Genomic DNA, 46,382 nt, shown 5'->3' with positions numbered 1-46,382 from the left:
GTGGGCGCGGGACTGATCCACGTCCGGCGCGGGCGTAGGCGTGGGCGCGGGACTGATCCACGTCCGGCGCGGGCGTAGGCGTGGGCGCGGGACTGATCCACGTCCGGCGCGGGCGTAGGCGTGGGCGCGGGACTGGCCCGCGTCCGGGTGCCGGACAGGCCTGGCCCGCGCCCGGTGCCGGACAGGCCTGGCCCGCGCCCGGTGCCGGACGGGCCTGGCCCCGCGTCCGGCCCCAGCGCGGGCCTAGTCCGCGTCCGGTGCCGGTGCCGGTGCGGGCAGGGGGATCGCGGCGCGGTCCAGGAGCCCCGTCCGCGCCGCCAGGGCCGCGGCCTCCAGCCGCGAGCCGACGCCCAGTTTCATGAGCACGCGCTGGACGTGCGTACGGGCCGTGCTGGGAGCTATCCCCATGCCCGCAGCGATCAGCCGGGTGTCCTCGCCCTCCGCGACGCGTACGAGCACCTCCACCTCGCGCGGGGTGAGCATCCGAAGCAGCCGCTGCCCCTCGTCGTCGGGCTGCGCCGCCGGGTTCAGCAGCTCGGCGAACGCGCCCTGGAGCAGCTGCGGCGCCACCGCCGCCTCCCCCGCCCGCGCCTTGACCATGGCCCGCTCGACGCCCTCGATCCGCTCGTCGTGCCGCACATAGCCGGACGCGCCGGCCGCGAAGGCCGCCGCGATCCCGCGCGGAGAGGGCACCGGGCCGAGCACCACCACGGCCACCTGCGGCCGTTCCCGCTTGATCCGCACGATCGGGTCGAACACCCCGGGCTCCGCAGGTGTCGCCGTCCCCAGCAGGCACACCTCGGGCGCCCTGCTCACCACGAGCTCGGCCGCCCCCGCCGTGGGCGCCGCCGCCGCGAGCACCCGGTGCCCGCGCAACTTCAGCGCCGAGGCGAGCGCCTCGGCGAGCAGTCTGTGATCGTCGACCACCATCAGCCGCACACCCATCGAGCAACCCCCCAAACATCTGGAGTCGGCCCCCCGGCCCCCCAGCCCTCTGACACCCCCAGCCCTACTGACCCGGCAAGCTACACGCTTGTTCGACGTTGCGCCCGCCCTACGCGTCAGAAATCCCTCGGATCGGCGAAATGCGTGTCGTTCAGGGCAAGTTGACAGCGCCGACAGAACGGAGGAGGTCCCCTCGCCGGCCGGCGAGGGGACCTCCTGATCGCTTCACGGTCAGTTGGTGGTGAAGCTGAGCGCCAGATACTCCAGATCGCCCGAGCCGGAGCTGCTCGGCTTGCTGAGCATCGTCTCGGACATGAACAGCCGGCCGTTGGTGTACTTGATCTCGGCGTAGTCCATGCTGAAGCTGGTCTCCGCGTCCCGGATCGACTCGTCCGCGGGGTTCTCCAGCAGCACCGTCTGCTTGAAGGTGCCGCCGTCGATGCTGATGATCTGGCCGCCCTTGTCGTACGGGGGCCGCTTGTACGCGATGATGTTGCCGCCGTCCATGCGCAGCGGGTAGATCGTGTACCGGTCGCCCGCGTCGGCCTTGTCGGTGGTCGGCTTGCCGGTGTTCAGGTCGAACGACACGATCTCGTTGGTGTCGCCGTATTCGCCGCCGCCCTCGTGCTCCTCCGTGGGCAGGTACAGCCGGCCGTTGCCGACGACCGCGTTCTGGCAGGACTCGACCTCGGTGGAGCCGCAGCTCGCGTCGAACCGGTCGGCATCCGCGGCGATCTTGACCTTCAGCTTGCCGGTCTTCTCGTCGACGACGAAGAAGTCCGAGATGCTGCTGCCGTCCCCGGCGGTGTCACCGACGTCCGCGGCGACGACCAGCGGCTTGGTGGAGACGATGCCCGCGTACTCGACGCCTGCCGGCATCTTGAACGAGGAGGCAGGCGCTCCGGTCGCCGGGTTCAGCGGCTGGATGACGACGTGCTGGCTGCCGTACTCGCCGCACTTGCGGGCCGCCACCAGCGCCTCGCCGCCGCCGTAGCCCATGTCGTAGCAGTTCTCGGCGTTGGCCTCGGGCTTCCAGCGGATCGCTCCGGTGCCGAGGTCGAAGGCCGCGCCGCCGTCGGTGCCGCCGGCGGCGACCGTGTTGCCGCTCAGCGTGATCTCGTTGTAGCGGACCTTGTCGTCACCGGTTCCCGTGGTCGACTTGGTCCACAGGAGCTTGCCGGCCTTCAGGTCGATGGCACCCACCTCGGTGCACGTCTGGTAGTTCTTCGGCGGGACGCGCTTGGCGGGCTCGAAGGCGATCGCGGTCTTGTGGTCCGCGGTGGCGTGCCGGGAGGCCGCGCACACCTGACCGGGCAGCGGAATGGTCCACAGCACGGTGCCCTTGGCCAGGTCGTAGCCGACGACGGAGTTGATGCCGGTCTTGACGTAGGCCGAGTCGGTGACCCAGGAACCGACCACGCTGGTGGTGTCGGTGACCTTGGGCTGCGGCAGCTGGAAGGCCACCTTGGCCGCGGTGTTGGCGGGCGCCTTCTCCTTGCCGCCACCGCCGATGGCCTTGCTCTTGCCGCCGTCGGCGCCCTCGGTCGAGCCCTTGGCGTCGTCCTTCTTGGAGTCGTCGCCGCCGCTCGACGCGAACCAGACACCGCCGGCGACGATCAGGACCACCGCGACGACCGCCGCGATGATGATCTGCATCTGGGTGTTCAGCTTCTTGCCGCCGCCAAGGCCGCCCTGCTGGGGCGGCAGGTACTGCTGCTGCGCGGGCTGGGTCGGGTAGCCGTACGGCTGCTGCCCCATGGGCTGGGTCGGCGGCTGGCCGGGCGGCGGGGTCTGCGGATAGCCGTAACCGGCGGGCTGGCCGGGCGGCGGCGTCTGCGGATAGCCGTAACCGGGGTTCTGCGGGGCCGGGGTGGGCGCGCCGAAACCACCGGGCGGAGGATCCTGCGGGGCGCCGAAGCCACCGGGCGGAGGGTCCTGGGGCGCGCCGAAGCCGCCCTGAGGAGGAGCCTGCGGGGGCTGGTTCGGAGCCTGCGGCGGCTGGTTGGGCGGCTGCGGTGGCTGCGTCATGCGTACGTACCTCTGAAGAGAAGGAGTCTGTCGGTTCCGGGACGTCCGTCGGACGCGGTCACTTGCCGAAGGCCATCATCGTCTTCGTCTCTTTCTCTTCCTTGTCGTTCGACGCACTGACCCGGCCGCTCGCGATGAAGAAGCGGCCGTCCTGGTAGGCCAGCTTCGGCGACCAGAAGGAGCTCTCGATCTGGGCGGTCGACGCGGGGTTCTGCAGGACCACGGCCGGCTTCCCGCCGGTCGGTGCCAGCGTCGCCACCGCGCCGCCCGCGTTGTACGACGCCTCCATGTACAGCAGGACGCTGGAGCCCTCCATCCGCAGCGGGATCATCGTGCGGTCGGCGGGCGCGTCGGCGCGCCACTTGACCTTGCCGGTGCCGAGGTTGAACGCCACGACGGAGTTGGTGCGGGCGGCGCCGCCCTCCTTGGGCTCGGTCGCCATGTAGAAGGTGTTGGCGTCGGCGGCGACGCCGACACAGCCCTCCAGGGTCTTGCCGAAGACGACGAAACCGCCGCCGCAGCGGGGCTGGAAGCGGTCCTTGCCGCCGTCGATCTGCGAACGCAGCGTGCCGTTCGCGTTGAGCGCGATGACGCTCCACTTCTTCTGTTCGCGCTGGCTCAGCGAGACGACCAGGGGGCTGACCGAATAGACCTTGTCGACCTCCCAGTTGGCCGGGAGCTTGTAGGTCCACTTGGCCTTGCCGGTGACCGGGTCGAGCTCCTGGAGCTGTTCCTGGGTCTTGTCGATGTCGCCGGTGCGGCAGGACTCGGCGGCGATCAGCTTGGGGCCGCCGGCGAACGCCTCCGGCTGGCAGTTGCCCGGCAGCTTGCCGAACAGCGGCTTGCCGTCGCTGATCCGGAACGCATCGGCGTTGCCGGTGCGGGCGGCGGTCACCGTGTCGCCGCTGATCGCCAGCGTGATGTCGGAGAGCAGGTCGAAGGCGCCCTTCTTGGTGATCTCCTTCTTCCAGCCCGCCTTGCCGGTCTTCAGGTCGACCAGCTGCATCTGGGTGCACTTGGCGTCGCTGGTGGTGCCGTCCTTGAAGCCGATGACGAGCTTGCCGTCCTCGGTGCTGCGGACGGGCGCGGCGCACAGCTCGCCGGGCAGCGGCAGGGTCCACTTCTTCGTGCCGTCGGCGACCGAGAAGCCGGCGAGCTCCTTGTACATGCCCTTGACGACGAGGTCGCCGACGAACCACGGGCCCTGTGTCTCGGCGCCGTTGCGCGGCAGGTCGATGTCGTTCTTCGTGAGCCAGAGCACCTTCGACTCGCCGTCCTTGCGACCGGCGTTGAGGTCGTCCGCGGCGTTGCGGCCTCCGCCGCTGCCGTCGCCCTGGTCGACGGAAGCCGAACCGCTCGGCCGCGGCGACGCGCTCTGCTTGGCGTCGGGCGACTTCTCGTCGTCACCGCCGCTCAGTGCGAACCAGGTGCCGGTCCCGATGACGAGGAGGGCCGCCACGGCCGCACCGATGACGACACCGGGCTTGCCCTTGAAGAAGTTGCCACTGCCGCCGCCCTGCGGAGGCGTGGGGGCGCCGGGGTACTGCGGCTGGGTCGGGTAGCCGTAGCCGCCCTGCGGCTGTCCGTACGGGCCAGGCTGCTGGTTGTACGGACCGGGCTGCTGGCCGTACGGACCCGGCTGGTTGTACGGGCCGGGCTGGCCGGGGGCCTGCTGCGGGTAGCCGTAACCGGGCTGCGGCTGGCCGGGCGGCGGGGTCTGCGGATAGCCGTAGCCGGGCTGTCCAGCGGGCTGTCCGGCAGGCTGTCCCGCGGGCGGCGCCGCCGGGGCCTGCGGCGGGACCGGCGGCATCTGGGGCGGCTGCGCGGGCTGTTGGGGAACCTGGTGCTGAGGATCCTGCGGAGAGCCGAAGCCTCCCTGCGGCGGTTGCTGGCTGGGCGGCTGAGTCATTTCAGCTCTTCCCCCTTTGTGCGGTCCACAGCCCGACCGGCCTCCCCCGCGATTCCATCGGGCAGTTGCCTGAGGAAAGGAGCGAATCGGACATGGATTGCGCAGCGTCACGTCAGTCGAGCGGGGTTTCTTTCTATCACCTGGCAGTTGGGAAAAACGGGGCCGGTCCGCCCCTGTACCCAAGGGAGAACCGGCCCGTGATGCCGTTGTTATCGGGAGTCCCGGGGGGCGCCCCGGGGCGGTGCGGTCGGCTCTGCACGCTTTCTTCGCACACGCCCTCAGGCGTCTTCGGCGAGCTCCAGCCAGCGCATCTCCAACTCCTCGCGCTCTGCGGCCAGTTCGCGCAGCTCGGCGTCGAGTTTCGCCACCTTCTCGAAGTCGGTGGCGTTTTCGGCGATTTGCGAGTGCAGCTTGGTCTCCTTGTCGGAGACCTTGTCCAGTTGCCGCTCGATCTTCTGCAGCTCCTTCTTCGCGGCGCGGACGTCCGCTGCGGACTTCTCCGGAGCGGCGGACTTCTCGGACGCGGCGGGTGCCGGGGCCGCGGCCTCGATCATCCTGGCCCGGCGCTCCAGGTACTCGTCGATGCCGCGCGGCAGCATCCGCAGCGCCGCGTCGCCGAGCAGCGCGAACACCCGGTCGGTCGTCCGCTCGATGAAGAAACGGTCGTGGGAGATGACGATCATCGAGCCGGGCCAGCCGTCGAGGAGGTCCTCCAGCTGGGTCAGGGTCTCGATGTCGAGGTCGTTGGTGGGCTCGTCGAGGAACAGCACGTTCGGCTCGTCCATCAGCAGCCGTAGCAGCTGCAGCCGGCGCCGCTCACCGCCGGACAGATCGCCGACCGGTGTCCACTGCTTCTCCTTGGTGAAGCCGAACTGCTCGCACAGCTGCCCCGCGGTCATCTCCCGGCCCTTGCCCAGGTCGACCCGGTCGCGCACCTGCTGGACGGCCTCCAGCACCCGCAGGGCGGGGTCGAGCTCGGCGACCTCCTGGGAGAGATAGGCCAGTTTCACCGTCTTGCCGGTGACGATCCGGCCCACGGGAGGCTGCTTCTCGCCGTCGCTGCGGGCGGCTTCGGCCATCGCGCGCAGCAGGGAGGTCTTGCCCGCGCCGTTGACCCCGACCAGGCCGACGCGGTCGCCGGGGCCGAGCTGCCAGGTCAGATGCTTCACCAGCAGCTTCTCACCCGCCTGCACCGTCACGTTCTCCAGGTCGAAGACCGTCTTGCCGAGCCGTGACGAGGCGAACTTCATCAGCTCGGAGGTGTCGCGCGGCGGCGGCACGTCCTTGATCAGCTCATTGGCGGCCTCGACCCGGAAGCGCGGCTTCGACGTACGGGCGGGGGCGCCGCGGCGCAGCCAGGCCAGCTCCTTGCGGACCAGGTTCTGCCGCTTGGCCTCCTCGGTAGCGGCGATGCGCTCGCGCTCGGCGCGCGCGAAGACGTAGTCGGAGTAGCCGCCCTCGTACTCGTAGACCGTGCCGCGTTGGACGTCCCACATGCGCGTGCAGACCTGGTCGAGGAACCAGCGGTCGTGGGTGACGCACACGAGGGCCGAGCGGCGCTCGCGGAGGTGGCGGGCGAGCCAGGCGATGCCCTCGACGTCCAGGTGGTTGGTCGGCTCGTCCAGAACGATCAGGTCGGGCTCGCCGATGAGGAGCTTCGCGAGGGCGATACGGCGCCGCTCACCGCCGGAGAGCGGGGCGATGACGGTGTCCAGGCCCCGCGGGAAGCCGGAGAGGTCGAGACCGTCGAACAGCCCGGTGAGCACGTCGCGGATCTTGGCGTTGCCCGCCCACTCGTGGTCGGCGAGGTCGCCGATGACCTCATGCCGGATGGTGGCGGAGGGGTCGAGCGAATCGTGCTGGGTGAGCACCCCGAGGCGCAGCCCGCCGCTGTGGGTGACCCGACCGGTGTCGGCCTCCTCCAGCTTGGCGAGCATCCGGATGAGGGTCGTCTTGCCGTCTCCGTTGCGCCCCACGACACCGATACGGTCCCCCTCGGACACGCCGAGGGAGACCCCGTCGAGCAGGGCACGGGTGCCGTACACCTTGCTGACTGCCTCGACATTGACCAGGTTGACGGCCATCAACGCTCCAGATGAGGGGATCGAACGGCCTCCCAGCCTAGTCGCCGGAAGTGACACCGCCCGCCGCGAGGGCCGTGCGGCCCTCTCGGCCCGTGCGCTCCACCAGGAGCCAGCCCACCAGGGCCATCGCGACGGCGGCCGGGGCGGTGACGGGGAACGCGATCAGCGTAGCCGAGCGGCCCTCCAGCAGACCGGCGAAGCCGACCATCGACAGGCCGAGCACACCGAGCAGACACAGGGTGATGCCGAGGGCGGCGAGCGGGCCCGGGCCGGGGGTGAGGGGTGCGGGCGAGGGCCGTTCGAAGCGGCGGAACACGGCGACCAGCACCGCGGTCAGGACGGCCGCGGCGGCGATCCGCGGCGGCGTCTGGGCCCACCAGGCGCCCGAGGCCGGGGCAGGCAGCGGGACGTCGAGGGTGAGGAGGGCGCCGTAGACGCCGAGCATGGCGGTGAGGTGCCACAGGAAGGCGGTCATGGCGATGCCGTTCGCCGCGACGACCGTGCGCCAGACCCCCGGCCGGGCGACCAGCCGGGCCCCGGGTCCGCGCAGCAGCTCCACCGCGCCGACCAGCCAGAGGCCATGGCAGAGGAGGGCGAGGGTGGGCGGGGCCATGTTGCTCACCCGCTCACCGGGCAGGCCCACCATGCTCAGTGGGTACGGCCCGAAGGCAACGAGCGCTGCGGCGCCAGTCAGGCCCACCCCGGCCAGAACGTACGGCTTCGGGATACGGCCGTCGGCTCGCAGGAAGCCGAGCTGGTGGACGGCCAGCCAGACGAACGCAAAGTTCAGGAACTCCACGAAGGGGACGCCGTACGCGAACCGGAGCACGTCCACCGCGACCGCCCCGCCCGCGAGCGCCCCGAACGCGCTCCAGCCGTACCGCTCGTGCAGCCTCAGCAGCGGCGGGGTGAAAGCCACCATCGCCAGATAGATGCCGATGAACCAGAGCGGCTGGGTCACCAGCCGCAGCGTGACCCCGGTCAGCCCGCCACGCCCGCCGAGCAGTTGGACGATCAGCGCGACTGCGCCCCAGACGATGACGAAGACCATCGTGGGGCGCAGCAGCCGGCGCAGCCGGGCGCGCAGGAACGCCGCGTACACGGATCCGTCCGGCTGCTTGCGGCGCAGCGAGCGGTAGGAGAGGGCGTGCGAGAAGCCGCCGACGAAGAAGAACACCGGCATGATCTGCAGCGCCCAGGTGAGGACCTGGAGTTCCGGCACGACGGCGAGCAGATTGCCGACGCCGTCGGCGGTGACGGCCGCCATCAGCCAGTGGCCGAGCACGACGGTCCCGAGTGAGGCGACCCGGAGCAGGTCGACGTAACGGTCCCGGGTGTCCGGTGTGGCTTCGGCGAGCGCACGAACGCTTGATCCCATACGGGTACGGTCGCGCCGAAGGGGCTCCGGGCGTCAGCGCTCTCGTACTCAACTCCCGTATGAGTACGCGACCCTGCCCGGGTGGACCAGGACCGGCCCCGGCCCTGTCCGGGCGATCTTGTCGGGGCCGCGACGACAGGGCCTGGGCCCGTGTCACCGGTGCGATGCGTCCCCTCGGCCCTCCGGGCCTGGGGAGACCCCATGTATCTGACGCCGCGCGCTGGTCCGCCGGGTACTGCGGGACAGCCCTCAGAGAACCGTCGCGCCGGGCGCCGGCGACTGTGCCACCCGTGCCGTGCGGCAGGTGCCCGAGGCCGTCAGGGCCTCGGCGATCTGGTCCGCCGCGTCCCCGTCCTTCGCGAGGAACGCCGTCGTCGGTCCCGAGCCGGACACGAGCGCGGCCAGCGCCCCCGCCTCCGTGCCCGCGGTGAGCGTGTCCGCGAGGGACGGGCGCAGGGAGAGCGCCGCGGGCTGCAGGTCGTTCACCAGCGCCCCGGCCAATGCGCCCGCGTCGCCGGTGCGCAGGGCGTCGAGCAGCAGCGGGGAGGCCACGGGGGCGGGGACGTCCACGCCCTCGTTCAGCCGGTCGAACTCCCGGTACACGGCGGGGGTGGACAGTCCGCCGTCAGCGACCGCGAACACCCAGTGGAACGCACCGCCGACCGGCAGCTCGGTGAGCCGCTCGCCCCGGCCCGTGCCGAGGGCCGCTCCGCCGACCAGGCTGAACGGCACATCGCTGCCGAGTCCGGCGCAGATGTCGAGGAGTTCGGCCTTCGACGCCCCGGTGGACCACAGCGCGTCGCACGCCAGCAGCGCGCCCGCGCCGTCGGCGCTGCCGCCCGCCATGCCGCCCGCGACGGGGATGTCCTTCGCGATGTGGATGTGGACGGCCGGGTCGATGCCGTGGCGGGCGGCGAGCAGCTCGGCGGCGCGCGCGGCGAGGTTCGTACGGTCCAGGGGGACCTGGTCGGCGTCGGGGCCCGAGCAGCTGACCGTCAGGGATTCGGCGGGGGTGACGGTGATCTCGTCGTACAGCCCGACGGCGAGGAACACATTGGCCAGGTCGTGGTAGCCGTCGGCCCGCGCGGCGCCCACCGCCAGCTGGACGTTGACCTTGGCGGGCACTCGTACCGTGACGCTCACTTCTTGGCCTCCGCGATGCGCGCGAACTCCTCCACCGTCAGGGACTCGCCCCGCGCCTGCGGGGAGACCCCGGCCGCGACCAGCGCCGCCTCGGCGGCCGCCGGGGAGCCCGCCCAGCCGGCCAGCGCGGCCCGCAGGGTCTTGCGGCGCTGTGCGAAGGCCGCGTCGACGACGGCGAAGACCTCGGCCTTGGAGGCGGTCGTCCTCACCGGCTCGGTACGCCGCACCAGGGACACGAGCCCCGAGTCGACGTTCGGCGCGGGCCAGAACACATTGCGGCCGATCGCGCCGGCCCGCTTGACCTCCGCGTACCAGTTGGCCTTCACGGACGGGACGCCGTAGACCTTGTTGCCGGGCTGGGCGGCCAGCCGGTCGGCGACCTCGGCCTGGACCATGACCAGCGTGCGCTCGATGGTCGGGAAGCGGTCCAGCATGTGCAGCAGGACGGGTACGGCCACGTTGTACGGAAGGTTCGCGACGAGCGCGGTCGGCTCCGGGCCTGGCAGCTCCTGGAGGTGCATGGCGTCGGAGTGGACGAGTGCGAAGTGGTCCTTCTTCGCGGGCATCCGGGCGGCGATCGTCGTGGGCAGTGCCGCGGCGAGTACGTCGTCGATCTCGACGGCGGTCACGCGGTCCGCGGCGTCCAGCAGCGCGAGGGTGAGCGAGCCGAGTCCGGGTCCGACCTCCACCACCACGTCGTCGGGGCGCACTTCGGCGGTGCGGACGATCCGGCGGACCGTGTTGGCGTCGATGACGAAGTTCTGGCCGCGCTGCTTGGTGGGGCGTACGCCAAGCGCTGCGGCCAGTTCACGGATGTCGGCCGGGCCGAGAAGGGCGTCGGGGCCGGCGGGATCGGTGGTGCTCACCGGTACAGCCTACGGCCGCAGTGCGGCCACGGGCTCGCCCCCCGCTGCACGTAGAGCTTCTTCGCCCGGTACGTCTGCTCATCGGCGGGGGCGTCCTGCGGTCTGCCGCGGCCGCCGAGTGCGTGCCAGGTGCCGGTGTCGAACTGGTACAGCCCGCCGTACGTACCCGACGGGTCCACCGCGTCCGGGCGGCCGCCGGACTCGCACTGCGCGAGCGCGTCCCAGTTCAGGCCGTCCGCCCCGGCGACCGAGTGGGGCAGCGGTCTGGTGCCGACCTTGACCCGCTGGGTCACCGGTTCGCGCACCAGCTCCTCGGCGATCTTCGTGGGTTTCTGCGTGACGCCGTTGACGGTGCGCAGGGCGTAGGTGACGCGGCGGGTGCCCTTGTGTCCCTGCTGTTCGACGACCTCGGTGCCGGTGTGCAGGGACGGGTCCTCGGTCGTCACGGTGTTGTACGGGACGGGCTCCTCGCGGACCTGCCGGCCGGCGGTGATCCGCATGACGGTGACGGTCTGGCCGTCGCGCGGGAAGCTGCCGGGCGGTACGGAGGTGGTGTCCTGGCCGCTCAGGGTGATGCCGGCCTCCTCGACCGCTTCGCGCACGGTCGCCGCGTTCGTACGGATGGTGCGTTCGCGGCCGTCGGCCATGAAGGTGACCGTCCGCTCGGTCCGTACGTGGAGGGCGAGACCCCTGCGGGAGATCGGCATAGAGCGGGACACGGACAGGAACGCGCCCTCGGCACGGACCCCGACCTGGTGCAGTGCCTCTTCGACGGTGCGGGCGGTGGTCCACACCTGGCGGCGCCGCCCGTCGACGGTGAGGGTGATCGGCCGGCCGTAGCGGACGACGATCTCGTCGCCGCTTGCGAGCGCCGAGCCGGGCGCCGGGGCGACGATGTCGTGCTCGCCGACGGCCAGCCCCTCGTCACCGAGCAGCTCGTTCACGTCGTCGGCGAAGGTGTGCAGGGTGCGTGGGACGCCGTCGACGCTGAGCCGGACGGCCTTGTCCGCGGCGACGAAGGCGGAGGTGCCGCCGGCGAGGAAGGCGACGACGAGCGCCTGGGGGACGATGCGGCGCAGGCCTTCCACGGTGCCGCCCGGTGGGCCGGGCCTGCGGCGACGGGCGGCACGGCGGGCCTCCGCACGGCCGCCCGTCGCCGGGGGTGCGACGGGCACGTCCGGGACACCGGACGCCTCGTCCGTGTCGGCGCCGTGCGCGGCTTCGCCGTACGCGCCGTACGCGTCCTCGCCGTACGCGTCCTCGCCGTACGCGTCCTCGCCGTACGCGTCCTCGCCGTGGATGAGCGCCGTGATGGTCGGCTCGTACGGGGACACGGCCGGGACCCGCACCGGGGCCGGCGGCACCGGCGGCGGGGGCGGGGGCTCCATGAGCCCGGCGGCGCGGCGGACGCCGCGTTCGGCACGGTGACTGCCCTGCGAAGTGCTCACGAGGCCGGGACCCTAGCCGAGCGATGTCACTCTCCAAAGCAACACGACTACGCAGTGTCGCGCCACTGACCCGTGACCCCTCCCGGAGTGTGACTGTTCGTTATCGTTCAGTAATCAAATGCGCGAGCCGTGTTCGCCGCGATCGCCTCCGACATGGCGTCCTCTCCGATCCCCCGCACCGCGGCCATCGCGCGGACCGTGACCGGAATGAGATACGGCGCGTTGGGCCGTCCGCGGTAGGGCGCGGGCGTCAGGAACGGCGCGTCGGTCTCCACGAGGACGAGCTCCAGCGGGGCGACGGCGAGGGCGTCGCGCAGCGGCTGGGCGTTCTTGAAGGTCATGTTGCCCGCGAACGACATGAAATACCCGGCGTCCGCGCAGATCCGGGCCATGTCCGCGTCGCCGGAGTAGCAGTGGAACACGGTCCGCTCGGGAGCGCCTTCCTCGGCGAGGATGCGCAGGACGTCGGCGTGCGCGTCGCGGTCGTGGATGACCAGGGCCTTGCCCCGCCGCTTGGCGATCTCGATATGGGCGCGGAAGGAACGCTCCTGCGCGGCGATGCCTTCCGGTCCGGTACGGAAGAAGTCGAGCCCGGTCTCGCCGACGGCCCGCACCTGATCGAGGCCGGCGAGCCGGTCGATCTCGGCGAGCGCGTCGTCGAGGGCCGCGTCGCCGCCGCCCTCCCTCGCCCCCTGCCGGGACCATCCGGCGCGGGGGGTCTGGGGGGCTTGCCCCCCGGAAAGGGGTGTGCCGTGCACGATGCGCGGCGCCTCGTTCGGGTGCAGGGCCACGGCGGCGTGCACGTTGTCGTGTGCGGCGGCCGTCTCGGCCGCCCAACGGGAGCCCTTGATGTCACAGCCCACCTGGACGACGGTCGTCACACCGACCGACGCGGCCTTCTCGAGGGCCTCCTCGACGGTGCCGCTCTGCATGTCCAGGTGGGTGTGCGAATCGGCGACCGGCACCGCAAGCGGGGCGGGCAGCGGCGGGGGCGTGTCGCTGGGCTTGGAACTCATGACCACGATCGTACGAGGACCGTGGCCATGGCCTCACTTACGGCGGTGGAGGCCGCGCAGGACCTCGCCGAGGCGCCGGTGCCGCGCGGCCTCGTGCCCGGCGTCGGGGCGGGGCTCCGTGGTCTCCGGCTCCGTGGCTTTCGGCTCCGTGGTCCCCGGCTCCGTGACCCTCGTCTCCGAGGCCCTCGCCTCCGAGGCGGGGACGGGTCCCGCGGTGGCGTAGTTGGGGGGCGTGATGTGCTGGCGCCGGAGCGACTCCGCGAGGGAGGAGACCTGTCCGCCACGCATGATGCGGACCTTCTGGCCACCGCAGTTGAGGCAGGCGAGATGGGTCAGCGGAGAGGGAACGAGCTGCCCCTGTACGCGGTACATGAAGAACGGCTGGCCGCTGCCGTCGGTGTGGTGCTCGATGTCGTAGGTCTGCTCCCAGCTGCGGCCGCACCGCATACAGGCGAAGGCGTACGACTCCTGCACGGTCTCGGGTGCGGCGACCGGGATCGGTCGTGTCCCGCTCGGGGTGCCCGCTATCTCACTCATGCCAGCTCCTCCTGTCCACTGCCGCCCCCTGTCACGCCGGGGGTATGTCTTTCAGTGGACGCCCGTTCCGGCGGGAGCGCACCAGGCCTTCCGGCTAATTGATGAGGATTTGGCCATCGCATTCCGGAAGGCCTGATCACGCGGTCTGAGCTTTGCCTTTCACGATAGACCTTTACCGTCGGAGGAGCCTGTTCCTGCCATTTTCTTTGCTGCCACGACCGCGTCGAAGACCTCCCGCTTGGGTACGCCCGCCTCGGCCGCGACCGCCGCGATCGCTTCCTTGCGCCGCTCCCCCGCCTCCTCGCGCACCCGCACCCGGCGCACCAGCTCGCCCGCGTCCAGGTCGCCGGGCCGGGGGGCCGGGGCGCCCTCCACGACGACGGTGATCTCACCGCGCACGCCCTCGGCGGCCCAGGCCGCCAGCTCGCCGAGACCGCCGCGCTTCACTTCCTCGTACGTCTTGGTCAGCTCACGGCAGACGGCCGCCCTGCGGTCCGCGCCGAACACCTCGGCCATGGCGGCCAGCGTGTCGTCGAGGCGGTGCGGTGCCTCGAAGTAGACGAGCGTACGGCGCTCGCCCTCGACCTCGCGCAACCGGCCGAGCCGCTCGCCGGCCTTGCGCGGCAGGAACCCCTCGAAGCAGAAGCGGTCCACGGGCAGCCCTGACAACGCGAGTGCGGTCAGCACCGCGGAGGGGCCGGGGACGGCGGTGACCTTGATGTCCTTCTCGACCGCCGCGGCGACCAGCCGGTAGCCCGGGTCGGACACGGACGGCATACCGGCATCGGTCACCAGCAGTACCCGTGCGCCGCCCTCCAGCGCCTCCACGAGCTCGGGCGTCCGGGCCGACTCGTTGCCCTCGAAGTACGACACGACCCGGCCGCGGGTGTGCACCCCGAGCGCCTGGGTGAGCCGGCGCAGCCGCCGGGTGTCCTCCGCGGCGACCACATCGGCGGTCTCCAGCTCGGCCGCCAGCCGCGGCGGCGCGTCCGCCACATCGCCGATGGGCGTCCCTGCGAGTACGAGCGTTCCAGTCACCGATCCAGTCACAGGAGCCATCCTCGCAGGGCGGGGAGACACGCCACGCACAGACGCGTTCCCTACGATGGCGCGGTGACCAGTACTGCCCCACAGGCCCTGCAGGGCCAGGACGCCGCTGAACAGCCGCCCTCCTGGCAGCAGCGCCTGCGCAGATTCGGCCATGTGCCGCGGCCCGGCATCGGACTGCGCGACCGGCTCGTCCCGCCGTACACCCGGCCCTCCGACCGGCTGTGGTCGCTGCTCATCGTCCCGCCGGGGGCGGCCCGGGTGGTGGAGCGACTGACAGCCTGGGGCGGCCCGCTGCTGGTGGCGCTGGTGGCCGGGGTGCTGCGGTTCTGGCATCTCGGCAGCCCCAAGGCGGTGATATTCGACGAGACGTACTACGCCAAGGACGCCTGGGCGCTGATCAACCAGGGGTACGAGGGCTCCTGGCCGAAAGACATCGACAAGTCGATTCTGAAGAATCCGGACGCGGTCACGATCCCGGTGGACCCCGGCTATGTGGTGCATCCGCCGGTCGGCAAATGGATCATCGGACTCGGCGAGCAATTGTTCGGGTTCACGCCGTTCGGCTGGCGCTTCATGGTGTTCGTGCTCGGCACGCTGTCCGTGCTGATGCTCTGCCGGATCGGCCGCCGACTGTTCCGCTCGACGTTCCTGGGGTGTCTGGCGGGCGCGCTGCTCGCCGTGGACGGTCTGCACTTCGTGATGAGCCGCACGGCGCTGCTCGACCAGGTGCTGATGTTCTTCGTGCTGGCGGCCTTCGGCTGCCTCCTCATCGACCGCGACCGGGCACGGTCGAAGCTGGCCGCCGCGCTGCCGGTGGACGCGGAGGGCGTGCTGCGGCCGGACGCAAGGATCGCGGAGAACCTGCGCCTGGGTCTGCGGCCGTGGCGGATCGCGGCCGGTGTCATGCTCGGCCTGGCCTTCGCGACCAAGTGGAACGGGCTGTACATCCTGGCCGCGTTCGGCCTGATGACCGTCCTGTGGGACGCGGGCGCCCGGCGCACCGCGGGTGCGGTGCGCCCGTACCAGGCGGTCCTGCGGCGCGACATCCTGCCCGCGTTCGTCTCGACGGTGCCGGTCGCGATCGTCACGTACGTCGCTTCCTGGACGGGCTGGATCGTCACCGACAAGGGCTACTTCCGGGACTGGGCGCAGAACGAGGGGCGCGGCGGGGCCTGGACCTGGCTGCCCGACTGGCTGCGCAGCCTCTGGCACTACGAGACCGAGGTGTACGACTTCCACGTCAACCTCACTTCGGGTCACACGTACCAGTCCAATCCGTGGAGCTGGCTCGTGCTGGGCCGTCCCGTCTCGTACTTCTACGAGGACCCGGCCCCGGGCACCGCCGGCTGCCCGGTGACGGCCACGGAGAAGTGCGCCCGCGAGGTCCTGGCGATCGGCACCCCGTTGCTGTGGTGGGCCGCGTGCTTCGCGCTCGCGTACGTGCTGTGGCGCTGGGCCTTCCGCCGCGACTGGCGGGCGGGCGCGATCGCCTGCGGGGTGGCGGCGGGCTGGGTGCCGTGGTTCTTCTACCAGGAGCGCACGATCTTCCTCTTCTACGCGGTCGTCTTCGTGCCGTTCCTCTGTCTCGCGGTCACGATGATGATCGGCGCGATCGTCGGCCCACCGGGGTCGGACGAACGCCGCAGGACGTTCGGCGCGGTGGGGGCCGGAGTGCTGGTGCTGCTGATCATCTGGAACTTCATCTACTTCTGGCCGGTCTACACCGGGCAGCCGATCCCGATGGACGAGTGGCGCGGGCGGATGTGGCTGGACACCTGGGTGTAGAAGGCATGATGGTGGGCCCGGCAGCTGCAGGTGTCGGGCCTGCTCCGGGCAGCACGGCAATCGGCGGCTTCATGTGCGGTCCAACAGGGCGGTTGGCCTCATGCGCCGGGTGCGAGTTGCTGTTCGGACCACGTTCTAGCCGTGCGGCGCGGGCCCGGGTGCGTCGTCCGGCATGAGGGCGGCGATGTCCCGGGCGCTCCAGTGTCCGGTGGCACCCGGGGAGGCCGCCAGGTACGCGGCGATACCGGCCGGCTGCCATGCGGCGGTCTCCAGCAGGCCGGCGCACAGGTGCCGCAGATAGCCTGCGGAGGGCTTCTCCCATGGGACGTCGTGGAGTCCCCAGGGGGCAGTGAAGGTGAGCACCGGCACGCCGTCGAGGGTTCCTGAGCAGACGAGCCGTTCGTAGCGCCCCGGCCCCAGGAGCGCCGTGCCGCGGCTCAACGCCTCGGTGAGGTCCAGGTCCGCCCCCGGCTCCCGGTACATCTCCTGGGCCGCGATGTCGGCGAACTGTCCGGCCGTGACCAGATGGGCCCTGGCACGGACCCGGCCCTGCGTCTCGGGGTCGTAGAAGGCTCTGCCGCCGTTCCACACCGGGGACCGGGTGGCGAAGTACAGGACGCCCTGGAGCTCCACCGGCACGGACGCCGTCGGCGCACGCCGGTCCCGGCAGCCCGGGCAGGTCCTGGACGCGCCCGGCGGCCGTCCGCCCGTGACGTAGTACGACAGACGGTCCAGGTGCATGTTGGAGCCGTAGGACGCGTACCAGACCTGACGCGGGGCAGCGCCCGCGGGCCCGGTCCGTTCGATGAAGCGCGGGTTGTTCATGGGGTGTGCACTACCCGGTGTCCCACCCTGCCGACGGCACATTCCGGTAACGACCGTCTCTCCCGTCACAACTGCCACCTACCGTGAAGGCAACAGGGGACACGGGGAGGGACCTCAGAAATGCGCAGTGGAGCCAAGGTCGCCATCATCGGCGGGGTGTTTGTCCTGTTCGCCGGCGGAGTGAGCTACGGCGCGTACAACGTGCTGAACGGGGGAGGGAACGGCGGCGGTCCGGAGACCAAGTCCGCATCCGCGCCGAAGTCGGGGCCGCTGAGCGCCGACGAGATCCGTACGACGGCGAAGGACTTTCTCGCGGCGTGGGCGGGAGGCGAGGCACCGCTCGCCGCGCAGCTCACCAACAACGCGGCGGACGCGGAGCCCACCATCGCCTCGTACCAGGAGAGCGCGCATGTCACCGATGTGAGGATGAAGCAGGGGGCGGCGGCCGGCGCGAAGGTGCCGTTCACGGTCAGCGGCACGGTCTCGTACGAAGGGCAGAGCAAGCCCTGGACGTACGCCTCCGAACTCACCGTCGTGCGCGGAGTGACCACCGGGCGGCCGCTCGTCGACTGGACGCCCTCCGTGATTCATCCGCAGCTCGGCAAGAACGAGCAGCTCAAGACGGGCCCCGCGGCCGCGCCCCCGATCAAGGCGGTCGACCGCAACGGCGAGGAGCTGACGAAGGAGAAGTACCCCTCGCTCGGGCCGGTGCTGGACGAACTGCGGCAGAAGTACGGCGAGAAGGCCGGTGGCAAGGCGGGGGTGGAGCTGGTCATCAGCGGCGGCGCCGACTCGCCGGACACGACGCTCCTGACGCTCTCCAAGGGCGAGCCGGGCGAGCTGCCGACCACCCTGGACGCGGACGTCCAGGCCGCCGCCGAGAAGGCGGTGAAACGGTACAGCGAGGCGTCGGTCGTCGCCATAAGACCGAGCACGGGTGAGATCCGTGCCGTGGCCAACAACCGCAAGGACAGCTTCAACGCGGCGCTGCGCGGCAAGCAGGCGCCCGGCTCGACGATGAAGATCGTGACGGCCGCGCTGCTGCTGGACAAGGGTCTGGTGGCCGCGGACCGGAAGGCGGAGTGCCCGAAGGATGTGATGTACCAGGGCCGGACCTTCCACAACCTGGACAACTTCCACATCCCGAAGGGCACGTTCACGGAGAGCTTCGCGCGCTCCTGCAACACCGCGTTCATCAAGCAGATCGACGAGGTCGACGACGACGCCGCGCTGGCGAGCATCGCGCGCGACAGCTTCGGCATCGGGCTCGACTGGCAGACCGGGGTGCCGACCGTCGACGGCAGCGTGCCCGAGGCGAGCGGCGGCGAGGCGGCGGCGCAGTACATCGGGCAGGGCACGGTCCAGATGAACGCGCTCAACATCGCCTCCATCACGGCGACGGCGAAGAACGGCGGCTTCAAGCAGCCGGTCATCGTGCCGCGTTCGCTGGACGACCGCGAACTGGCCACCGCGACCCGGCCGCTGTCGGGCTCGGTCTGGCGTCAGCTGCGGGACATGATGCGGGCGACCGCGAACTGGGGTACGGGGGCCAGGGCGATGGCCGGCGTCGGCGGTGACAAGGGCGCGAAGACCGGGTCGTCGGAGGTGGACGGCCAGGCCACGTCCAACAGCTGGTTCGCCGGGTTCTCCGAGGACCTGGCGGCGGCCGCGGTGGTGCAGGCCGCCGGGCATGGCGGGGACGCCGCGGGGCCGGTGGTGGCGTCGGTGCTGAAGGCGCGCTGAGCCGGTGCTGCCGGGAACGGAGCGGCAGGGAACGGAGCGGCAGGGGAGCCGGTCCGTTCCCGGCCGAAAGGCAGCCCGGCGGAGAGGTGGTCCGGCCGAAAGGCAGTCCCGCGCGAAGAGGGCCGGCCGAGACGCAGCCCGGCGAAAGGCGGCCCGGCGCGAGGTGGTCCGGCGCGAGGTGGTCCCGCCGAAACGCGGTCGCATGGCCCGTACAGCTACCGCTAGCGTGACGGGCCATGAGCACTCCTGAGACCCATGCCCATCCCCGGTTCGCGGAGGCCCTGCGCGAGCTGGACCTGGAGGTCGAGGTCGTCCGCTTCCCCCACGCCACGCGTACGGCGGCCGAGGCGGCCGCCGCCATCGGCTGCGATGTCAGCGAGATCGTCAAATCGCTGATCTTCGAGGCGGACGGGGTGCCGGTGCTGGTGCTGATGGACGGCTCCTCGCGGGTGGACGTGGAGCGGGTACGACATGAGCTGGGCGCGTCGGCGGTCAAGCGGGCGAACGCGGACCTGGTGCGCGAGACGACGGGATACGCGATCGGCGGCGTACCGCCCTTCGGGCACAGGACGAAGACCAGGGTGCTGGCCGACCGCGGGCTCCTCGACCACGCCGTGGTCTGGGCCGCCGCCGGGACCCCGCACACGGTGTTCCCGCTCGACCCCAGATCCGTGATCTCCCACTCCGGGGCCACGGTGGCGGACGTTCGCGAGCGCACCGCGTGAGCCTTCTGGTCGCGACGGCGGTCCTGACAGCCGCCGTCACGCACGCCTGTTGGAACGCGCTGGCCCACACCATCAAGGACCAGCTGATCGCCTTCACGCTCATCGGCGGCGGGGCGGCGGTGATCGGCGCGGTGACTGCCTGCTTCACCCCGCTGCCACGGCCTGCCGCCTGGCCCTGGCTCGTCGCGTCGGCCCTGCTCCACGTCGGCTACCAGGCGCTGCTGATGCGGTCGTTCAGCCTGGGCGACTTCGGCCAGATGTACCCGATCGCGCGCGGCACGGCCCCGCTGGTCGTCACCGTCCTCGCGGTCGTCTTCGTCGACGAGACCCTGGGCTCCTGGCAGCTGACCGGCGTCGCGGTCGCCTCCGCGGGGCTGGTGGGCGTGGCCCTGTGGGGCATCAGGGGCTCCACCCCCCACTGGCCCGCCCTGCTGGCCGCCGTCGCTACGGGCCTGTCGATCGCGGCGTACACGGTCGTCGACGGCATCGGCGTCCGCGCCTCCGGCTCGTCCGTCAGCTACATCGCCTGGCTGATGACCCTGGAGGGCATCCTCGTCCCGGCCTACGCCTACCACCGCCTCCGTGGCGAGCTGCTCCCCCGCCTGCGCCCGCACGCGGCCCGTGGCCTCCTCGGCGCGGTGCTGGCCATCTTCGCGTACGGGCTGGTCCTGTGGGCCCAGACCCGTGCGCCCCTGGCCCCGATCGCAGCGCTGCGCGAATCCTCGATCATCGTCGGCGCCGCCATCGGCGCGCTCTTCTTCAAGGAGCGCTTCGGGGGTCCGCGGATCGCGGCGGCGGGACTGATGGTGGTCGGGATCGGCCTGATGCTGCGGGCGGGCTGACGACGGCGGTCGTTCAGCCGTCCGAAACGACCGGCATGAAGCCCGTGTTCACCGCCAGCAGACCCCCGTCCACCCGCAGGCTCGTGCCGGTGATCCAGGACGCGTCGGAAGAGGCCAGGAACGCCACGGCCACCGCGATGTCGTCCGGGGTGCCGACGCGGCCAGCCGGGCGGCGCGACAGGGCAAAGCTTGCCGGGAGGGGCACTAGGTGCGGCAGCGCGGCGCGGGCGCACCGGAAGGCGCCGGTGAGGACCGTGTCGAGGTCCTGCTGCCAGGTGTCGTCGGGCTGGTCCTCGAAGAGCGGGGTGTCGAGGGCGCAGGTGTAGGCGTTGTTGACGAGGACGTCGAGGGTGCCGAACTGCTCGACGGCGTACGCCACGGCCGCCTCGACGGCGTCGCGGTCGGTCACGTCACAGGGGAAGGAGGCGGCGCGCGGGATCGTCCGGGCGGTGGCCGCGGCACGCTCGCCGTCCCGGTCGGTGACCAGGACACGGGCGCCCTCGGATGCCAGTCTGCGCGCGGTCGCCTCGCCGATGCCCTGTGCCGCTCCGGTGATCAGTACGCCGTAGCCCTCGAAACGATCCACGGTACTCCCTTCGCGATGCGGACACGGTCACCCCGGCCGGCAGCGCCTGCCGGGGTCGGACCCGCGGCGCAGCCGCTCTCCGGAACGGTGCCCCCGGAAAGCACCCCGTCGATCATGTCGCGGAGCGGACCGCCCGCACCAGAGCCTGTGCACGCGGATCCGCCGTGACCCCCTTGCGCATGCCGTTCGTGACGTACCCGAGCGCGATGCCCGACTCCGGGTCGGCGAAGCCCAGCGATCCACCGCGGCCCGGGTGGCCGAAGGAGCCGGTGCCGAGCAGCGGCGAGGCCGGGCCGTGCAGCATGTAGCCGAGGCCGAAGCGGGTGCCGACGACCAGGACCCGGTCGGGGCCGGCCGACTCCTCGGTGCGGGCGAGGGTGACGGTGGCGGGGGCGAAGAGGCGGTGGCCGTCGACCTCGCCGATCGTCGCCGCGTAGAAGCGGGCCAGTGCGCGGGCGGTGGAGATGCCGTTGGAGGCGGGGAGTTCGGCGGCACGGTAGAGCGGGTCGTTCTCGTCGGGCAGCGGGTCTATCGCGCCGAAGGCCCGACGGGTGAGGGAGTCCGGGTCTCGGTAGGCCTCGGACACGGACCGCTTGGGCCGCAGTTTCAGTCCGCCGCCGGCCGCCGTGGGCGGTTCCTCGACCGGGCCGAGCCGGCCGACCCGGTGGGCCTCGTCGGCGGGCAGCCCTATCCAGAAGTCCAGGCCCAGCGGGCGGGCCATCTCCTCCGCCGTCCAGCGCCCGATGGTGCGGCCGGTGACCCGGCGGACGAGTTCGGACAGCAGCCAGCTGTAGGTCTGCGCGTGGTACCCGTGGTCGGTGCCCGGCTCCCAGGCCGGGGCCTGAGCGGCGACGGCCCGTGCCCCGGACGAACCGTCGGTGGCCTCCGCGACGGTGAGCGGGCGGTCGAGCACGGGCAGCCCGGCCCGGTGGGACAGCAGATGCCGTACGAGCACCCGCTCCTTGCCCGCCGCCTTGAACTCCGGCCAGTACGTCCCCACCGGCGCGTCCAGGTCGAGCTGCCCGCGCTGGTGCAGCAGCAGCGGTACGGCCGCGGCGAAGCCCTTGGTCGCCGAGCGGACGACCTGGGCGGTGTCCACGGCCCACGGGTCGGTCCCGTCGACGTCCCGGGTCCCGGCCCACAGGTCGACGACCTTCACGCCGTCGCGGTAGACGGCGACCGCCGCCCCGCGCTCCCCGCGCTGCTCGAAGTTGCGTACGAAGGCGTCCCGGACCGGCTCGAAGCCGTCCGCCACCGTGCCCCGGACGTCCACGTCCACGCTCCCCGTTTCCTGTCCCGATCGTCGCTTGTACCCATGGTGCAACGTGGTCGGGCGTGCCCGGATTCCGGGTCGGTCACGGACTCGGCTCAGTACGGGGCACCCGTTGTCACTGCACGCGGATCGAAGCCGAACGGCAGCTCCAGCCGGTGCGCGCCCATCAGTTCCGCGTCGCCGAGCAGGTCCTGGGTACGGCCGTCGGCCGCGATCACGCCCTCGCTGAGGATCACCGAGCGCGGGCACAGCTCCAGCGCGTACGGCAGATCGTGCGTGACCATCAGCACGGTGACGTCCAACGACCGCAGGATGTCGGCGAGCTCGCGGCGCGAGGCGGGGTCGAGATTGGACGAGGGCTCGTCGAGGACGAGGATCTCCGGCTCCATCGCGAGGACGGTCGCGACCGCGACCCGGCGGCGCTGACCGAAGGAGAGGTGGTGCGGCGGGCGTTCGAGGTACTCGGCCATGCCGACCTGGTCGAGCGCCTTGCGTACCCGCTCCTCCAGCTCCGCGCCGCGCATCCCGGCCGCCGCCGGCCCGAAGGCGACGTCCTCGCGCACGGTCGGCATGAACAGCTGGTCGTCGGGGTCCTGGAAGACGATGCCGACCTTGCGGCGGATCTCGGCCGTGTGCTGCTTGCCGACGGGCAGCCCGGCGACAGTGACCGAGCCGGCGCCACCGGTGAGGATGCCGTTGAGGTGGAGGACGAGGGTCGTCTTGCCGGCCCCGTTCGGCCCGAGCAGGGCGACCCGCTCACCGCGCGCGACGGTCAGATCGACACCGAAGAGGGCCTGGTGGCCGTCGGGGTAGGCGTACGCGAGGCCGCGCACTTCGAGGGACGGCGGGACGGCGGCCGCGGGGAGCGAGGTCATAGGGTCCAGCCAAGCAGACAGACGGCGAGTGCCGAGAGCGGGAGCGCGCCGGCGTACGCCCACTGCGCGCGGGACGCGGTCACCTCGTCGATCACCGGCATGGTCCCCGCGTAGCCGCGGCTGACCATGGCCAGATGCACCCGCTCACCGCGCTCGTAGGAACGGATGAAGAGCGCGCCCGCGGACTTGGCGAGCACGCCCCAGTGGCGGACGCCGCGCGCCTCGAAGCCGCGCGAGCGGCGGGCGATGGACATGCGCCGCAGCTCGTCGGTGATCACATCGCCGTAGCGGATCATGAAGGACGCGATCTGCACCATCAGCGGCGGCAGTCTGAGACGCTGCAGACCGAGCAGCAGGGAGCGCAGCTCGGTGGTCGAGGCGAGCAGTACGGAAGCGGCGACGCCCAGCGTCCCCTTGGCGAGGATGTTCCAGGCGCCCCACAGTCCGGGGACGGAGAGGGAGATCCCGAGCCACTCGGTCCGCCCGCCCGGCACCACGAAGGGCATGAGCAGCGCGAAGGCGACGAACGGGATCTCGATCAGCAGCCGGCGGAGCAGAAAGCCCGCCGGGACGCGGGCCACCGCGGTGACCACGCCCAGCAGCACGGCGTACAGACCGAAGGCCCAGACCGCCTCGCGCGGGGTGGAGACCACGACCAGGACGAAGCCCAGCGCCGCGGCGATCTTGCAGTGTGGCGGCAGGGCGTGCACCGGCGAGTGCCCGTGCCGGTAGAGCTTGTGGGCGTGGCCTGCACCCATCTCAGACGGTTTCCTTCGCAGCCTCGGCCATCGGTTCGTCCCGCCGGCGGCGCTTGACCGCCCAGAAGACGCCGCTGCCGACCGCGACGGTCGCGCCTACGCCGATCACACCCGCCAGACCGCCGGAGACCCGCGCGTTCTCGACGTCCTTGACGCCGTAGTCGGCGAGCGGGGAGCCGGCCGCCGCGTGGTCCTCGACGTTCTTGTCGATGCCCTTGTCGGCGGCGACCTTCTCCAGGCCGTCGGGGCTAGAGGAGGCGTAGAAGGAGACGAAACCGGCCAGCACCAGGGAGGTCACCAGGCCCGCGATCCATAGGGGGCGCGGGGACCGGGTGTCGTGCGCGGGCGCGGCGGCCGGCTCGGCAGTCGGCTCGGCGTCCACCAGTTCGCCGCCGACGCGCAGCTTGAGCGGCGTGGAGAGCCCGCGCGCGCCGTACACGAGGTCGGGGCGCACGGCGATGACGGCACCGATCGTCAGCATCGTGATCACGGCCTCGCCGATACCGATCAGGACGTGTACGCCGACCATCGCGCTGAGGACCTTGCCGATCGGTACGTCCGTCGTGCCGCCGATCGCGTAGATCAGGGTGAAGGCGGCGGCCGCAGCCGGTACGGAGACCAGGGCCGCGACGAAGGAGGCGGCGGTCACCGAGCGGCGGCCGCGCGGCAGGACCCTGACGAGGCTGCGGAAGAGCGCGTACGCGGCGACGACGGTGACCACGCCCATCACCGTGATGTTGACGCCGAGCGCGGTGAGGCCGCCGTCCGCGAAGAGGATGCCCTGGAGCAGCAGGACGACGGCGACGCACAGCACACCCGTACAGGGCCCGACGAGGATCGCCGCCAGTGCGCCGCCCAGCAGATGACCGCTCGTACCGGCCGCGACCGGGAAGTTGAGCATCTGCACGGCGAAGATGAAGGCGGCGACAAGACCGGCCAGCGGTGCGGTCCGCTCTCCCCCATGGCCTATGGCGGGGACGGCGGTCCCCCCGAGCTCACGACGGGCGCCGCGCAGGCAGACGGCGACGGCACCGGCCGCCACGACTCCCGCCGCGGCGGAGACGGGCAGGTTGATGAATCCGTCGGGGACATGCATGGCGGGCTCCGCTTTCGGGGTCAGGCCGGTGGGCCTAGGCCCTGTCCGGGCGATCTTGTCGGGGCCGCGACGACAGCTACGGCACCTCGCTGCGTTGTCGGAGTCGCCCAAGTACGTCCAGTACGAGGGCGATCCTCCGCCTTGCGATGTACCGCATCTGACGCCGCGGCCTGGTCCTCGAAGATCGCCCGGACAGGACCTGGCTGGTCAACCGTCCGATGATGCGCCCTGTTGCGAACTCTTTGCAAGAGCGCCCGAACGACAGGAGTGAGCCCCCCGCGTGGGCCTCTCGCCCGAGAATATGCGACATTAGAGGACAAACAGCACCAAATGTGAGGAGCCGATCGATGTCCCCCGCTGTCGAGAGCCCCTCTGTCGAAGAGCGCGTGAAGGCCCGGATCGTCAACGACGCCCCGCAGTACCGGTCGGTGCACGTCGCCCTCCGCTACGAACCCGAGCGGGACCCCGCCAAGGTCCGCTTCGTCTTCCCGAGCGGTATCGAATGGAGCTTCCCGCGCGAGCTGCTGGAGACCGGTCTGCGCGCCCCCGCGCGCCGCGGCGATGTCGCGGTCTGGCCGTGCGGCCGTGCCCAGGTGGTGGTCGAGTTCCACTCGCCGGAAGGTGTCGCGGTGATCCAGTTCGACACCCGCCGTCTCGTGCGCTTCCTGCGCCGTTGCTACGCGGAAGCGGCCGCGCCCGCCACCACGTGACGGACACGGCCACCCGACGGGGACCCTCGACGGGTCCAGGTGATCAGACGCGCACCAGCTCGCGCTCGTCGTCGGAGCCGGCGGCCGCCGCGTCGTTCTTCCGCAGCTGCTCACCCTCCACGTCCACTCTCGGCAGCGCCCGGTCCAGCCAGCGCGGCAGCCACCAGGCCCGCCGTCCGAGCAGCGCCAGCACCGCCGGCACGATCGCCATGCGGACCACGAAGGCGTCGAAGAAGACGGCGATCGCGAGGCCGAAGCCGATCATCTTCACCATCTGCTCGCTCGACCCGATGAAGCCCGCGAAGACCGCGATCATGATCACCGCGGCGGCGGTGACCACGCGGGCGCCGTGCCGGAAGCCGGTCACGATCGCCTGGCCCGGCCGCTCGCCGTGGACGTACGCCTCACGCATCCGCGTGACCAGGAAGACCTCGTAGTCCATGGCCAGACCGAAGACGACACCCACCATGAAGATCGGCATCATCGACATGATCGGGCCGGTCTGCTCGACGCCGAAGAGCGAGCCGAGCCAGCCCCACTGGAAGACCGCGACGACCGCGCCGAGAGCGGCGACCACCGAGAGCAGGAAGCCGAGCGCCGCCTTGAGCGGGACGAGGACGGACCGGAAGACGACCATCAGCAGCAGGAACGCGAGGCCGACGACGAGCGCCAGGTAGGGCAGGAGCGCGTCGTTCATCCGCTGCGAGAAGTCGATGTTCATCGCGGTGGCGCCGGTGACGTGGACGTTGTCGCCACTGGTGTCCCGGATGGTGTGGACGAGCTTCTCGGTCCCGGTGGAGCTGGGCCGCTCCTTCGGGATGACGGTGATCATCGCCGTGTCACCCGCCTTGTTGTACGTGGCGGGGGTGACGGCCACGACGCCGTCGAGCTTCTGGATGTCCTTGGCGGTACGGTCCGCCGTGGCCTTGCCGCCGTCGACGACGACGAGCAGCGGGCCGTTGAAGCCGGGCCCGAACCCGTCGGACAGCAGGTCGTACGCCTTGCGCTGGGTGGTGCTGGTGGGCTGGGAGCCGTCGTCCGGCAGACCCATCTCCAGCGACCCGGCGGGGACGGCGACAGCACCGAGGCCGAGGACACCGAGCAGCAGCACGGCGACCGGGCGGCGCAGCACGAACCTCGCCCAGCGGGTGCCCATGTTGGGCTTGTCGCTGCTGACGGCCTTGTTCTTGCGGACCTTGCGGCCGAGGACCTGCTTGCCGGCGAAGCCGAGCAGCGCCGGTATCAGGGTGAGCGCGATGAGGACGGCGATCGCGACCGTACCGGCGGCGGCGAATCCCATCTTGCTGAGCATCGGGATGTTGACGACGGCGAGGCCGACGAGGGCGATGACGACGGTCAGTCCGGCGAAGACGACGGCCGAGCCCGCGGTGCCGACGGCCCGTCCCGCGGCTTCCTCGCGCTCCCGCCCCTCGGCCAGTTCGGCGCGGTAGCGGGAGACGATGAACAGCGCGTAGTCGATGCCGACCGCGAGGCCGATCATCGTCGCGAGCGTGGCGGTGGTGGAGCCGAGGTCGAGCACGTTCGCAAGGGCGGTGATGGTGGAGACACCGATACCGACACCGATGATGGCGGTGAGCAGCGGCAGCCCGGCCGCGACGAGCGAACCGAAGGTGATCAGCAGCACGACGGCGGCGATGGCGACACCGATGACCTCGGAGGCACCGGTCTCGGGTGCGGCCTGCAGCGCGTCACCGCCGATCTCGACGGTCAGCCCGGCGGCCTTCGCCTCCTCGCCCGCTCCGGTGAGCGCCTCCCGGGTCTTCTCGGTCAGCTCCATGCCGCTGACCTTGTACGAGACCTGGGTGTAGGCGACGGTGCCGTCCCGGCTGATCGCCTTGGCCTGGTACGGGTCGACGACCGAGGCGACCTCGTCCGAGCCGGACCTGAGGTCGGCGACGACCTTCATGACCTGGGCCTTGTTGGCCGGGTCGGTCATCTTCCCGCCGTCGGGAGCCTTGAAGACGACCCGCGCCGTGGCGCCGGCGGCGTTCATCCCGGGGAAGCGCTCCTCAAGGAGGTCGAAGGCCTTCTGGGCCTCCGTTCCCGGGATGGAGAACGAGTTGGACGTGGCGGTGGGCGCGGAGGCCGCGCCGAAACCGGCGATCGCGAACAGCGCCACCCAGATCAGGGCGACAAGTCGGCGGCGCCGGAAGGCGAACCGCCCGAGTTTGTACAGGAACGTGGCCACGAGTACGGACTCCCGGTCAGGTCGTTGGGACAACAAGAGGGCAGGCATGACCAGCCCGACGACGTGAGCGGGGCGCGTCAGGTGGGGCTTGAGCTGTGCTTTCCGGGGGACGATCCCCGGGCTCCCGGCCCTGACGACGGGCCGGAGGCTCGAACGCCGACGGCGGGGAGACCGTCGTGTCCTGGTGTTGCCGCTCCGGGGGTCAGCCCCCGGCCTCGCGGCCGCGGTTGCGGTCCGAGGTCATCGGACGCCCAGCGCGGGGAGCACCACGGCGTCGAGGTATTCGCCCAGGAAGCCCTGGTTCATGGGCTGATCCTGGATCAGCGGGTGGGCGATGAAGGCGCCGACCAGCATGTGCGAGAGGAACTTCAGTGCGGGATTGTCCGCGGCGAGCTCACCGCGGTCGATCGCCCGCTGCAGCATCGCGTCGAGTCCGGTCATCTCGGGTTCGATGAACAGTTCGCGCAGTGCCTTCAGCAGATCTTCGTTCTCATGGACGGCTCGGGCGAGGCCTCGCATCAGCGCCGTGTCCCGCTCCATCTGGCAGTCGTCCGAGCGCGCCACCATCTCGTGGAAGTCGCCGCGCAGACTGCCGGTGTCGATGGCCGAGACATCGACCGGTGTGCTGTGCCGCATCGCCCTGGCGACCAACTCCGGCTTGCCCCCCCACTGGCGGTAGAGGGTGGCCTTGCTGGAGCGGGTACGGGCCGCGACGGCGTCCATGGTGAGGGCGTCGTAGCCGACCTCACGCAGGAGGTCGAGCACGGCGTCGTACAGCTCGGCCTCGCGCTCCGGCGTGAGCCTGCTGCGTGCCGCTGCCATACCTGCCTCCCGAACGAAACGGTTTCGTACAGTACGAAGATACCCCCGGATCCAGCGAAACGAAACCGTTTCGTACGTGTCCTGGGCCACAGAACCCGTCCACAAGTCGCCCCACAAGTTGCCGCACCCCTCCGGCGCGGAAAGCATTGGAAGGTGAGTGAAGACCTCGCGTACCTCCGTTTTCCGCATCTGCACGACGACTTGCTGTGCTTCGCGGCCGAGGACGACCTGTGGGTCGCGCCCCTCGTCCCCGAGGGCCACGCACCGGGCCGCGCCTGGCGGGTGACCGTGGACCGCACCCGGGTCGGCCACCCCCGCTTCTCGCCCGACGGACGCCATATCGCCTACACGACCTGGCGCAGCCTCGATCCCGAGATCCATCTGGTGCCGGTCGACGGCGGCCCCGGACGGCGGCTCAGCTACTGGGGGTCCACCGACACCCGGGTGTGCGGCTGGGACCCGGACGGCAACATCCTCGCCGTCTCCTCGCACGGCCAGCCGTTCTCGTACTTCTCCTGGGCCTACAAGGTGCCCACCGACGGCGACCCCGGCAAACGCCTCCCGTGGGGACCCGTCGCCGACATCGCGGTCGCCGATGTCGGCGGCAAGCACAGCACCCTTCTGCTCACCGGAAAGCCGCCGCACGAGCCGGCCTCGTGGAAGCGGTACCGGGGCGGGGCGATGGGGCGGCTGTATCTGCTCGGGGAGCGGCTGCTGCCCGACATCGGGGGCCATCTGGACTGCTGCATGTTCGTGGGCGGCCGCATCGCGTTCCTCTCCGACCACGAAGGCGTCGGGAATCTCTACTCCTGCCTGCCCGACGGCGCGGACCTGCGCCGCCACACCGACCACGACGCCTTCTACGCCCGGCACGCCTCCAGCGACGGCCGCCGGGTCGTCTACCAGTGCGCCGGCGAACTGTGGATCGTCGACGACCTGGCGGCGGACGCGGAGCCGCGGAAGCTGGAGGTACGGCTCGGCGGCCCGCGCGCCGGACGGCGTCGCTACCAGGTCCCGGCCGCCAACCACGTCGACGGCCTCTCCGTCGACACGACGGGCCGGGCCAGCGCCGTCTCCGTACGCGGGAGTCTGTACTGGCTCACGCACCGCGACGGCCCGGCGCGGACCATCGCCGACACCCCCGGCGTGCGGGTGCGGCTGCCGGAGATGCTCGGCAGCGGCGGTCAGGTCGCGTACGTCACGGACGCGGACGGCGAGGACGCGATCGAGATCGCGTACCTGCCCCGGGCGAGCGGTGCCGGTGCACCGCGCCGGCTGGCCTCCGGGGAGCTCGGACGGGTGCTGGAGCTCAAGGCGGACCCGGCCGGGCAGCGGCTCGCGATCGCCTCGCACGACGGACGGCTGCTGCTGATCGACCTGTCCGAAGAGACGGCTGTCGGCGAGGGCGCGGAGGAGTCCGCCGCGGAGGTCATCGAGCTGGTCAGGTCCGACAACGGGCCCGTGCGCGATCTCGCCTTCTCCCCCCTCGGAGACTGGCTGACCTGGTCGCATCCGGGCATCGGACGTTCCCTGCGGCAGATCAAGATGGCCCGGATAGACGGTTCCGGCCCCCGTACGGTCGTCGATGTCACCAACGGCCGCTTCGAGGACGAGAATCCGGTCTTCACCCGCGACGGGCGCTATCTGGCCTTCCTGTCCTGGCGCGGCTTCGACCCGGTCTACGACGTGCACACCGGGGACCTGTCGTTCCCGCTGGGCTGCCGGCCGTATCTGGTGCCGCTGTCGTCGGCGACCCCGTCGCCGTTCGCGCTGCTGCCGGACGGGCGGCCGGCGGCCGGAGGCCTCGATCCGGCGGAGGCCGACACCGTGGAGGGCGCGGCCACGGTGGAGGTGGAGGGCCTGGAGAACCGGGTCACGCCGTTCCCGGTGTCCGCGTCCAAGTACTCCGCGCTCTATCCGGTCAGCGGCGGCGGTCTGGTCTGGCTGCGCTGGCCCATCTCGGGCGCGCTGGGCGAGACGTTCGCGAACCCGGCCGATCCTTCGCCCCGGCCGACCCTGGAGCACTTCGACATCACCAAGGCCCGCAAGACCGAACTCGTCCAGCATCTCGACTGGTTCGCGGTGAGCGGGGACGGCTCGCGGCTGGTGGTCGTGGACGACGGCGAGCTGCGCGCGCTGCCCGCGACCGAGACCGGCGACAGCGACTCGACCGTCTACATCGATCTGCGCCGGATTCTGCACGAGGTGGATCCGGCGGCGGAGTGGCGTGGTGCGTTCGACGAGGCGGGCCGTCTCATCCGCGCGTACTTCTGGGAGCCGCAGATGTGCGGCATCGACTGGGACTCGGTGCTGGACCTGTACCGCCCGCTGGTCGAACGCGTCGCCTCGCCCGACGAGTTCGCCGATCTGCTCCGCGAGGTGCTGGGCGAGCTGGGGACCTCGCACGCCTACGTCACCCCCGCGCGCCGCAACGAGGGACCGCCGCACTACCAGCGGGCGATGGGCCTGCTCGGCACCAACTTCGTACGCCGGGACGAGGGCTGGGTCGTCAAGCGGATCCTGCCCGGTGACTCCTCGGACTCCAAGGCACGCTCCCCGCTGGCCGGTACGGGGATCCGCGAGGGGGCCGTGCTGACCCATGTCGACGGGCGGCCCGTCGACCCGGTGACCGGGCCGTATCCGCTGCTGTCGGCGGCGGGCGGGACGACCGTGGAGCTGACCTTCCAGCTGGCCGAGGGCGAGGGCCACGCACGGCGGGTCGCGATCGTGCCGCTGGTGGACGAGCGTCCGCTGCGCTACCAGGACTGGGTCGCCAAACGCCGTGCCGTCGTACGGGAGATCAGCGACGGCAAGTGCGGCTATCTCCACATCCCGGACATGGGCGGTTCCGGCTGGGCACAGTTCAACCGGGACCTGCGGATGGAGATGTCCCGGCCGGCGCTGATCGTGGACGTACGCGGCAACGCGGGCGGCCACATCAGCGAGCTGGTCATCGAGAAGCTGATCCGCCCGATCCTGGGCTGGGACCTGACGCGCAACGCCCAGCCCGTCTCGTACACCTCGAACGCACCGCGCGGACCGGTCGTCGCGCTCGCGGACGAGGCGACCTCGTCGGACGGCGACATGATCACTGCGGCGTTCCGGCTGCTGGGGCTCGGCCCCGTGGTGGGTCAGCGCACCTGGGGCGGGGTGGTCGGGATGACCGGCCGGCACCGCCTCGGGGACGGCACGGTGATCACCGTGCCGATGAACGCGGCGTGGTTCGACGCGTACGGCTGGTCGGTGGAGAACCACGGGGTGGCGCCCGACATCTTCGCGGAACGCCCCCCGCTCGACTGGGCCGAGGGCAGGCGCACCGATCTGGAGACCGCGGTCCAAGTCGCCCTCGACCGGCTCGAACAGCACCCCGCGGCAACGCCTCCCGGGTACGCGGACGTACCGGACCTGCGCCGCCCGAAGCTGCCGCCGCGCACCTGACCCCGCAGGCGGACCAACAGGCGCCCCCCGCAGGACGGAAAGAAGGCGGAAGGGGCGCACCCCGTGCACAGGGTGCGCCCCTTCGCCGACCGCTGACGTCAGGCGTCGTAGTCCTGGTCGAAGCGGTCCTGCGCCTCCTGCTGGAGCCGGCGCGCCTCGTCGTTCATCTGCTCCCGGCCGCGCTCCTGCTGCGGGCGCTGCTGCTGCGGGCGCTTCTTCTGGGAGCGCTGCGACGCCTCTTCCTTGGCGTTGCCCGGCTTCTGCCGCGCCTGCTCCTTGAGCTGCGCCGACTTGTCCTTGAACTGGTCCTGGATGCCCATCTGGTTCACTCCTAGAAGGGTGTGAGAGGTGAGAGGGCCTTGCCGGCCCCCTGGGCCTCGACCAGCCTGGCATGCAGCAACATTGCTCGCATTTCGATCAATAACGCTCCGTACGCCCGCCGCGTTCCTGCTCGTCAGCGGCGCCTCCGGCGCCCACCAGTCCCTTGCCGACCCCGGCCAGCCGCGGCTCGAAGCGCCGCATCTCGCGCTGCCCGACGGCCGCGATCAGACCCGGCAGATAGCCACGCAGCGACTGCATCCCGCCCAGCCACCACTGCGCGTACACATGCGCCTTGCGCCGCTCGATCCCGGCGACGATCCGGTCGACGGCGGGCCCGAGCGGATACGTACGGTTCGACGGCCACGGCAGCCGCTGCCGCAGTTCCCGCATCACCTCGTCCTGGTCCGCGCCGCGCACCATGTCCGTGTCGGTCCAGGACAGATAGCCGACCCCGACCCTGACACCCTTGTACGCGACCTCGGCCCGCAGACTGTGCGCGAAGGCCTCCACGCCCGACTTGGACGCGCAGTACGCCGTCATCATCGGAGCCGGGGTGATCGCGGCGAGCGAGGCGATCTGCAGGAAGTAGCCCCGGCTCTCCATCAGTACCGGCAGGAACGCCCGGCACGTGACCGCGCTGCCGATCAGATTGACCTCGACGACCCGCCGCCAGGCCTCCGGGTCGGAGTCCACGAACGGACCGCCGGACGCCACACCCGCGTTGGCGACGACGACGTCGACCTTGCCGAAGCGCTCCTTGACCTCCTGGGCGACGCGCGCCATCGCCTCGTGGTCGGTGACATCGGCATGCCAGTGGTCGCAGTCGGTGTGCAGCCGCCCGGCGACCGCCTTCAGCTCGTCCGGCTCCAGACCCACGAGCGCGATCTTGGCCCCGCGCGCGGACAGTTTGCGGGCCAGCAGCTCACCGACACCGCGCGCCGCTCCCGTGACGACGGCGACCTGTCCTTCGAGGCTGACCTTGCTCATGCGTCCCCCTCATTGCGTGCGTCGCTCACGATTGTCTCCTTCTTCACATAAGCGTCCACCAGCGTACGGATCTGAGCGGTGACCGCCTCCGGGGCTTCCACCGGGGTCATGTGCCCCATTCCGGCGAGTTCGACGAGGCCCGCGCATTCCGGCAGCGCGGCCGCGAGCCCACGGGCGTGGACGATCGGGGTGAGCCGGTCGGCGGTGCCCGCGACGACGGCCGTGGGTACCGTCAACTTCCCCACGCCCGCGTCGAGATCGAGCTCGGCAAGGACGTGCGCCCAGGCCACCCGGGTCGGGCGCGGGCAGGCGTGCACGATGCGCGCGCACTCGGCGATCCGCTCCGGAGCCGAGCCCGGCCCCATCGTCCCGTACCTCAGGATCCGCTTGGAGAGCGGAGTGACCGGACCGAGCGGGGCGCGCGAGCCGAGGATCGCACGGGTGATCCGCGTGCGCGCACGCCCCGGCCGCATCGGCACCACCAGCGACTCGGCGACGAGGTTCGAGCTGCCGGTGCTGCACAGCAGCGCGGCGGCCGCGTGCTCCTCGAACTTCGGCCGTCCGGCGGCCGCCATGAGCGTCATCCCGCCCATGGAGTGCCCGGCCAGCACGGCCTTCGTGCCGGGTTCGAGCGAAGCGGCGAGCACCGCCTCCAGATCGTCGGCGAGGGCGCGGGTGCTGTGACCGCCCTTCGCGACGGCCGGGGTACGCCCGTGTCCGCGCTGGTCGTACGCGATCACGCGATGACCGGCGGCCAGGTCCCGTATCTGCGCCGCCCAGAAGTGGGTGGAGCAGGTCCAGCCGTGGGCGAGGACGACGGCGGGCGCGCCCTCGGGGCCGTGCAGCTCCACATGGATGCGGGAGCCGTCGGCGGAGAGGGCGGTCAGTTCGCGCTCGGCGACGGGCGGGGCGGGGGCCGCGCCGGTCCTCTTCATCAGGCGGCTCACGCGCTCTCCTCCCCCACGGTCACGGCGACGGACCCGGTGGATCCGGCGGACCCGGCGGACCCGGCGGACCCGGCCGCAGCCGCACGGGTACGGGGCGGGCGGATCACCTCGTACTCCGCGAGGTCCACCTCCCGCGTCTCGCGCCGGAACTCCCCTGTCGTCCCCGGCCAGATGGTGGTGTTGCGGCCGCTCGCGTCCAGGTACCAGCTGGTGCAGCCGCCCGTGTTCCAGACCGTGCGCTTCATGCGTTCCTGCACCCGCCGGTTCCACGCGCCGACGGCGGACGGCCGCGCGCCGAGCGCCACCCGGCCTCCGAGGACGCCGATCTGCCGCATGAAGTCGGCCATGTAGTTCAGCTGGGACTCGATCATCAGGATCATCGAGCTGTTCCCGAGGCCGGTGTTGGGGCCGATGATCGTCATCCAGTTGGGGAATCCGGCGGCGGTGGCACCGCGCAACGACTCCATGCCGCCCTTCCACGCCTCGGCGAGGGTGTTCCCGTCGGCGCCGACCACCCGCTCGGCGATCGGCATGTCGGTGACATGGAAGCCGGTCCCGAAGATGATCGCGTCGACCTCCGCCTCCGTGCCTCCCCCAGAGACTCCGTCCTGGGAGGTACCCCCAGCGGCGACGACCGTCGACCCGCGTACCTCCGTCAGTCCGGACGCGACGACATCCACATTGGGCCTGGTGATCGCCGGGTAGTACTCGCTGGACAGCAGGATCCGCTTGCAGCCGATGCGGTACGAGGGTGTCAGCTTCGCCCGCAGCGCCGGGTCCTTGACGGCCTTGGCCATGTTGGCCTTGGCGAGCGACTCGATCAGACCCAGCTCGTTCGGCCGCTTGGTGAACGCGCTGACCTGCAACTCCCTGATGCCCCAGAGCAGCCCCCGGCGCGCGGTCCCGGTGAACGGCAGCTGTCGGTGCAGCCAGCGCTCGACTCCGCTGATCCGCCGGTCCATACGCGGCATCACCCATGGCGGGGTGCGCTGGAACAGCGTCAGCTTCCCGACCTCCGGCTGGATCGCCGGCACGATCTGGATCGCGGACGCGCCGGTCCCGATCATCGCGACGCGCTTTCCGCGCAGGTCGTAGTCGTGGTCCCAGCGGGCCGAGTGGAAGACCTTGCCGGGGAAGTCGGCGAGCCCGGGAATCTCGGGGATCTTCGGGTCGGAGAGCGGCCCGGTGGCCGACACCACGACATCCGCCGTCAGGGTCCCGGCCGAGGTCTCGATCTCCCAGCGCAGCTCGTCGCCGTCCCAGCGCATCATCGTCACTTCGTGGTCGAAGCGGATGTGCGGGCGCAGCCGGAAGGTGTCGGTGACGTGCTCCAGATAGGCGCGGATGTGCTCCTGCCCGGAGAAGGTGCGCGGCCAGTCGGGGTTGGGCGCGAACGAGAACGAGTAGAGGTGGGACGGTACGTCGCAGGCGCATCCGGGATAGCTGTTGTCCCGCCAGGTCCCGCCGACCGAGTCCGCCCGCTCCAGGACGACGAAGTCGGTGATCCCTTCGCGGCGCAGCCGGACCGCGGCACCGAGGCCACCGAATCCGGATCCGATCACCGCCACCCGTACGTGTTCGTGCTGGCCCATGCCGCCGCCTCCCGCAGACTCCTGCTGACTCCGCCGAACCGTGCCAGCAATCACTGGCATGATGGGGAGAGTAGAGCTTCGCGATACCGAGCGGTAGATGCCGAACCAAACAAGTTACCGGCGGTACAACATAGGCTTGCGGACGTGACGGACGTGACGGACGAGCAGCGCAAGGTTCGCGAAACCCGCGAGTACCGCATGGAGGAGCTGGCCAAGGAGGCCGGCATCACGGTGCGCACCCTGCGCTTCTACCGCGAGCGCGGACTGATTCCGCCACCTCGCAAGGAAGGCCGTATCGCCTGGTACAGCGACCAGCACCTGGCCCGGCTGCGCACCATCGCGGCCCTCCTGGAGCGCGGCCACACCCTGAGCGTCATCGCCGATCTCGCCACCGCCATCGAGAGCGGCCGGGACGTCGGCGAGGTGCTGGGCCTCGGCGAGCCGACCGAGGAGACGCCGGTCCGCCTCACACCGGCGGAGCTCGCCGACCACTTCGAGGGCGAGGTCACCGCGGAGAACCTCATGGCCGCGCTCGATCTCGGCTATCTGGCCACCGACGGCGACGAGATCGTCCACATCAGCCGCCGGCTGCTGGACGTCTCGTCCGCGCTGGTGAAGGAAGGCGTCCCGCTTGCGGCCGTACTGGCGGCGGGCCGCGAGGTACGGGCCCACGCCGACGCGCTGGCCACCCTGTTCACCGACCTGCTGCGCACCCATGCCGCCGGGGACGAGGACGTCACCCGGCTCCGCCCCCTCGCCAAGAGCGTGGTGGAGGCGGAGCTGTCGATGGCGCTGGACCGGCGACTGCGCGAACCCTGGAGCAGGCCACAGACCAGGCCGCAAACAGCCCGTCCGGCGATTGAGGACGGACACCCGGGCCCACCGGACGGTACCGGGCACTCCTTGGAGCCGTCCGGCGATTGAGGACTGGGGGTCCGGGGGCGAAGCCCCTGGATCAAGGGACGGGCAGCCACCAACGCGCCTTGTAGATACCGCCGTTGACCAGCCGGTACGTCCCGTCCGGCCGGTGGACCGTCACGTTCCGCGTCCACCAGGTCTCTTCGAGCCCGCCCTCGGGCACGGTGGACGCGACCTGCCCGGTCACAGGGTCGTTCCCGACCGCCTTCACATCCGCTCGGCTGATCTTCGCGGCGCCCGCGAAGTCCTGCACGAACGCCCTTCGGCTCTTGGAGTACTGGTGGACGGCCGAGCCGGTGGTCACCCAGAGCCGGTCGGGCCGCCCCGCGACCTGCAGCAGATCGTGCCCGTGCGGGCCGGGCAGCGGCACCTCGAAGCTCTTGGTGAGCGTCGGCTCCGCGGCCGTGCCGCCCGGCTTCAGCGCCACCAGCCGGTCCCCGCCGAGTGCCCACAGCACCTTGCGCCGCGCGTCCCACTGCAGCCCGTGCGCGTCGTCCAGCGTGTATGAGGCGAACGGCACACCGACCGGGCCCTGCGAGGCCGCGTAGAGCCTGACCACGTCACCGGTGCTGCCGGCGACGGCCACATTGCCGTCGGGCAGCAGCTCGATGCTGTGCGGATTGTGCTCGATGGTGCCGGGCGAGAGCGTGTCGCCCCAGTAGCGCCTGCCGGACGGATACTCGACGACCGCGGCGAAGCCGAACGACGCCGTGGTGAGTACGTAGGTCCGCCCCCGGAAGACGCGCACCTTCGCCTCGTCCGGGTACACCCAGCTCTTGGCCGGCTCCATGTCGGCGTACCGGGGATCCCCGAGCGGCGAGAACGCCCACTTGACGACGGACGGATCAGCCTGTGGATCCCAGGTCCCGCGCGCCCCGTCGAGCAGCAGGACGCGCTTGGACGCCTGGTCGGTGACGAGGAGGTCCGGGGCTCTGCCGCCCGGCGGCGGGGCGGGCGCCACGGCCAGAAGGCAGAGCGTCAGCCCTCCGACGAGCGCGGCCCTGAGCGTACGTACGCGAAGAACTCGACGAATTCGCACGGCCCCTGAGCCTGCCGGACACCGCCGGGCAGGTCACGTACCGAAACAGCCAACCTGACAGCCGCCGGACTGCGACCGGTCGGTCTGCGGACGGTCGGTCAGCGGACGGCGAGCGCGACCGCCCGCGGCGAACGGCGCGCAGCGGACCACGGTCAGCAGACGGCGGGCAGTGGGCCGCTACACCTCGAAGACCGCGGTCACCGGTGCATGGTCGCTCCACCGCTCGCCGTGGCTCGCCGCCCGCTCCACATACGCCTTCACGCACTTCCCGGCGAGGCGGGGCGTCGCGACGAGCAGGTCGATGCGCCAGCCCGTGTCGTTGTCGAAGGCCCGGCCACGGTACGACCACCAGGAGTACGGCCCCTCCTGGTCGGGATGCATCGCGCGTACGACGTCGACGTACCCGGCCCCGGTCCCGCCGTCGGCGTAGACGCGGCCGAGCCACTCGCGCTCCTCCGGGAGAAAGCCGGAGTTCTTCTTGTTGCCCTTCCAGTTCCTGAGGTCGGCCTCCTGATGGGCGATGTTCCAGTCGCCGCAGACCAGGACGTCGCGGCCGTCGGCGGCCGCCCGCTCCTTCAGCCCCTTGAGATACGGCAGGAACTCGTCCATGAAGCGCGTCTTCTCGTCCTGCCGCTCGGTGCCCACCTCGCCCGAGGGGAGGTAGAGGCTGGCCACCGTGACGCCGGGCAGGTCGATCTCGACGTACCGGCCGCTCCCGTCGAACTCCTCGCTGCCGAAGCCGGTCCGTACCGCGTCCGGCTCGCGCCGCGAGTAGACGGAGACGCCCGCGCGCCCCTTGGCGGCGGCGGGGACGTGGACCACATGCCAGCCCTCGGGGTCCCGCACCTCTTCCGGGAGCTGGTGCGCCTCGGCCCGTACCTCCTGCAGGCACAGGACATCGGCCGAGGTCTCCGCCAGCCACTCCACGAAGCCCTTCTTCGCGGCGGCGCGCAGACCGTTGACGTTGACGGTGGTCACAGTGAGCATCCCGGCACAATATCCGAGAGACACCATACGCATAGATGTACGATGCTTCGTATGGATATCCGGCCGACTCTTTTCGACCACCCCGACGCCGTCAAGCTCAACGACCAGGTGCAGCTCGAATACGTCGCGCGCTACGGCGACGAGGGCGACGCGACACCGCTCGACGCCTCGATGTTCGTCCCGCCCCGCGGACTGTACCTGCTCGCGTACGACCCGCTGGGCCGCCCGGTCGCAACCGGCGGCTGGCGCTCGCAGGACGAGAACGAGGAGGGATACGCGGACGGCGACGCCGAGCTCAAGCGGATGTTCGTCGTCCCCGAGGCCCGGGGGCTCGGTCTCGCCCGGCGCATCCTCGCGGCGCTGGAAGAGGACGCGCGCGCGGCCGGCCGGAGCCGGATGGTGCTGGAGACCGGCACCGCCCAGCCCGAGGCGATCGCGCTGTACATGTCCAGCGGCTACGCGCAGTGCGCCAAGTTCGGCCACTACCGGGACTACGAGAACAGCCGCTGCTTCGCCAAGCCGCTCGCATGAAACCCTTGACGCGCCCCTGACAGAACCCGCGCCTTCGTGGCACGCTGCCTCACGCACGCCGATCCGCACCGTCCTCATCCCCCACCCTGCCCGGCGCCACCCCGGCCCGGGCACGGCAGAAGGAGACATGCGTGAGACGCCATCGCACAGCCGTGGGCATTCTGTTAGCCGTCGGCGCACTGCTCACGGGCGGACTGTCCGCCGCCGGCGCGGCCAACGCCGCCACCCCGGTCCCCGCTCGCACCGCGTCGGCCGCGGAACAGCACCAGGCCCGCGCCTTCTGGACCGCCGAGCGGATGCGCGGGGCCACCCCGCTCGATCTGCTGCTGACCCCGAGCGCGGCGAAGACCCTCAGGGCCCCGAAGCCCGCCGCCGAGACCACGACCGTCGCGCCCACCGCCTTCCCGCAGGCGGGCGGCCCCTGGACCGGCGCCGGCGCGGTCGTGAAGACGTCGGGCCGGGTGTTCTTCACCTTCCAGGGCCGCACGGCGTCCTGCTCCGGCAACGCCGTGACCAGCCAGAACGCCAGCACAGTCATCACGGCCGGGCACTGCGTCAAGTACCAGGGCAGCTGGCACACCAACTGGGTCTTCGTGCCCGCGTACAACAACGGCCAGGCCCCGTACGGCCAGTGGACCGCGTCCAAGACGCTCACCACCCCGCAGTGGGAGGCGAGCGAGGACATCAACAACGACATCGGCGCGGCGGTCGTCGCCCCGCTGAACGGCCAGAAGCTGACGTCGGTCACCGGCGGGCAGGGCATCCAGTTCAACGGCGGCTACAACAAGCAGATGTACGCCTTCGGCTTCCCGGCCGCGTCCCCGTACGACGGCACCAAGCTGATCTACTGCAGCGGGAACAGCTCCAAGGACTGGCTGTTCACGCAGGACCACAGCCTGGGCTGCAACATGACGGGCGGCTCCAGCGGAGGCCCCTGGTTCACCGGCTTCAGCGAGGCGACCGGCACCGGCCTGCAGGTCTCGGTGAACAGCTTCGGCTACGTCTTCCTGCCGAACCGGATGTTCGGACCGTACTTCGGCGATGAGGCGAAGGCGCTGTACGACAGGGCTCAGGTGTCCTGAGGCAATGCGACAGGGTGGCCGGCGGGGACGACCTCCCTGGCCCTGCCGGCCACCGCACGACCATGGACGGAAGTGCCGACCATCGCCATGATCGGCTCGTACAGCAGCGCAGTCTCAGGGACGAGAGGCGGAACGTACGGATGGCGACGCACTGGGCGGACTTCCAGTACGAGATCTATCTGAACGGTATGACGGGCGCCGTGCCCCGGCTGCCCACCGATCTGACCCGGCTGGAGGAGCTGGCCGAGCACCGGCTCGGCCCGGGCCCGGTCGGCTATGTGGCGGGCAGCGCGGGCAACGGCAGCACGACGCGCGCCAACCGGGCCGCGCTCGACCAGTGGCGGATCGTGCCGCGCATGCTGCGTGACGTGCACGAACGTGATCTGTCCGTGGACGTGCTCGGGCGCCCGCTCCCGGCGCCGCTCGCCCTCGCGCCCATCGGCGTGCTGTCGATCATGCATCCGGACGCGGAGTGCGCCGCCGCGCGCGCGGCCGCGGCCCGCGGCGTCCCGTACATCCTGTCCTCGGCGTCCAGCACGCCGATGGAGCAGGTCGCGGAGGCGATGGGCGACGCGGAGAGATGGTTCCAGCTGTACTGGGCGAAGGACCGCGACGTGACGGCCAGCTTCCTCGCGAGAGCGAAGGCGGCCGGCTTCACGGCGCTGATCGTCACCCTCGACACCCCGCTGCTGGCCTGGCGGCCCCGCGATCTCGACCAGGCCTATCTGCCGTTCCTGCACGGGGTCGGCACGGCCAACTACTTCAGCGACCCGGCCTTCCGGGCGGGGCTCGCCAAGCCCGTGCACGAGGATCCGAACGCGGCCGTGATGCACTTCGTCGGGATGTTCGCCGACCCCGCCAAGACCTGGCCCGACCTGGCCTTCCTGCGCGAGCACTGGGACGGGCCGATCGTCCTCAAGGGCATCCTGCACCCGGACGACGCCCGCCGGGCCGCCGACGCAGGCATGGACGGCGTCGTCGTGTCGAACCACGGCGGCCGCCAGGTCGCCGGCTCCGTCGCCGCGGCCGATGCCCTGCCGCGCGTCGTCGAGGCGGCGGGCGACCGGCTCACCGTCCTCTTCGACAGCGGCGTACGCACCGGCGACGATGTCTTCAAGGCCCTGGCGCTCGGCGCCCGGGCGGTGCTCCTGGGCCGCCCGTACGCGTACGGCCTCGGCCTCGACGGACAGGCGGGCGTCGACCACGTCATCCGTTGTCTGCTCGCCGAGTTCGACCTCACGCTCGCGCTCTCGGGTCACGCGGGCCCGGGTTCACTCACCGCCGACGACCTCATCAAGGAACGCGCATGAAGAACATCCTGGCGGTCATCTCCCCCCACGTCGGGGGCCGTACGGCCGGGGCCGCCCTCGCCGGTCTGTTCCCCGGCGCCCACGTCACGGTCGTCGAGGCGACGGACGAGGACCCGGCCGCCCTGCGCGAGGCGCACGTCATCATCACCGGCCTCGGGCCGGTGACCGCCGGCCACATCGCCGCCGCGCCCGCCCTGGAGATGGTCCAGTGTGCGAGCCACGGCTACGACTACGTCGACCTGGACGCCGCCCGCGCCCGCTCCGTCCCCGTCTGCAACATCGGCTCCAGCGGCGCGGAGAAGCGATGCGTCGCCGAGCAGACCTTCGCCCTCATGCTCGCCCTCGCCAAGCAGCTGATCCCCGCCCACACCGCACTCGTCGACGCCGACTGGGCCCTCCCGCGCCTCCAGCAGTCCCTCACCGAGCTGTCCGGCAAGACCCTCGGCATCGTCGGCCTGGGCAGCATCGGCGAGGAGGTCGCCCGCCGCGCCGTCGCGTTCGACATGCACATCCTCTACGCCGGCCGGCGCCGCGTCCCGCCGGAGACCGAGGCCCGGCTCGGCGGCGCCCGCCACGTCCCTCTCGACGACCTCCTGCGCGCCTCCGACTACGTCACCCTCCACGCCCCCCTGACCGACGAGACCCGCCACCTCCTGGACGCCGGACGGCTCGCCCTCCTCAAGCCCACGGCCTTCGTCATCAACACGGCCCGCGGAGCGCTCATCGACCAGGACGCCCTGGCCGACGCACTGGCCTCCGGCACCCTGGCGGGAGCGGGCATCGACGTCTTCGACCCCGAGCCCCCGACCGCCGCCCTCCGCCTCCTCAAGGCCCCGAACGTGGTCCTCTCCCCCCACGTCGCCGGCGTCACCCGCGAAACCCTGGTCCGCATCGCCCTCGCGGCCGTCCAGAACGTCATCGACCACCTGGACGGCAAGCCGCCGCGCGACGTCGTCACGTAGCCGGAACGAAGGGGTCCCGCCCGGTCCGTCGGACCGGGCGGGACCGTCGTCCCCAGCCGGGTGGCCCCTCCGTATGTCACTTCGCACGACCTCGCACCGGTCCGATCGGCGCCAAGCCGAGGACCAGGAGCTGGTGTTGCGCCGCCCGGCCAGGTGCCCGCCGGCCGGCACCCGGGGGCGGCGAAAGGCGGCCGACCCGACGCGTTCCCCGGTTGTACGGCGGGCAGTCATGAAGCGTCCGCCGGGAAGTTGTCCATACACGTTGTGCTTGGACGCCCCCCGCCAGCCCCCTCACCCGCAGAGGTCGACTCGTCATGGCAGAACTCAACCGCCGCCGTTTCCTCCAACTGGCCGGTGGCGCGACCGCGCTCACCATGCTGTCCGACAGCATCGCCCGGGCTGCCGCCATTCCCGCCCAGGGCAGCACCGGCACCATCCAGGACGTCGAGCACATCGTCGTCCTCATGCAGGAGAACCGTTCCTTCGACCACTACTTCGGTGCGATGAAGGGCGTACGCGGCTTCGGCGACCCCCGCCCGGTCACCCTGCCCAGCGGCGAGTCCGTCTGGAACCAGGCGGACGGCAAGAAGGTGACCCTGCCGTTCCGGCCCCCGAGCGACGACCTCGGCATGGAGTTCCTCCAGGGCCTCAACCACGACTGGGCAGGCGGCCAGAAGGCCTTCAACCAGGGCAAGTACGACCAGTGGGTGCCCGCGAAGACCGCCACCACCATGGCGTACCTGACCCGTGAGGACATCCCCTTCCACTACGCTCTCGCCGACTCCTTCACCGTCTGCGACGCGTACCACTGCTCCTTCATCGGCTCCACCGACCCGAACCGCTACTACATGTGGACGGGCCACACCGGCAACGACGGCACGGGCGGCGGCCCGGTCCTCAACAACGCCGAGGCCGGGTACGACTGGACCACCTATCCCGAGCGCCTCGAAGCGGCCGGAATCTCCTGGAAGATCTACCAGGACATCGGCGACGGCCTCGACGCCGCCGGATCCTGGGGCTGGATCAACGACGCCTACCGCGGCAACTACGGCGACAACTCCCTGCTGTACTTCAACAAGTACCGGGGCGCCCAGCCCGGCAACCCGCTGTACGACAAGGCCCGCACCGGCACCGACGCCAAGAACGGCGACGGCTTCTTCGACGTGCTCCGCGCCGACGTCCAGGCGGGCCGTCTGCCCAAGATCTCCTGGATCGCCGCCCCCGAGGCCTTCTCCGAGCACTCCAACTGGCCGTCCAACTACGGCGCCTGGTACATCGCGCAGGTGCTGGACGCCCTGACGTCGAACCCCGACGTGTGGGCCCGTACCGCCCTCTTCATCACCTACGACGAGAACGACGGCTTCTTCGACCACATCGTGCCGCCGTACGTGCCGTCCGGGCCCGACCGGGGCCTGTCCACGACCCCGACGACGCTGGACTGGTTCCCGGGCAAGGCGGGCTATGTCGCCGGACCGTACGGCCTCGGCCCCCGTGTGCCCATGCTCGTCGTCTCCCCCTGGAGCACCGGCGGCTACACCTGCTCCGAGACCTTCGACCACACCTCGATCGTCCGCTTCATGGAGCGCCGCTTCGGGGTGCAGGAGCCCCAGATATCGCCCTGGCGGCGCGCCGTCTGCGGCGACCTGACCTCCGCCTTCGACTTCGCGCGTACGCAGACGACGCCGGCCGAACTGCCGCCGACCGCCGGGTACTACCCGCCGGACCGCGAGCGCCACCCCGACTTCCTGGCCCCTGCCCCGGCCGTCGGCACGATGCCCCGCCAGGAGCCGGGCAGCAAGCCCACCCGTCCGCTCAAGTACGCGCCGTACGTGGACGGTTCCGCGGACATCGGCACCGCCAAGTACCAGCTCACCTTCAGCGGCGGGCAGGCTGCCGGCGCCCAGTTCTACGTCACCTCGGCGAACCGCAGCGACGCGCCCTGGACGTACACGACCGAGGCGGGCAAGTCGATCTCGGACAGCTGGAACACAAAGTACTCGAAGGGTGTCACGGACCTGACCGTCCACGGCCCGAACGGCTTCCTGCGCCGCTTCCGCAACCCCGGCAAGACCGCCGGACCCGAGGTCACCGCCCGCCACAACGCGACCACCGGCAACCTCGACCTGACCTTCACCAACGCCGCCACCGGCGACGCCCGGCTCACCGTCACCAACGCCTACGGCGGCACCCCCCAGACCATCACGGTCCGCAAGGGCACGACCGTCACGCACTCGGTCGACCTGCAGTCCTGCCGGAACTGGTACGACGTGACGGTCACCTCCGCCGCTTCGGCCGACTTCCTCCGCCGCTTCGCGGGCCACGTCGAGACCGGCGCCGCGGGCCTGTCCGACCCGGGCATCCTCACCAACTGACCCGCACGGCAGGCCCTCACCGGCTGATCCGGTCCTCGGCCGCCCGCAGCACGCGCCGCTCCAGCACCGCGAGGTGCTCGGGGCGGCGCGTGCGCGCGTGCCGGAGCAACAGCTCCCGCGCCGTGGCGCCGAACCGGCGCTTCTTCGGGTGACGGCCCGTGAACCCCTCGCTCGCAAAGAACTCCACGGCCCGTCCAGCCCGACCGTGTCGGCCTCCCGCACCGCCCCGGCCAGTGCCCCTTCCGGCTGCGCGAAGCGCGGGATGCCCCACACGGAGCGCGGGAAGCCACGGCCGCGAACCCCGCGAGAGCTCCCCGCCCCGGCCTCCGACAGCGACGGATCCGAGCTACCGCTGCCGGAGAACCGCTTCTCCGGCGTCAGCGGTGTCTCACCATGCCGCAGCAGCACGAGCGTCGTCGGCGTGCCCCTGTCGGCCGGCCGGAGACGGCCGGAGCAGCCTTCGGCCGGCCGACCCCTGACCCGGCTCCGGCTCCGGCATCGGCATCGGCATCGGCATCGGCATCGGCATCGGCATCGGCATCGAACTCCGCCGTAGACCGCGACGGTTCCCGCTCACGCCCCGCGTCCATCGCCTCGCTCTCCAGCCGCCTATTCCTTCGGCGACGCGAAATGGTCCCGCACCGAGTCGGTCTGCTTCTCCATCATGGCTATGACCGCGTCGACGACTTCGGGATCGGCCCCGTCGGCGACCGTTAACTCCCGTGACCGCTCGAAGAAGCTGCGGGCCGGATCGTTGGTCACCGGCCGGACGCGAATAGTGGCGGCATAGGCGTCGATGCCCATCGTCGGCGCGACGGCTCGGTAGGTGGAGGCCCGCTCCACCTCGTTGCGTCCGGCGACCTCCTGCTGGACGAGGCCTTCGTTGAACACCAGCGTGAAGTCGTACCGCGACGGCACTCGTTCGACCGCGCCGCCTTCGGTCCAGCTCACGTCCTTCACCGCAGGCCCGGACACGATCTTCACCAGCTTCATGGGATCGCGGACCTCGGCCCAGACGGTGTCCGGACCGGCGTCGAGGATCGTCGAGTGGTGCATCGTGTGCTTCCGCTTGATGTCCACGAGAACTCCCTTCTCAGTAGTCGACGCGGTCGGAATTGGCCAGCCACGCGTCGAACGGCGCCGTACGGTTCGGCAGGTCCAGATGCTCGACCTCCATCGGCCACATCGACGCGGGCTTCTTCTCGAAGAGGTCGTAGAACTTGCGGTCGTCGAAGCCGGCCAC

At 71.3% G+C, this 46,382-nt stretch carries 40 protein-coding genes (1 of these 40 only partly in view); 12 read left to right on the top strand and 28 right to left on the bottom strand.

From position 1 onward, the window contains the following. Window positions 1-243: 243 nt before the first annotated feature. From ACZ6ZQ_RS05455 to rsmI, 11 genes are all read right to left on the bottom strand, one after another. Complete coding sequence (locus ACZ6ZQ_RS05455) at window positions 244-945, bottom strand: helix-turn-helix transcriptional regulator (RefSeq protein ID WP_469767225.1); 702 nt, start codon at window positions 943-945, stop codon at window positions 244-246. Between the two features lie 231 nt (window positions 946-1,176). Then, window positions 1,177-2,973, bottom strand: a complete 1,797-nt coding sequence (locus ACZ6ZQ_RS05450) for an outer membrane protein assembly factor BamB family protein (RefSeq protein WP_469767224.1) — start codon at window positions 2,971-2,973, stop codon at window positions 1,177-1,179. Window positions 2,974-3,031: 58 nt separating this feature from the next. Next, complete coding sequence (locus tag ACZ6ZQ_RS05445; protein ID WP_469767223.1) at window positions 3,032-4,882, bottom strand: outer membrane protein assembly factor BamB family protein; 1,851 nt, start codon at window positions 4,880-4,882, stop codon at window positions 3,032-3,034. Between the two features lie 278 nt (window positions 4,883-5,160). After that, the gene (locus tag ACZ6ZQ_RS05440) at window positions 5,161-6,966 is read right to left on the bottom strand and encodes an ABC-F family ATP-binding cassette domain-containing protein (protein ID WP_469767222.1); all 1,806 of its coding nucleotides are present in this window, start codon (window positions 6,964-6,966) and stop codon (window positions 5,161-5,163) included. 37 nt (window positions 6,967-7,003) lie between these two features. Further along, window positions 7,004-8,344: an acyltransferase family protein gene (locus tag ACZ6ZQ_RS05435; protein ID WP_469767221.1), complete on the bottom strand. Its 1,341-nt coding sequence runs from the start codon at window positions 8,342-8,344 to the stop codon at window positions 7,004-7,006. A gap of 249 nt (window positions 8,345-8,593) precedes the next feature. Beyond that, a complete protein-coding gene (locus tag ACZ6ZQ_RS05430) occupies window positions 8,594-9,487 on the bottom strand; it encodes a 4-(cytidine 5'-diphospho)-2-C-methyl-D-erythritol kinase (protein WP_469767220.1) in 894 nt (297 codons plus the stop codon). Continuing rightward, entirely contained in the window at window positions 9,484-10,353 is an 870-nt protein-coding gene (gene rsmA / locus ACZ6ZQ_RS05425) for a 16S rRNA (adenine(1518)-N(6)/adenine(1519)-N(6))-dimethyltransferase RsmA (protein ID WP_469767219.1), read from the bottom strand. The genes ACZ6ZQ_RS05430 and rsmA overlap by 4 nt, the downstream gene beginning before the upstream one ends. Then, window positions 10,350-11,741, bottom strand: coding sequence for a ubiquitin-like domain-containing protein (locus ACZ6ZQ_RS05420; RefSeq protein WP_469767327.1), 1,392 nt, complete (start codon window positions 11,739-11,741; stop codon window positions 10,350-10,352). The genes rsmA and ACZ6ZQ_RS05420 overlap by 4 nt, the downstream gene beginning before the upstream one ends. Before the next feature lie 167 nt (window positions 11,742-11,908). Continuing rightward, a complete protein-coding gene (locus tag ACZ6ZQ_RS05415) occupies window positions 11,909-12,817 on the bottom strand; it encodes a TatD family hydrolase (protein WP_469767218.1) in 909 nt (302 codons plus the stop codon). A gap of 33 nt (window positions 12,818-12,850) precedes the next feature. Beyond that, window positions 12,851-13,354, bottom strand: coding sequence for a hypothetical protein (locus ACZ6ZQ_RS05410; protein WP_469767217.1), 504 nt, complete (start codon window positions 13,352-13,354; stop codon window positions 12,851-12,853). Between the two features lie 159 nt (window positions 13,355-13,513). Then, a complete protein-coding gene (gene rsmI, locus ACZ6ZQ_RS05405) occupies window positions 13,514-14,392 on the bottom strand; it encodes a 16S rRNA (cytidine(1402)-2'-O)-methyltransferase (protein ID WP_469767216.1) in 879 nt (292 codons plus the stop codon). Window positions 14,393-14,467: 75 nt separating this feature from the next. Between rsmI and ACZ6ZQ_RS05400 the strand changes: the two genes are divergently transcribed. After that, window positions 14,468-16,189 (top strand): dolichyl-phosphate-mannose--protein mannosyltransferase, encoded by a 1,722-nt coding sequence (locus ACZ6ZQ_RS05400; protein WP_469767215.1) that lies wholly within the window; start codon window positions 14,468-14,470, stop codon window positions 16,187-16,189. A gap of 135 nt (window positions 16,190-16,324) precedes the next feature. On the opposite strand, the gene ACZ6ZQ_RS05395 is transcribed toward ACZ6ZQ_RS05400, so the two are convergent. Then, on the bottom strand, window positions 16,325-17,014 hold the full coding sequence (locus ACZ6ZQ_RS05395) for a histone deacetylase (RefSeq protein WP_469767214.1): 690 nt from the start codon (window positions 17,012-17,014) through the stop codon (window positions 16,325-16,327). 120 nt (window positions 17,015-17,134) lie between these two features. Here ACZ6ZQ_RS05395 and ACZ6ZQ_RS05390 point away from each other — a divergent pair, with 120 nt between their 5' ends. The 3 genes from ACZ6ZQ_RS05390 (at window position 17,135) to ACZ6ZQ_RS05380 (ending at window position 20,324) form a co-directional block, all read left to right on the top strand. Beyond that, window positions 17,135-18,757 (top strand): penicillin-binding transpeptidase domain-containing protein, encoded by a 1,623-nt coding sequence (locus tag ACZ6ZQ_RS05390; protein WP_469767213.1) that lies wholly within the window; start codon window positions 17,135-17,137, stop codon window positions 18,755-18,757. A 236-nt stretch (window positions 18,758-18,993) separates the two neighbouring features. Continuing rightward, window positions 18,994-19,482, top strand: coding sequence for a YbaK/EbsC family protein (locus ACZ6ZQ_RS05385; protein ID WP_469767212.1), 489 nt, complete (start codon window positions 18,994-18,996; stop codon window positions 19,480-19,482). Continuing rightward, window positions 19,479-20,324: an EamA family transporter gene (locus ACZ6ZQ_RS05380; protein WP_469767211.1), complete on the top strand. Its 846-nt coding sequence runs from the start codon at window positions 19,479-19,481 to the stop codon at window positions 20,322-20,324. The genes ACZ6ZQ_RS05385 and ACZ6ZQ_RS05380 overlap by 4 nt, the downstream gene beginning before the upstream one ends. A gap of 13 nt (window positions 20,325-20,337) precedes the next feature. On the opposite strand, the gene ACZ6ZQ_RS05375 is transcribed toward ACZ6ZQ_RS05380, so the two are convergent. The 5 genes from ACZ6ZQ_RS05375 to ACZ6ZQ_RS05355 form a co-directional block, all read right to left on the bottom strand. After that, the gene (locus ACZ6ZQ_RS05375) at window positions 20,338-20,910 is read right to left on the bottom strand and encodes an SDR family NAD(P)-dependent oxidoreductase (RefSeq protein WP_469767210.1); all 573 of its coding nucleotides are present in this window, start codon (window positions 20,908-20,910) and stop codon (window positions 20,338-20,340) included. A 112-nt stretch (window positions 20,911-21,022) separates the two neighbouring features. Continuing rightward, complete coding sequence (locus ACZ6ZQ_RS05370; RefSeq protein ID WP_469767326.1) at window positions 21,023-22,183, bottom strand: serine hydrolase domain-containing protein; 1,161 nt, start codon at window positions 22,181-22,183, stop codon at window positions 21,023-21,025. A 95-nt stretch (window positions 22,184-22,278) separates the two neighbouring features. Next, entirely contained in the window at window positions 22,279-23,058 is a 780-nt protein-coding gene (locus ACZ6ZQ_RS05365; RefSeq protein WP_469767209.1) for an energy-coupling factor ABC transporter ATP-binding protein, read from the bottom strand. Beyond that, window positions 23,055-23,816: a cobalt ECF transporter T component CbiQ gene (gene cbiQ / locus ACZ6ZQ_RS05360; RefSeq protein WP_469767208.1), complete on the bottom strand. Its 762-nt coding sequence runs from the start codon at window positions 23,814-23,816 to the stop codon at window positions 23,055-23,057. The genes ACZ6ZQ_RS05365 and cbiQ overlap by 4 nt, the downstream gene beginning before the upstream one ends. Window position 23,817: 1 nt before the next feature. Further along, a complete protein-coding gene (locus ACZ6ZQ_RS05355; RefSeq protein WP_469767207.1) occupies window positions 23,818-24,912 on the bottom strand; it encodes an energy-coupling factor ABC transporter permease in 1,095 nt (364 codons plus the stop codon). A 347-nt stretch (window positions 24,913-25,259) separates the two neighbouring features. Here ACZ6ZQ_RS05355 and ACZ6ZQ_RS05350 point away from each other — a divergent pair, with 347 nt between their 5' ends. After that, a complete protein-coding gene (locus ACZ6ZQ_RS05350; protein ID WP_469767206.1) occupies window positions 25,260-25,622 on the top strand; it encodes an SsgA family sporulation/cell division regulator in 363 nt (120 codons plus the stop codon). Between the two features lie 43 nt (window positions 25,623-25,665). Here ACZ6ZQ_RS05350 and ACZ6ZQ_RS05345 read toward each other — a convergent pair whose 3' ends face one another. Both ACZ6ZQ_RS05345 and ACZ6ZQ_RS05340 read right to left on the bottom strand, forming a co-directional pair. Further along, window positions 25,666-27,831: an MMPL family transporter gene (locus ACZ6ZQ_RS05345; RefSeq protein ID WP_469767205.1), complete on the bottom strand. Its 2,166-nt coding sequence runs from the start codon at window positions 27,829-27,831 to the stop codon at window positions 25,666-25,668. A 240-nt stretch (window positions 27,832-28,071) separates the two neighbouring features. After that, complete coding sequence (locus ACZ6ZQ_RS05340; protein ID WP_469767204.1) at window positions 28,072-28,653, bottom strand: TetR/AcrR family transcriptional regulator; 582 nt, start codon at window positions 28,651-28,653, stop codon at window positions 28,072-28,074. A 153-nt stretch (window positions 28,654-28,806) separates the two neighbouring features. Here ACZ6ZQ_RS05340 and ACZ6ZQ_RS05335 point away from each other — a divergent pair, with 153 nt between their 5' ends. Beyond that, window positions 28,807-32,091, top strand: coding sequence for a S41 family peptidase (locus tag ACZ6ZQ_RS05335; RefSeq protein WP_469767203.1), 3,285 nt, complete (start codon window positions 28,807-28,809; stop codon window positions 32,089-32,091). Window positions 32,092-32,189: 98 nt separating this feature from the next. Here ACZ6ZQ_RS05335 and ACZ6ZQ_RS05330 read toward each other — a convergent pair whose 3' ends face one another. From ACZ6ZQ_RS05330 to ACZ6ZQ_RS05315, 4 genes are all read right to left on the bottom strand, one after another. Beyond that, on the bottom strand, window positions 32,190-32,411 hold the full coding sequence (locus ACZ6ZQ_RS05330) for a hypothetical protein (RefSeq protein ID WP_469767325.1): 222 nt from the start codon (window positions 32,409-32,411) through the stop codon (window positions 32,190-32,192). 97 nt (window positions 32,412-32,508) lie between these two features. Then, entirely contained in the window at window positions 32,509-33,399 is an 891-nt protein-coding gene (locus ACZ6ZQ_RS05325) for an SDR family oxidoreductase (RefSeq protein ID WP_469767202.1), read from the bottom strand. Next, the gene (locus ACZ6ZQ_RS05320; RefSeq protein WP_469767201.1) at window positions 33,396-34,346 is read right to left on the bottom strand and encodes an alpha/beta fold hydrolase; all 951 of its coding nucleotides are present in this window, start codon (window positions 34,344-34,346) and stop codon (window positions 33,396-33,398) included. The genes ACZ6ZQ_RS05325 and ACZ6ZQ_RS05320 overlap by 4 nt, the downstream gene beginning before the upstream one ends. Continuing rightward, entirely contained in the window at window positions 34,343-35,938 is a 1,596-nt protein-coding gene (locus ACZ6ZQ_RS05315) for a flavin-containing monooxygenase (RefSeq protein WP_469767200.1), read from the bottom strand. Before ACZ6ZQ_RS05315 ends, ACZ6ZQ_RS05320 begins: the two co-directional genes overlap by 4 nt. A 198-nt stretch (window positions 35,939-36,136) precedes the next feature. Here ACZ6ZQ_RS05315 and ACZ6ZQ_RS05310 point away from each other — a divergent pair, with 198 nt between their 5' ends. Further along, on the top strand, window positions 36,137-36,862 hold the full coding sequence (locus tag ACZ6ZQ_RS05310) for a MerR family transcriptional regulator (protein WP_469767324.1): 726 nt from the start codon (window positions 36,137-36,139) through the stop codon (window positions 36,860-36,862). Window positions 36,863-36,893: 31 nt separating this feature from the next. Here the strand turns inward: ACZ6ZQ_RS05310 and ACZ6ZQ_RS05305 are convergent, their stop codons facing one another. Both ACZ6ZQ_RS05305 and ACZ6ZQ_RS05300 read right to left on the bottom strand, forming a co-directional pair. Then, on the bottom strand, window positions 36,894-37,895 hold the full coding sequence (locus ACZ6ZQ_RS05305) for a DUF6528 family protein (RefSeq protein WP_469767199.1): 1,002 nt from the start codon (window positions 37,893-37,895) through the stop codon (window positions 36,894-36,896). Between the two features lie 177 nt (window positions 37,896-38,072). Further along, entirely contained in the window at window positions 38,073-38,882 is an 810-nt protein-coding gene (locus ACZ6ZQ_RS05300) for an exodeoxyribonuclease III (RefSeq protein ID WP_469767198.1), read from the bottom strand. Window positions 38,883-38,933: 51 nt separating this feature from the next. Here ACZ6ZQ_RS05300 and ACZ6ZQ_RS05295 point away from each other — a divergent pair, with 51 nt between their 5' ends. The 5 genes from ACZ6ZQ_RS05295 to ACZ6ZQ_RS05275 all read left to right on the top strand — a co-directional run bounded on the left by ACZ6ZQ_RS05295 (window position 38,934) and on the right by ACZ6ZQ_RS05275 (window position 45,139). Then, a complete protein-coding gene (locus tag ACZ6ZQ_RS05295) occupies window positions 38,934-39,413 on the top strand; it encodes a GNAT family N-acetyltransferase (protein ID WP_469767197.1) in 480 nt (159 codons plus the stop codon). A 131-nt stretch (window positions 39,414-39,544) separates the two neighbouring features. After that, window positions 39,545-40,495 (top strand): trypsin-like serine peptidase, encoded by a 951-nt coding sequence (locus ACZ6ZQ_RS05290; RefSeq protein ID WP_469767196.1) that lies wholly within the window; start codon window positions 39,545-39,547, stop codon window positions 40,493-40,495. 140 nt (window positions 40,496-40,635) lie between these two features. After that, window positions 40,636-41,805 carry a lactate 2-monooxygenase gene (locus tag ACZ6ZQ_RS05285; protein WP_469767195.1) on the top strand — a complete coding sequence of 390 codons (1,170 nt, stop codon included), beginning with the start codon at window positions 40,636-40,638 and terminating at the stop codon, window positions 41,803-41,805. Next, complete coding sequence (locus tag ACZ6ZQ_RS05280; protein ID WP_469767194.1) at window positions 41,802-42,767, top strand: 2-hydroxyacid dehydrogenase; 966 nt, start codon at window positions 41,802-41,804, stop codon at window positions 42,765-42,767. The genes ACZ6ZQ_RS05285 and ACZ6ZQ_RS05280 overlap by 4 nt, the downstream gene beginning before the upstream one ends. Window positions 42,768-43,081: 314 nt before the next feature. Further along, window positions 43,082-45,139 carry a phosphocholine-specific phospholipase C gene (locus tag ACZ6ZQ_RS05275; protein ID WP_469767193.1) on the top strand — a complete coding sequence of 686 codons (2,058 nt, stop codon included), beginning with the start codon at window positions 43,082-43,084 and terminating at the stop codon, window positions 45,137-45,139. 16 nt (window positions 45,140-45,155) lie between these two features. On the opposite strand, the gene ACZ6ZQ_RS05270 is transcribed toward ACZ6ZQ_RS05275, so the two are convergent. From ACZ6ZQ_RS05270 to ACZ6ZQ_RS05260, 3 genes are all read right to left on the bottom strand, one after another. Continuing rightward, window positions 45,156-45,326 (bottom strand): hypothetical protein, encoded by a 171-nt coding sequence (locus ACZ6ZQ_RS05270; RefSeq protein ID WP_469767192.1) that lies wholly within the window; start codon window positions 45,324-45,326, stop codon window positions 45,156-45,158. Window positions 45,327-45,748: 422 nt separating this feature from the next. After that, window positions 45,749-46,219: an SRPBCC family protein gene (locus ACZ6ZQ_RS05265; RefSeq protein WP_469767191.1), complete on the bottom strand. Its 471-nt coding sequence runs from the start codon at window positions 46,217-46,219 to the stop codon at window positions 45,749-45,751. A gap of 13 nt (window positions 46,220-46,232) precedes the next feature. Next, window positions 46,233-46,382: the end of a nucleoside deaminase gene (locus ACZ6ZQ_RS05260; protein WP_469767190.1), read on the bottom strand. It continues 354 nt past the right edge of the window; only the last 150 of its 504 coding nucleotides appear in the window; its start codon lies beyond the right edge, outside the window; it ends in the stop codon at window positions 46,233-46,235.

Source organism: Streptomyces sp. NPDC053673, from assembly GCF_055585225.1.
The sequence above is the reverse complement of the archived record's forward strand: the minus strand, read 5'-3'. Positions and strand labels throughout refer to the sequence as shown.

What these genes read in the sequence shown, in the direction of transcription:
- ACZ6ZQ_RS05300 (WP_469767198.1), bottom strand. Translation starts at nt 38,882, where the DNA reads ATGCTCACTGTGACCACCGTCAACGTCAACGGTCTGCGCGCCGCCGCG.
- ACZ6ZQ_RS05415 (WP_469767218.1), bottom strand. Translation starts at nt 12,817, where the DNA reads ATGAGTTCCAAGCCCAGCGACACGCCCCCGCCGCTGCCCGCCCCGCTT.
- ACZ6ZQ_RS05385 (WP_469767212.1), top strand. Translation starts at nt 18,994, where the DNA reads ATGAGCACTCCTGAGACCCATGCCCATCCCCGGTTCGCGGAGGCCCTG.
- ACZ6ZQ_RS05435 (WP_469767221.1), bottom strand. Translation starts at nt 8,344, where the DNA reads ATGGGATCAAGCGTTCGTGCGCTCGCCGAAGCCACACCGGACACCCGG.
- ACZ6ZQ_RS05410 (WP_469767217.1), bottom strand. Translation starts at nt 13,354, where the DNA reads ATGAGTGAGATAGCGGGCACCCCGAGCGGGACACGACCGATCCCGGTC.
- ACZ6ZQ_RS05350 (WP_469767206.1), top strand. Translation starts at nt 25,260, where the DNA reads ATGTCCCCCGCTGTCGAGAGCCCCTCTGTCGAAGAGCGCGTGAAGGCC.
- ACZ6ZQ_RS05275 (WP_469767193.1), top strand. Translation starts at nt 43,082, where the DNA reads ATGGCAGAACTCAACCGCCGCCGTTTCCTCCAACTGGCCGGTGGCGCG.
- ACZ6ZQ_RS05295 (WP_469767197.1), top strand. Translation starts at nt 38,934, where the DNA reads ATGGATATCCGGCCGACTCTTTTCGACCACCCCGACGCCGTCAAGCTC.
- ACZ6ZQ_RS05395 (WP_469767214.1), bottom strand. Translation starts at nt 17,014, where the DNA reads ATGAACAACCCGCGCTTCATCGAACGGACCGGGCCCGCGGGCGCTGCC.
- ACZ6ZQ_RS05440 (WP_469767222.1), bottom strand. Translation starts at nt 6,966, where the DNA reads ATGGCCGTCAACCTGGTCAATGTCGAGGCAGTCAGCAAGGTGTACGGC.
- ACZ6ZQ_RS05280 (WP_469767194.1), top strand. Translation starts at nt 41,802, where the DNA reads ATGAAGAACATCCTGGCGGTCATCTCCCCCCACGTCGGGGGCCGTACG.
- ACZ6ZQ_RS05445 (WP_469767223.1), bottom strand. Translation starts at nt 4,882, where the DNA reads ATGACTCAGCCGCCCAGCCAGCAACCGCCGCAGGGAGGCTTCGGCTCT.
- ACZ6ZQ_RS05455 (WP_469767225.1), bottom strand. Translation starts at nt 945, where the DNA reads ATGGGTGTGCGGCTGATGGTGGTCGACGATCACAGACTGCTCGCCGAG.
- ACZ6ZQ_RS05355 (WP_469767207.1), bottom strand. Translation starts at nt 24,912, where the DNA reads ATGCATGTCCCCGACGGATTCATCAACCTGCCCGTCTCCGCCGCGGCG.
- ACZ6ZQ_RS05340 (WP_469767204.1), bottom strand. Translation starts at nt 28,653, where the DNA reads ATGGCAGCGGCACGCAGCAGGCTCACGCCGGAGCGCGAGGCCGAGCTG.
- ACZ6ZQ_RS05285 (WP_469767195.1), top strand. Translation starts at nt 40,636, where the DNA reads ATGGCGACGCACTGGGCGGACTTCCAGTACGAGATCTATCTGAACGGT.
- ACZ6ZQ_RS05390 (WP_469767213.1), top strand. Translation starts at nt 17,135, where the DNA reads ATGCGCAGTGGAGCCAAGGTCGCCATCATCGGCGGGGTGTTTGTCCTG.
- ACZ6ZQ_RS05420 (WP_469767327.1), bottom strand. Translation starts at nt 11,741, where the DNA reads ATGGAGCCCCCGCCCCCGCCGCCGGTGCCGCCGGCCCCGGTGCGGGTC.
- ACZ6ZQ_RS05365 (WP_469767209.1), bottom strand. Translation starts at nt 23,058, where the DNA reads ATGACCTCGCTCCCCGCGGCCGCCGTCCCGCCGTCCCTCGAAGTGCGC.
- ACZ6ZQ_RS05315 (WP_469767200.1), bottom strand. Translation starts at nt 35,938, where the DNA reads ATGGGCCAGCACGAACACGTACGGGTGGCGGTGATCGGATCCGGATTC.
- cbiQ (WP_469767208.1), bottom strand. Translation starts at nt 23,816, where the DNA reads ATGGGTGCAGGCCACGCCCACAAGCTCTACCGGCACGGGCACTCGCCG.
- ACZ6ZQ_RS05450 (WP_469767224.1), bottom strand. Translation starts at nt 2,973, where the DNA reads ATGACGCAGCCACCGCAGCCGCCCAACCAGCCGCCGCAGGCTCCGAAC.
- ACZ6ZQ_RS05325 (WP_469767202.1), bottom strand. Translation starts at nt 33,399, where the DNA reads ATGAGCAAGGTCAGCCTCGAAGGACAGGTCGCCGTCGTCACGGGAGCG.
- ACZ6ZQ_RS05310 (WP_469767324.1), top strand. Translation starts at nt 36,137, where the DNA reads ATGGAGGAGCTGGCCAAGGAGGCCGGCATCACGGTGCGCACCCTGCGC.
- ACZ6ZQ_RS05330 (WP_469767325.1), bottom strand. Translation starts at nt 32,411, where the DNA reads ATGGGCATCCAGGACCAGTTCAAGGACAAGTCGGCGCAGCTCAAGGAG.